Source organism: Chryseobacterium koreense CCUG 49689 (genome assembly GCF_001045435.1).
In the GTDB taxonomy this organism is placed as follows: Bacteria; Bacteroidota; Bacteroidia; order Flavobacteriales; family Weeksellaceae; genus Kaistella; species Kaistella koreensis.
In genome coordinates, this window is sequence record NZ_LFNG01000005.1 from 57672 (window position 1) to 115342 (window position 57671).

48 protein-coding genes (2 of these 48 cut by a window edge) are annotated in these 57671 nt (G+C 40.2%); 21 read left to right on the forward strand and 27 right to left on the reverse strand.

The window, feature by feature from the left end; all coding sequences use genetic code 11:
- Positions 1-212 carry the 3' portion of a DUF4242 domain-containing protein gene (locus ACM44_RS04460; RefSeq protein WP_048498861.1) on the forward strand. 61 nt of this gene lie to the left of the window's left edge, so only the last 212 of its 273 coding nucleotides appear in the window; its start codon lies off the left edge, out of view; its stop codon occupies positions 210-212.
- A gap of 335 nt (positions 213-547) precedes the next feature.
- Here ACM44_RS04460 and ACM44_RS04465 read toward each other — a convergent pair whose 3' ends face one another.
- The 11 genes from ACM44_RS04465 to ACM44_RS04515 all read right to left on the reverse strand — a co-directional run bounded on the left by ACM44_RS04465 (position 548) and on the right by ACM44_RS04515 (position 9535).
- Positions 548-1456 (reverse strand): TIGR01777 family oxidoreductase, encoded by a 909-nt coding sequence (locus tag ACM44_RS04465; RefSeq protein WP_048498862.1) that lies wholly within the window; start codon positions 1454-1456, stop codon positions 548-550.
- Positions 1453-2757 carry a cryptochrome/photolyase family protein gene (locus tag ACM44_RS04470; protein WP_048498863.1) on the reverse strand — a complete coding sequence of 435 codons (1305 nt, stop codon included), beginning with the start codon at positions 2755-2757 and terminating at the stop codon, positions 1453-1455. The genes ACM44_RS04465 and ACM44_RS04470 overlap by 4 nt, the downstream gene beginning before the upstream one ends.
- Entirely contained in the window at positions 2747-3307 is a 561-nt protein-coding gene (locus ACM44_RS04475; RefSeq protein ID WP_048498864.1) for a lipocalin family protein, read from the reverse strand. Before ACM44_RS04475 ends, ACM44_RS04470 begins: the two co-directional genes overlap by 11 nt.
- On the reverse strand, positions 3285-3992 hold the full coding sequence (locus tag ACM44_RS04480) for a lycopene cyclase domain-containing protein (protein ID WP_048498865.1): 708 nt from the start codon (positions 3990-3992) through the stop codon (positions 3285-3287). Before ACM44_RS04480 ends, ACM44_RS04475 begins: the two co-directional genes overlap by 23 nt.
- Positions 3989-4447 (reverse strand): sterol desaturase family protein, encoded by a 459-nt coding sequence (locus ACM44_RS04485; protein ID WP_048498866.1) that lies wholly within the window; start codon positions 4445-4447, stop codon positions 3989-3991. The genes ACM44_RS04480 and ACM44_RS04485 overlap by 4 nt, the downstream gene beginning before the upstream one ends.
- A gap of 3 nt (positions 4448-4450) precedes the next feature.
- Positions 4451-4915 (reverse strand): SRPBCC family protein, encoded by a 465-nt coding sequence (locus ACM44_RS04490; RefSeq protein WP_048498867.1) that lies wholly within the window; start codon positions 4913-4915, stop codon positions 4451-4453.
- Between the two features lie 3 nt (positions 4916-4918).
- Positions 4919-5374 carry a hypothetical protein gene (locus ACM44_RS04495; protein ID WP_152669298.1) on the reverse strand — a complete coding sequence of 152 codons (456 nt, stop codon included), beginning with the start codon at positions 5372-5374 and terminating at the stop codon, positions 4919-4921.
- On the reverse strand, positions 5374-6210 hold the full coding sequence (locus tag ACM44_RS04500; RefSeq protein WP_048498868.1) for a phytoene/squalene synthase family protein: 837 nt from the start codon (positions 6208-6210) through the stop codon (positions 5374-5376). Before ACM44_RS04500 ends, ACM44_RS04495 begins: the two co-directional genes overlap by 1 nt.
- Before the next feature lie 110 nt (positions 6211-6320).
- The gene (locus ACM44_RS04505) at positions 6321-7274 is read right to left on the reverse strand and encodes a fasciclin domain-containing protein (protein WP_048498869.1); all 954 of its coding nucleotides are present in this window, start codon (positions 7272-7274) and stop codon (positions 6321-6323) included.
- A gap of 138 nt (positions 7275-7412) precedes the next feature.
- Positions 7413-8882 carry a phytoene desaturase family protein gene (locus tag ACM44_RS04510; RefSeq protein WP_048498870.1) on the reverse strand — a complete coding sequence of 490 codons (1470 nt, stop codon included), beginning with the start codon at positions 8880-8882 and terminating at the stop codon, positions 7413-7415.
- Entirely contained in the window at positions 8879-9535 is a 657-nt protein-coding gene (locus ACM44_RS04515; protein WP_048498871.1) for a MarR family winged helix-turn-helix transcriptional regulator, read from the reverse strand. Before ACM44_RS04515 ends, ACM44_RS04510 begins: the two co-directional genes overlap by 4 nt.
- Positions 9536-9645: 110 nt before the next feature.
- On the opposite strand from ACM44_RS04515, the gene ACM44_RS04520 reads away from it, so the two are divergent.
- Both ACM44_RS04520 and ACM44_RS04525 read left to right on the forward strand, forming a co-directional pair.
- The gene (locus ACM44_RS04520; protein ID WP_048498872.1) at positions 9646-12072 is read left to right on the forward strand and encodes a TonB-dependent receptor; all 2427 of its coding nucleotides are present in this window, start codon (positions 9646-9648) and stop codon (positions 12070-12072) included.
- A gap of 341 nt (positions 12073-12413) precedes the next feature.
- Positions 12414-14867 (forward strand): TonB-dependent receptor, encoded by a 2454-nt coding sequence (locus ACM44_RS04525; protein ID WP_083993646.1) that lies wholly within the window; start codon positions 12414-12416, stop codon positions 14865-14867.
- A 64-nt stretch (positions 14868-14931) separates the two neighbouring features.
- Here the strand turns inward: ACM44_RS04525 and ACM44_RS04530 are convergent, their stop codons facing one another.
- Complete coding sequence (locus tag ACM44_RS04530; RefSeq protein ID WP_048498873.1) at positions 14932-16101, reverse strand: sensor histidine kinase; 1170 nt, start codon at positions 16099-16101, stop codon at positions 14932-14934.
- Positions 16102-16104: 3 nt separating this feature from the next.
- Positions 16105-17475: a D-alanyl-D-alanine carboxypeptidase/D-alanyl-D-alanine endopeptidase gene (dacB, locus tag ACM44_RS04535; protein WP_048498874.1), complete on the reverse strand. Its 1371-nt coding sequence runs from the start codon at positions 17473-17475 to the stop codon at positions 16105-16107.
- A gap of 195 nt (positions 17476-17670) precedes the next feature.
- On the opposite strand from dacB, the gene ACM44_RS04540 reads away from it, so the two are divergent.
- The 3 genes from ACM44_RS04540 to nhaA all read left to right on the forward strand — a co-directional run bounded on the left by ACM44_RS04540 (position 17671) and on the right by nhaA (position 21874).
- Positions 17671-18099, forward strand: a complete 429-nt coding sequence (locus ACM44_RS04540) for a hypothetical protein (RefSeq protein WP_048498875.1) — start codon at positions 17671-17673, stop codon at positions 18097-18099.
- A gap of 279 nt (positions 18100-18378) precedes the next feature.
- Entirely contained in the window at positions 18379-20583 is a 2205-nt protein-coding gene (locus ACM44_RS04545; protein ID WP_048498876.1) for a RelA/SpoT family protein, read from the forward strand.
- Positions 20584-20704: 121 nt separating this feature from the next.
- Positions 20705-21874 carry a Na+/H+ antiporter NhaA gene (gene nhaA / locus ACM44_RS04550; RefSeq protein ID WP_048498877.1) on the forward strand — a complete coding sequence of 390 codons (1170 nt, stop codon included), beginning with the start codon at positions 20705-20707 and terminating at the stop codon, positions 21872-21874.
- Between the two features lie 39 nt (positions 21875-21913).
- Here the strand turns inward: nhaA and ACM44_RS04555 are convergent, their stop codons facing one another.
- Positions 21914-22900: a YihY/virulence factor BrkB family protein gene (locus ACM44_RS04555; protein WP_048498878.1), complete on the reverse strand. Its 987-nt coding sequence runs from the start codon at positions 22898-22900 to the stop codon at positions 21914-21916.
- A gap of 30 nt (positions 22901-22930) precedes the next feature.
- Between ACM44_RS04555 and rlmH the strand changes: the two genes are divergently transcribed.
- The 3 genes from rlmH (at position 22931) to ACM44_RS04570 (ending at position 24695) form a co-directional block, all read left to right on the forward strand.
- Positions 22931-23404 (forward strand): 23S rRNA (pseudouridine(1915)-N(3))-methyltransferase RlmH, encoded by a 474-nt coding sequence (gene rlmH, locus ACM44_RS04560; RefSeq protein WP_048498879.1) that lies wholly within the window; start codon positions 22931-22933, stop codon positions 23402-23404.
- Positions 23405-23548: 144 nt separating this feature from the next.
- The gene (locus tag ACM44_RS04565) at positions 23549-24325 is read left to right on the forward strand and encodes a HipA family kinase (RefSeq protein ID WP_048498880.1); all 777 of its coding nucleotides are present in this window, start codon (positions 23549-23551) and stop codon (positions 24323-24325) included.
- The gene (locus tag ACM44_RS04570; RefSeq protein WP_048498881.1) at positions 24312-24695 is read left to right on the forward strand and encodes a DUF3037 domain-containing protein; all 384 of its coding nucleotides are present in this window, start codon (positions 24312-24314) and stop codon (positions 24693-24695) included. Before ACM44_RS04565 ends, ACM44_RS04570 begins: the two co-directional genes overlap by 14 nt.
- Before the next feature lie 59 nt (positions 24696-24754).
- Here ACM44_RS04570 and ACM44_RS04575 read toward each other — a convergent pair whose 3' ends face one another.
- The gene (locus ACM44_RS04575; RefSeq protein WP_048498882.1) at positions 24755-27097 is read right to left on the reverse strand and encodes an ATP-dependent helicase; all 2343 of its coding nucleotides are present in this window, start codon (positions 27095-27097) and stop codon (positions 24755-24757) included.
- Positions 27098-27373: 276 nt separating this feature from the next.
- On the opposite strand from ACM44_RS04575, the gene secG reads away from it, so the two are divergent.
- Entirely contained in the window at positions 27374-27709 is a 336-nt protein-coding gene (gene secG, locus ACM44_RS04580) for a preprotein translocase subunit SecG (RefSeq protein ID WP_048498883.1), read from the forward strand.
- A gap of 342 nt (positions 27710-28051) precedes the next feature.
- Here secG and ACM44_RS04585 read toward each other — a convergent pair whose 3' ends face one another.
- The 4 genes from ACM44_RS04585 to ACM44_RS04600 all read right to left on the reverse strand — a co-directional run bounded on the left by ACM44_RS04585 (position 28052) and on the right by ACM44_RS04600 (position 31431).
- The gene (locus ACM44_RS04585; protein ID WP_048498884.1) at positions 28052-28732 is read right to left on the reverse strand and encodes a DedA family protein; all 681 of its coding nucleotides are present in this window, start codon (positions 28730-28732) and stop codon (positions 28052-28054) included.
- Positions 28733-28803: 71 nt separating this feature from the next.
- Positions 28804-29916 carry a peptide chain release factor 2 gene (prfB, locus tag ACM44_RS04590; protein ID WP_048498885.1) on the reverse strand — a complete coding sequence of 371 codons (1113 nt, stop codon included), beginning with the start codon at positions 29914-29916 and terminating at the stop codon, positions 28804-28806.
- 58 nt (positions 29917-29974) lie between these two features.
- On the reverse strand, positions 29975-30634 hold the full coding sequence (locus tag ACM44_RS04595) for a sterol desaturase family protein (protein ID WP_048498886.1): 660 nt from the start codon (positions 30632-30634) through the stop codon (positions 29975-29977).
- The gene (locus tag ACM44_RS04600) at positions 30631-31431 is read right to left on the reverse strand and encodes a 2-oxo acid dehydrogenase subunit E2 (RefSeq protein ID WP_083993647.1); all 801 of its coding nucleotides are present in this window, start codon (positions 31429-31431) and stop codon (positions 30631-30633) included. Before ACM44_RS04600 ends, ACM44_RS04595 begins: the two co-directional genes overlap by 4 nt.
- Positions 31432-31541: 110 nt before the next feature.
- Here ACM44_RS04600 and ACM44_RS04605 point away from each other — a divergent pair, with 110 nt between their 5' ends.
- From ACM44_RS04605 to ACM44_RS04615, 3 genes are all read left to right on the forward strand, one after another.
- Positions 31542-32147, forward strand: a complete 606-nt coding sequence (locus ACM44_RS04605; protein WP_048498888.1) for an LURP-one-related/scramblase family protein — start codon at positions 31542-31544, stop codon at positions 32145-32147.
- 79 nt (positions 32148-32226) lie between these two features.
- Positions 32227-33672 (forward strand): aminoacyl-histidine dipeptidase, encoded by a 1446-nt coding sequence (locus tag ACM44_RS04610; RefSeq protein WP_048498889.1) that lies wholly within the window; start codon positions 32227-32229, stop codon positions 33670-33672.
- A gap of 67 nt (positions 33673-33739) precedes the next feature.
- A complete protein-coding gene (locus ACM44_RS04615) occupies positions 33740-34276 on the forward strand; it encodes a DUF4256 domain-containing protein (protein WP_048498923.1) in 537 nt (178 codons plus the stop codon).
- Between the two features lie 149 nt (positions 34277-34425).
- Here the strand turns inward: ACM44_RS04615 and ACM44_RS04620 are convergent, their stop codons facing one another.
- Positions 34426-34761 carry a 2Fe-2S iron-sulfur cluster-binding family protein gene (locus tag ACM44_RS04620; protein WP_048498890.1) on the reverse strand — a complete coding sequence of 112 codons (336 nt, stop codon included), beginning with the start codon at positions 34759-34761 and terminating at the stop codon, positions 34426-34428.
- Between the two features lie 44 nt (positions 34762-34805).
- Positions 34806-35858 (reverse strand): NAD(P)/FAD-dependent oxidoreductase, encoded by a 1053-nt coding sequence (locus ACM44_RS04625; protein WP_048498891.1) that lies wholly within the window; start codon positions 35856-35858, stop codon positions 34806-34808.
- A 144-nt stretch (positions 35859-36002) separates the two neighbouring features.
- On the opposite strand from ACM44_RS04625, the gene ACM44_RS04630 reads away from it, so the two are divergent.
- Both ACM44_RS04630 and ACM44_RS04635 read left to right on the forward strand, forming a co-directional pair.
- On the forward strand, positions 36003-36767 hold the full coding sequence (locus ACM44_RS04630; RefSeq protein ID WP_048498892.1) for a DUF3108 domain-containing protein: 765 nt from the start codon (positions 36003-36005) through the stop codon (positions 36765-36767).
- Positions 36768-36874: 107 nt separating this feature from the next.
- Positions 36875-39292, forward strand: coding sequence for a DUF5916 domain-containing protein (locus ACM44_RS04635; protein ID WP_048498893.1), 2418 nt, complete (start codon positions 36875-36877; stop codon positions 39290-39292).
- A gap of 117 nt (positions 39293-39409) precedes the next feature.
- On the opposite strand, the gene pheS is transcribed toward ACM44_RS04635, so the two are convergent.
- The 3 genes from pheS to ACM44_RS04655 form a co-directional block, all read right to left on the reverse strand.
- Positions 39410-40420 carry a phenylalanine--tRNA ligase subunit alpha gene (gene pheS, locus ACM44_RS04640; RefSeq protein WP_048498894.1) on the reverse strand — a complete coding sequence of 337 codons (1011 nt, stop codon included), beginning with the start codon at positions 40418-40420 and terminating at the stop codon, positions 39410-39412.
- 606 nt (positions 40421-41026) lie between these two features.
- On the reverse strand, positions 41027-41596 hold the full coding sequence (rdgB, locus tag ACM44_RS04650) for an RdgB/HAM1 family non-canonical purine NTP pyrophosphatase (RefSeq protein WP_048498896.1): 570 nt from the start codon (positions 41594-41596) through the stop codon (positions 41027-41029).
- 26 nt (positions 41597-41622) lie between these two features.
- Positions 41623-42459, reverse strand: a complete 837-nt coding sequence (locus tag ACM44_RS04655; RefSeq protein WP_048498897.1) for a CPBP family intramembrane glutamic endopeptidase — start codon at positions 42457-42459, stop codon at positions 41623-41625.
- A gap of 139 nt (positions 42460-42598) precedes the next feature.
- Here ACM44_RS04655 and ACM44_RS04660 point away from each other — a divergent pair, with 139 nt between their 5' ends.
- Positions 42599-43423, forward strand: a complete 825-nt coding sequence (locus ACM44_RS04660) for a class I SAM-dependent methyltransferase (protein ID WP_206540185.1) — start codon at positions 42599-42601, stop codon at positions 43421-43423.
- A 63-nt stretch (positions 43424-43486) separates the two neighbouring features.
- On the forward strand, positions 43487-45085 hold the full coding sequence (locus ACM44_RS04665) for a peptide chain release factor 3 (RefSeq protein ID WP_048498899.1): 1599 nt from the start codon (positions 43487-43489) through the stop codon (positions 45083-45085).
- Positions 45086-45214: 129 nt separating this feature from the next.
- Here the strand turns inward: ACM44_RS04665 and ACM44_RS04670 are convergent, their stop codons facing one another.
- Positions 45215-46018: a T9SS type A sorting domain-containing protein gene (locus ACM44_RS04670; protein WP_048498900.1), complete on the reverse strand. Its 804-nt coding sequence runs from the start codon at positions 46016-46018 to the stop codon at positions 45215-45217.
- 236 nt (positions 46019-46254) lie between these two features.
- Here ACM44_RS04670 and ACM44_RS04675 point away from each other — a divergent pair, with 236 nt between their 5' ends.
- Together ACM44_RS04675 and ACM44_RS04680 are read left to right on the forward strand one after the other, a co-directional pair.
- Positions 46255-47238: a hypothetical protein gene (locus ACM44_RS04675; protein WP_048498901.1), complete on the forward strand. Its 984-nt coding sequence runs from the start codon at positions 46255-46257 to the stop codon at positions 47236-47238.
- A 140-nt stretch (positions 47239-47378) separates the two neighbouring features.
- Positions 47379-50612 (forward strand): hypothetical protein, encoded by a 3234-nt coding sequence (locus ACM44_RS04680; protein ID WP_241477137.1) that lies wholly within the window; start codon positions 47379-47381, stop codon positions 50610-50612.
- Between the two features lie 687 nt (positions 50613-51299).
- Here the strand turns inward: ACM44_RS04680 and ACM44_RS04685 are convergent.
- Both ACM44_RS04685 and ACM44_RS04690 read right to left on the reverse strand, forming a co-directional pair.
- On the reverse strand, positions 51300-54896 hold the full coding sequence (locus ACM44_RS04685) for a T9SS type A sorting domain-containing protein (RefSeq protein ID WP_048498902.1): 3597 nt from the start codon (positions 54894-54896) through the stop codon (positions 51300-51302).
- Between the two features lie 220 nt (positions 54897-55116).
- Positions 55117-56313 carry an exo-beta-N-acetylmuramidase NamZ family protein gene (locus ACM44_RS04690; protein WP_048498925.1) on the reverse strand — a complete coding sequence of 399 codons (1197 nt, stop codon included), beginning with the start codon at positions 56311-56313 and terminating at the stop codon, positions 55117-55119.
- A 4-nt stretch (positions 56314-56317) separates the two neighbouring features.
- On the opposite strand from ACM44_RS04690, the gene ACM44_RS04695 reads away from it, so the two are divergent.
- Positions 56318-57547, forward strand: coding sequence for an ABC transporter permease (locus ACM44_RS04695; RefSeq protein ID WP_048498903.1), 1230 nt, complete (start codon positions 56318-56320; stop codon positions 57545-57547).
- 59 nt (positions 57548-57606) lie between these two features.
- Positions 57607-57671: the 5' portion of a PLP-dependent cysteine synthase family protein gene (locus ACM44_RS04700; RefSeq protein ID WP_048498904.1), read on the forward strand. 916 nt of this gene lie beyond the right edge of the window; only the first 65 of its 981 coding nucleotides appear in the window; the start codon lies at positions 57607-57609; its stop codon lies off the right edge, out of view.

Here is a 57671-nt window from a genome sequence, read left to right on the forward strand (position 1 = left end):
TAAAAGGAATATCCCAAACTTCATGCGGAGTATTGCGCAAAATGGGCCCAGAAATCCAATGGTTACAAAGCTATGTGACCGGCGACAAAATCTTTTGCGTTTACATTGCACCAAACGAAGAAATGATCAGGGAGCATGCGAAGCAAGGTGGATTTCCGGCGAACTCGGTAAGAGAAGTTACCACGATGATTGACCCGACCACTGCAGAATAGCATTCCGAGTGGACCACTCAGAAAAAATCAGCAGAAATAAAGATTAAAAAACCTGCCTATTACAAAAAAATCAATAGGCAGGTTGTAACGATTTATTTTTTAATAAAAGTGCAAAATCCTGCTCCTGCTGTTTTTCCATTGAGTTCTTGCATTGAAATCCCGCCGTCTCTAAATTACTAACTTTCATAAACAAGCACACTCCGAAAGCATCCAAAAGACCAACTCTGAAATCAAACTGAATTTTGTTTTACTTTTTGTGGGCGCTTCGTGAGCTTATTTTTTTTCCAACGCACCGAAGATCTGCAGAAAACCTAAAGGCGTTCAATTTTCTCCTTCTAATATTTACTGAAAAGCGACTTTTCTAGGGTATTGAAGTCAAAAGAAAATCCGGTGTTTTTCAATTTTTCATTGCTCACTTTTGAACCTTCCAGCAGCATAACGGACATTTCGCCAAGAAACAAACGAATGATAAAAGCAGGCAAATTGGGTAGAAAACTTTTCTTTCCATAAGATTTCAACAAGGTTTTGGAAAAATAATTCATGGTGATCTTTTCCGTGGAAACGGCATTGTAAACTCCTTGGAAATCCGGATTAGAGAGGATAAATCCATACAGCCTGACCAAATCCCGTATATCCATCCACGGCAAAAACTGTTTACCCGAACCCAACGAAACATTTATTCCGATTTTGGCCAATGGCGTTAATTTTTGAAGCATTCCGCCATCTTTTCCCAATATCACTCCTTTGCGCAAAATTACAGTTCTGACACCTAAACTGCTAAACTTCGTTGCAGCAGCTTCCCACGATGTGCAGACCGAAGCTAAGAAATCAGTTCCAATCTCAGAAGTTTCCTGATAAATTTTGTCCGTAGTTATTGCACCATAAATTCCAACCCCAGATGATGAAATAAATTTATTGATATTGAATTTATTTTCTGACACACATTGATAAATCAATTCTATGGAATTGATCCGGCTGTCAATAATTTCCTTTTTTCGTTTTTCCGTCCATTTTTTTTCTCCAATATTTGCACCCGTTAGGTTAATAATGGTATCTACTCCTTCAAAAGCTTTTTTGTCAATGTACTGTTGCTCAATATTCCATTGAAAAAACTGAATGTTTCCCGACGGATGTTCATTTGATTTTCGGGTTAAGACGTTGATAAAGTATCCCTGTTCTGCCAGAAAGGAAATAAGATGTTTTCCTACAAAACCTGTTCCCCCCGCGATGAGTATTTTTTTCATGTTATTTCTTTTATTGATTCTCCATAAACTTTCAATGCCCGATCTCTTGCAAGACTGTGTTCAACGATAGGTTTTGGATAGTTGATAGTTCCAAATTCAGGCAACCAATTTTTGATATATTCCAAATTTTTGTCAAATTTTTCGGTTTGTGCAGTAGGGTTGAAAACCCTGAAATAAGGCGCTGCATCGCAACCGCAACCTGCCGCCCATTGCCAGTTTCCGTTATTGGCAGATAAATCGTAGTCATTGAGTTTTTGGGCGAAGTAAGCTTCTCCCCATCTCCAATCGATCAGCAAGTGTTTGCACAAAAAACTGGCAACAATCATCCGGACCCGATTGTGCATATAACCGGTTTCATTCAATTGTCGCATTCCTGCATCTACAATGGGGTAACCGGTTTTTCCCTCGCACCATAATTGGAATTCCCTTTCGTCATTTCGCCATGGGATCCCGTCATATTTTGCTTTAAAAGACTGGTTTACAACTTTTGGGAAATGATATAGAATCTGCATAAAAAACTCCCTCCAAATCAGTTCATTCAACCAGGTTTCATTGTGTTTTAATGCAAAATCCACACATTTGCGGACGCTTATAGTTCCAAACCTAAGCGCAATTCCCAAATGTGTAGTGCGCTGCAATGCGGGGAAATCCCTAAATTTATCGTAGTCATCAATAATGGAAGCGTCTAACTTTGGGATTTCAAAAACCATATCCGTCTTTACAAATCCCAACTCCTCCAACGAAATAATTTCGGAGAAATCCCTCTTTAAAAGTTTGGCGAAATCGGGATTGCTTTCCCTGTAACTTTCTTCGGTTAACAACTCTTTCCACTTTTTGGAATAAGGCGTGAAAACGGTATAAGGCGCTCCATCACTTTTCGCTACTTCCGACTGGTCAAATATCACCTGGTCTCTAAATGACTGAAAAGGAATGCGGAGGGTTTTGAAAAAGTTTAAAATTTCCGCATCTCTTTTTATGGCATAAGGCTCATAATCCCGATTGCAATAAACAGCCTGAATCGCATATATTTCGGATAATTTTTTGAAGACATCCAATGGTTTCCCATAGAACGTAGCCAATGCGGAACACCAGCTTTGTAATTCCAGGTTTATTTTCTCAAGCGCCTGATGAATATAGTCTAATCTTCGGTCGGATTTGTCTTCCAATTTTGCCAAAATATCTTCATCAAAGATAAAAATGGGCAACACAGGATATTTTGAAGAAAGTGCCCGAAACAGTCCCACATTATCTTCCAAACGCAGATCACGCCTGAACCAAAATATGGAAATTTTAGTTTTCATTCAAATACGGATTGTCATTTCTATCGTGTTTTACCCAAATTAATTTAGACGTATCGTACCCGATTTCTTTGGCAATTTTCAAGTAGTTTGCTTTCACTTCATCCGGAATGGATTTTTTGCGCGATAAAATCCACAGATAATCCAAATCATTTCCTGCGATCAAAGCATATTGATAATTTTCATCCAGCGCCACCACATTGTAGCCGCCATAAAAAGGTCCGAAGAAACTCACCTTCAAAGCCGCCACATTTTTTGCTCCTCTAAATTTGGCCAGTCCATTGGCTTTTGACCATTTCTTTTTAATGAAATTGTAGCCACTATTGAGCACCAGTACATTTCCGTTTTCATCCAGTTGATACTGGGCAGAAGTATTGTCTAAATTCCGTTCAAAACGGAAATCAAATCGGGCGATTTCATACCAGGTTCCCAAATACCGATTGACCTGAAAATGTTCCACAGGTTTTGCTTTTTCAGGCATGGAGGAGCAGGAATTGAAGAGCAAAACTGCGCAAGCCAAAACAGCTGTGCTAAAAATGATTTTTGTTTTCATTGTGCTGTTGCTTTTGAAATTGTTTAAAGAAAAAGAGCACCAAAAGAAATTGTGCATATCCGTAAACCGCATCTTCAACAGGTATGGTAAACATTCTGATTCCCAGAAATTCTTTTGGGTTGTAATTTACAATTGGATGCGCTATGAAGCTTCCGGTTAAAATGCCGTTTACGGGAAAAAAGCCCAACATCAAGAGTAAAAATACCGCAGATGCCTTCGTGATCCATTCTGCTCTTGCGATGAAATGAAGATAGATCAAAGTGGCGATGGTTACAATGGCGGTCACTAAAGTATAAATTTTGTCCACATTCACTAAAGCGACCACTGACAAAATAATTACACTTGCGAATACCAAAATATTATTGAAAGCAGCGAGGATCTCCATTGGGTAGTATTTGTCAATGGTAAAATAGGTGAAAATACAGGAAAATGGAATGAAGATGAAAAAGAGGATTTCTTCCAGAGGGAGCCCTGCAATTTTGATTCCTAAGGTGTAATCTGTATTGAACCACCAAACGCCGATCGAAGTAAAGTAAATGTCCCATGCAATAAATGGAACAGCAACCAGGATGGCTGCCTTAAAAAAAGCAGCAAAATGCCGATTAAAACTTATTCTTTTATCAAACGAGGCGATCAAACAAATGATCACCGTGAAAAACAATATCAAGGAATAAGTGAATCTCATTTTTGCTCTTTATTAAAATACATTTTAAAATATTTGTAGGGAACATATAAAAAACCGAAACATTCGCCATCTTCTTTCCCTAAATGCTTGTGATGCTGTTTGTGTGCTCTTCTTAACGCCAGAAAATAGGGATTATCGGTATGCTTAAAGACTTTCAGACGTTGATGTATAAAAATATCGTGAACAAAAAAATACGCCATTCCATAGAGCATAATTCCCAATCCTATAAAAAAAAGCGCATTATAATTTTGAAGTGAACCAAAATACATGAGTGCAATGGTGGGCAAAGCGAAGATCACAAAAAAATAATCATTCTTCTCCAAAACCCCTTCATTACTATGGTCGTGATGATCTTTGTGCAGCATCCACAAAAACCCATGCATGATGTATTTGTGGATAATCCAGGTAGCACCTTCCATGCCGATGAAAACCGCTATGGTTATTAAGAGATTCATTTTTTATTTCTTTTGATTAAATTTTCTTTCTAAAAACCGAAAACGGTAGTTAAAGATATTTTCCAGTTTCTTCCGAACAAAAATTTGGTGAGCGATTTTCCCTAATAATCCAAAAGGAAGTTCGTAATCCACAGTATCCTTCATCAATACGCCTTTTTCATTAGGTATAAATTCATGGAAATGATTCCAGTATTTGTAGGGACCTTTTTGCTGAAAATCGGTAAAACTTTTGCGATATTCCACCTGGGTAATTTTAGTCACCCATTTTAGAGGTATATTCAGCAATGGCGACAGTCTGTACTCAATGATCATTCCTTCATAAATGTTTTGATCCGAGTAATCACTCAACACCTGAAATCCCATATCTTTTGGCGTAATTTCAGAAAGATTCCCGGGTGAAGAAAAAAACTCCCACGCAGTTTCCAAATCACAATTCAATTGCTGTTCTCTATATAATTGAAACCTCATAAATTAATCTTTTAGCAGTGCATCTATATTTTTATTTACAATTTCGGAACTGATCGCATCCCTGTTTTTTCTGATAAACTCCTCATCTTCTTTTAAATGCGATCGGTAACCCAAAAACGAAGGCGCTTTTTTTTGAACAGAAAACCGTATAAATCGCAATTCTACGTTTTTAGGCTGTTGATTGATCGCCTGCTCTATATTTTTTTTGCCTTTTCTGAAGGTATTCAGTTTCTCTAGTGGATTAAAAACATGGTTGGCCCAAATGGTTTGATAAGCACCTAAGTAGCCCAGATAAATCGGTGAATTATTTTTTGCTTTTTCCAGATCTTTTAGCATTTTTTCGCAGAGCATTTTATCTGACACCACTTTACCATAATTATGGCGAAAAGTCTGCAAATCCGACATGCCAAAACTGGATAAAAATACCATTGCGTATCCTATAAGAACTAAAAATTTCATTACAAAAAGGCTGTTTTATACCGAACATAACTTTTGAACGCTAAAAAAGCTTTCTCAGGATTGGAAACTCTCACCCGCGCGTTTAAAATGTCATTAGACGATTTTGACCTTATTTTCTTGAACAAAGATAAATAATACTTGTATGCCAGATAAACACCAAACATAGAAGAAGCAGGCAATTTTCTGATGCCAATCAAAGCTTCTTTAAATTCTTGCTCAATCTCCTTTTCGATTTCACCTTTCACATCATTGTCAAAAGTCCGCAAATCAACATTTGGAAAATAGGTTCTGCCTAAAACCTGATAATCATCTTTTAAATCCCTCAGGAAGTTTATTTTTTGAAATGCCGAACCCAACTTCATGGCATAAGGTTTCAGTTCCTCATATTTTATTTTGTTGCCTTCCGCAAAAACCTGCAGACACATTAAGCCAACCACTTCTGCAGAACCAAAAATGTATTCGTTGTACAGCTCGGAATTGTAATCAATCTTCTGCAAATCCATCTCCATACTATGCAAAAACTTGTCAATCAAATCTTTATCGATGCTGTATTGATGAACCGTTTCCTGAAAAGACTGCAGAATCGGGTTCATAGAAATTCTTTCGGTGAGTGCAATCTCAGTTTCACTTTTCAATCTTTTCAATAGTTTCTCTTTGTCATAATCATGGAAACTGTCCACGATCTCATCTGCCAATCTCACATATCCGTAAATGGCATAAATGGCATTACGAATGGATGGCTTTAAGGCCAAAATACCCAGCGAAAAACTGGTGCTGTATTTTTGGGTGGTGATCTTACTTACGTTGTAAGAAAGCTCGTCAAATAAATGCTTCATGGCTTTTTTTGAATTAAGGATTCTTTGGAAGAAAAGGCCAAAGCATTTAGGAAATTATTTTATTTTCAGATGCTCTGACCTCTTCAAATTTAATTTTACATTGGTGATTTTTACGGGAGCAGCACCTTATCGATTACATGAACTACCCCGTTTTTCGCCATCACATTGAAAGCAGTAATATTTGCAGGACTTGCATTACCATTTCCTTTGACAGTGGCATTAGCGCCTAAACCTATTTTTATAGTCCCTCCATTTGCAGTATTCAAAAGTTGCCCATCAGACAAATCAGATGAAAATGCTCTGGCCGCCACTACATGGTAAGTCAGGATCGAAGCCAAAGTGTTTGGGTCAGCTGCCTGAATGGAAGCAATGGTAGCAAAACCTGCATCAATAAAAGCCTGATTGGTTGGCGCAAACACTGTAAAAGGTCCTGCGGAAGCTAAAATTTGCGCCACGTTGGTACCGCCTTCACTTGCCCTTATTACTGCCGCCACTAAATACGTCAGGTTACTGTTTCCCTGAGCTACTTCAACCAAGTTTCCACTCGGTGGCATCAATACACGTTCGATAGAATGGATCACTCCATTACTTGCTGCAATGTCCGCTTGATTCACTTTCCAACCGTTTACAAAAACACCCTTGCTGTTTTTCGTAATGTAGATATTGTCTCCACCGGCGGTTGCTACAGCAGCGTTGGGACCGGCAGGAACATCAGCCGCCATCACTTTTGAACCTAAAGTGTGATACAGCAAGATATTCTTCAGTTGGTCAGCAGACAAATTCTGAATCACACTACTTGTGACACCCGATGCCAAAAACGCTTCGTCTTTGGGAGCAAAAACCGTGAAAGGGCCGGAACCACTTAATGTGGTTGCCAGATTAGCTTTCACTACAGCAGATTTCAGCAAAGAGAAATTGTTATTGGAGGAAACAATATCAGTGATTGTATTCGGCTGCATTGGGGTTTCATCAGTATTGTCTCTACATGAAGTGAACCCCAAAAACAATCCCAGTAACAGCAGTATCAATTTACTTGATATTTCAGAAGACTTAATATTTTTCATGATAGCAAAATTTTATATATTAGAATTTATGTTTTTAGATGAGTAGTTTTTGCTCAAATTATGGATCTCTGCACTTTGATCTGTCAAAAACCACAATAGGTTTATGAAAAGATTGAAAGTATTCACTTGTCTTTTTCATCATTTTAAATTTTTAACGAGTTCATTTGCCACAATTTTTCCTGAGATGATCGAAGGTGGAACTCCCGGACCAGGAACGGTTAATTGACCTGTGTACCATAAATTTTTCACCTTTTGGTTTCTTACTTTTGGTTTTAAAACCGCCGTTTGACTTAGGGTGTTTGCCAAACCGTAAGCATTTCCGCCATAAGCATTGTAATCTGAAACGAAATCACTCACGCAGTAGCTCCTTTTGTAGGTTATTTTAGAAGCCAGGTTTTCTGCACCAGTAAGTTTCTCAAGGCGCTGAAGCATTTCCACAAAATACTGTTCGCGGACAGATTCATCATCATTTATTCCAATGGCGAGCGGCATCAACAGAAAAAGATTTTCTTTTCCTTCCGGTGCAACCTGGCCATCAGTTTTGGAAGGACAGCAACAGTAGAAAAGTGGTTTTTCCGGCCATTTCTTCTCCCCATAAATGCAATCAATATGTTCATCCAAATCGTTTTCGAAAAACAGTGTGTGGTGTTTGAGGTTGGGAATTTTTTCATTTATCCCTAAATAATAGATAAGACTGGATGGTGCAAATGTTCTTTTTTCCCAGTAATCTTCCGTATAATTTCTATATTCTTTCTCCAACAAAGTCTCCGTGTGATGATAATCTGATGAGGCAATGACCGCATCAAACTCCAATTTTTTCCCGTTTACAGTGATGGACTGCGCATTCCCGTCCTGAATATTGATTTTCTCCACATCACTGTTAAAATGAAAATAAACGCCCTGTTTATCGGCAACTTTTTTCATGGCCAAAACCAATTGATAAAAACCGCCCATTGGATAATGAGTGCCCAAAGCATAACCTCCATAATTCATCAAACTGTACAAGGCGGGAATGTTTTTGGGCGAAGCACCAAGAAATATCACCGGAAACTCCATGAGTGTTCTCAACTTTTCATTTTTAAAATAGCTGGAAACATAACTCCGGAAATTGGTCAGCAAATCTAATTTCAAAGCACTTTTAGCAATTTTTGGTGCAATAAACTCGAACCAGCTATGCGAAGGTTTGGTAACGAAATCCTTCATACCAACTTCATATTTGAATTGGGCCGCCTTCATGAATCGATCTAATTTTTCGCCAGCACCGCGCTCCATTTTTTCAAAAAGGGCTTTTAATTCTCCATAATTTTGGGGAACGGCGACTTTTTCATCAGAGAAAATCATTTCAAACTGAGGGTTCAAGGCCACCAACTTAAAAAAATCGGAAGTTTTGCAATTAAAATCACCAAAGAAATCGTCCATCACATCCGGCATCCAATACCAACTTGGACCCATGTCAAAAACAAAACCTTCCGCCGTGCAGAACTGCCTTGCTCTACCTCCCGGTTGGTCATGCTTTTCAAAAACATGCACCTCAAACCCATTTCTGGCGGCATAAGCCGAAGCAGAAAGACCAGAAAATCCGGAACCAATGACCGCTACTTTTTTCATTGCATAATCGTGTTTAAAGCTTCATCGAGCAGCTGCTCTGTTTTTTTATTCTTTTCATAAATCTGCTGATGAAAATCATCGAGTTTATGGAGCAACCGTATCAATTCCATTTTTTCATTTTCAGATAAATTTCCGGTAACCACGGTGGTTGCAGTTCTGATTTTATTCATTTGATTTTCTAAAGCAGTCAAACCTTTTTGTGTAATAGAGATCACCTTACTTCTTTTGTCGGTGGTGGATTCCCTCTGCTCAATCCAGCCCAAATGGATCAGCCGGTTGATGATCTGCATTCCGACAGGTTTTTCGTGGACATTTTTTTTGATTAAATCCATCTTTAACATTTCGCCAAATGCCTTTAAATTAATAAGATAGATGAAATCATCCTGCGTGGAAAAATCCGATCCTAAGATTGCCGATTTGGAATAGCTTTTCGCATATCTGTTGAGATGCACAAGCAAGGTACTGATGACACTTTCAGCACTTCTTCCGTTTTCTTTTCCTTCCCAATCCGGTTCATGAGAAACAGTGCCGCTATTTCTCAAAATCCAATTTTTAAACCCCTCAATAGAGACTTCGTAATTATTGGTATCCTTGTTTTCAATCTCAAACTGTCGAACCAATTCAATTACATCTTCAATCAAACGATAATTCATACGAATCAATTTTAGTGTACAAATATACTACTTTTTTTTAATTAGGTATAAAAGTACACTAATATTTTAAAAAATTAGTTTACTTTTGTACCAGTTAATTAGTTTATGGGATGAGAAATATTCTTTTGGGATTAGTTTTCCTTTTGCTTGGACAAAGCGTTTTTGCACAAATATTTGGCACTGTCAACGGTGTGGTAAAAGATAAAGACACCCAAGAAATATTAGTTGGCGCAGCAATGACATTTACCGGGACAGACACCATCAACACGGTTTCCGATGAAAATGGTAATTTTTCGGTTCAGCTTCCGGTCGGCAAATACAATTTGGAAACTTCTTATATTGGTTACAACCCTTTTGTGCTTTACAACATTAATTTAAGTTCGGGGAACGCTCAGATTTTACAAATAGAACTGGATCCGAAAAGCCAGGAATTACAGGAATTGGTCATCAATGCCGGCAAATCGGTGCGGGCAACCGATATGGTAACTCCTTTGGCTACGCAGAAATTAACCGCAGAAGAAATCAAAGTAAATCCCGGTGGAAATTTTGACGTTTCCAAAGTAATTCAGGTTTTGCCGGGAGTAGCGGGAGGAACTACACCCAACAGAAATGACATCATTGTGCGTGGTGGCGGTCCCAGCGAAAATGTGTATTATTTGGATGGCATAGAAATTCCCGTTTTAAACCATTTTCAAACCCAGGGAGCAAGTGGCGGAGCAACAGGAATTTTGAACGTTTCATTTATTCAGGATGTGCAACTCACTTCATCTGCATTTAATGCAAGATACGACAATGCTTTGGCTTCCACCATTGTCATCAAACAAAGAAATGGAAATCCCGATAAGTTGAGCGGAAACCTGCGTTTGTCGGGAACTGAATTTGCAGCGATGCTAGAAGGTCCGCTGGGAAAGAAAACCACATTCATGGCTTCTGCAAGACGGTCGTATTTGCAGTTTCTTTTTAAATTACTGGATCTCCCAATCAGACCCGATTATTACGATTTTCAGTACAAAGTCAACCACAAAATCAACAACAAAACAGAACTGACTTTCATCGGAATTGGCGCCATTGACAATTTTAAATTGGCGGTACCTAAAAAGAGTGATGCGAATACGGAATACATTAACCGGGCAAATCCACTGATAAACCAATGGAACTACACCGTTGGAGCTACCTTGAAACGCTTGGTAAATGACGGATATTATAACATTGCATTAAGCAGAAATATGTTTTTTAACGGTGCGGACCGGTATGAAAACAATGCCTCGAAAACCGGTTCTCCATTATACGCTTTAGGAAGTCACGAAACGGAAAACAAACTCCGCTTTGACATGAATAAATTCAAAAATGGCTGGAAATACAGCTATGGTATAGACGCTCAATATGCAAAATATGATGCCAATATTTTCAATACCATTAAAGAAGAAGTGAAAGATAATGACGGAAACATCATCAGTCCCGCCATCACTTTTTCAAGCGATACTGCAATTGATTTTTTCAAATTCGGTGCGTTTGGCCAGATTGCCAAATACTTTTTCGATCAAAAATTCTTGGTATCGGGAGGTTTTCGGGCAGACCTCAACACTTATACAAAAGACGGACTAAATCCACTGAGAACGCTTTCTCCAAGAGCGTCATTCTCCTATATCATCAACAACCAGTGGAATATTTCGGCATCGGTTGGAAGTTATTACAAATTACCGGTTTACACGATGCTCGGATACAAAGACAGCAGCGGAACACTTGCCAATAAAGACCTGAAATATACCAATTCCATTCACTACACCATCGGAACGGAATTTGTTCCCCGAAATGATTTGCGGTTTACTTTGGAAGCATTTTACAAAGATTACAGGAACTACCCGATCTCATTAACCAGTGGAATCTCTTATGCAAATATCGGTACGGATTACTCGGCGGTCGGTAGCGATGCGTTTTCTTCCGTTGGGAAAGGCAAAGTTTATGGTATCGAAGCCTACGTGCAGCAAAAACTTGTCGAAAAACTGTTCTATATCGCGAGTGCCACGCTTTACAAATCAGAATTTTCGGGCATTGACAATCAGTTTAGACCCTCGACTTGGGATTACGGATTTATCGCCTCGGCCACTTTTGGCTACAAATTCAAAAAGAACTGGGACATCAGCTTGAAATACCGAATTGCAGGCGGACAACCTTACACCCCTTTTGATTTAGCCGCTTCAACCGCAAATTATTTGACCACCGGAACTGGCACTTATGATTATTCGCAACTCAACAATAAAAGATTGCCGATTTTCAACCAGTTGGATTTGAGGGTGGATAAGAAATTCAATTTCAAGAAAGTAAGCTTGGATGTATTTGCCGATTTTCAGAATATTCTGCTTTACAAAACACCTTACTTGCCGAAATTCACTTTTGAAAGAACTGATGACAATTCCGGTTTCAAAACCACAGACGGACAACCCATTAAAGCAGATGGAAGCAACGGTATTCCATTAATCCTAGATCAAAAGTCTGCTACTGTGGTTCCATCCATTGGATTTATTTTTGAGTTTTAATGTATCAAAGAAAAACAAGGCAATTCCCATAAGCAAATCTTGATAAAGAGTTGGTCTTAAAAGAAAAAGAGTTGGCATTTTCAACAATGACCAACTCTTTTTCTTTCAGTTTTTTTAAGCATATTGCTAGTTCAAGCTCTATTAAAATCTAACATTTCTAGTTTTTCACGTACGGCTGATTCACTTTCCCCTTGTATTTCATATGTTAAATGAAGCAATGCCTTATAGTAATTCTTCCACGTTTGAAATCATTTTTTAAGTAAGAAAAGATTTGTCTAATAACATTTGTTAGACTAATCTAACTTTATTAGTTTTGCAAGTGAAAATCAGGCTTCAAACTTATGACCAGACTAATAACTTCATTATTTTTAATGACAACGGTACTGTTTACTTCAGGACAATTGCGCATTATGCAAGGTTCTGCAAAGGAAGAGGAATCAAGAACAGGATTAGCATTTCACATTTTCCCGCAAGAAAGTACAAAAAACGCAACCATTACATACAAAGAAAACTCCCAGATCATCCATGCTGAAAACAGTGACGACATTAACCTCATCTCAAAAAGTATCGATTATGAGAAAGATACTTTCAGAATGCGACCAACTAAAGATCAATCCATTTCCATTAAACAATCTGATTCTTTGAATCTGGAAGAAATCGTCATTACAGGAACAACCAGGGCAACTTTAATCCGAGAAAATCCTGTTGCGATCACTGCGGTCTCTTCGAAACAAATAGAAAGCACAACAGAAAGCAACATTATCGATGTACTGGTGAAAAATGTCCCGGGTTTGAAAGCCGTTCAAACAGGTCCGAATATTTCAAAACCCTTCATCCACGGTTTGGGCTATAATCGAGTACTGACATTGTATGACGGCATTCGTCAAGAAGGGCAACAATACGGAGATGAGCACGGCCTTGAAATAGATGGCTACCACATCGATCGGGCCGAAGTCATCAAAGGTCCTGCAAGTCTTTTGTACGGTTCAGATGCTATTGCCGGTGTAATCAGCCTATTTCCTTATATCCCTAAAAAACATGACAAAAAACTACACGGGAAATATGTGAATGAATATCAAACCAATAACAATTTGATCGGTAACGGTTTACGGTTGAATTATTCCGACGGGCATTTTCTTTTTGCCCTAAATGGTTCCTACCGATTGGCAAAAAACTACCGCAATCCTGTTGACGGAAGGGTTTACTTGACCAATTTCAATGAAAAAAATCTTGCTGCACTGGCAATTTTAAAATCACCGAAGGGATTTACCCGCTTCAGTCTCACTTGGCATGACAATCACCAAGGCATTCCTGATGGAAGCAGAGACTCGCTTTCCCGAAAATTCACCAAACAGATTTTTGAACAGGATCATGATGACATTTTTAGCAGACCGATTGTTTCGGATAAAGAACTGAATTCTTACCAAATCCCCAATCTATCTCAGCACATTCAACATTACAGAATTTACCTCCACAGTTTTTACGAACTGGGAAGTGGCGATATTGATGTTTTACTTGCAGGACAACAAAATATCCGGCGCGAATTTACACACCCCACCGACCCAAATCAGGCAGGGATGTTTATGCGGCTAAATACACTGAATTATGGAATCAGATACAGTGCCCCGATTTTTGCTAATGTGGAAACCTCCATTGGCATCAACGGAATGCTGCAAAACAATAAAAATAAAGATGCAACCGATTTTCCCATCCCAGACTACAATTTAATCGATGGTGGAATATATCTGTATGGCAAATGGAAAAAAGAAAAATGGAGCATAAGCGGAGGAGCCCGCTATGATTCAAGGCACGTACAGTGGGATGATTTTTATGTAGCTGAAGATGCTTCCACCGGGTTCGAAAAACAAACCGATGCACAAGATCCTAATGCCAATTTGCAATTTGAAGCATTCCAAAAAACATTTCACGGCATCAGCGGAAGCATTGGCGCAACCTTTCAGGCAAATAAAAATATCAGTTTAAAAGCCAATATGGGACGGGCTTATCGCGCACCCAACATCACTGAAATCGGAAGCAACGGATTAGATCCCGGCGCACATATTATTTATTTGGGAAACAGGACTTTCAGACCGGAGTTTTCCCTGCAAGAAGATTTTGGGATTAATTTGAAATTCCAGGACCTATCGGGAGAAATAACCTTTTTCAACAATACCATTCAAAACTTTATTTTCATGTCAAGTTTAGCAGATTCCCATGGAAATCCGGTGCTGGATGCACAAGGCAACAGAACTTACCAATATGAACAATCCAAAGCACATCTGTATGGCGGAGAATTTTGGCTGGTAATGCACCCGAGAAATTGGAAAGGTTTTCGGTGGGATAATAACATAAGCGCGGTATATGGCTTTAACCGCAAAACGGAGCTAAAAGGAAAAGGAACCTCCGGAGAATATTTACCGCTGATCCCGCCAATGATGATCAACAGTAGCCTTTCCCAAAAAATAGTTTCGAAATCAAAATGGTTAAACTCAATCACGCCGAAATTTGAAGCAGAACATTCTGCTCCCCAAAACCACTATTTTGGGTTAAACGGAACAGAAACAGCAACACCTTCTTACACGCTTTTCAATCTCGGTTTTACCGCTGAAATCAATTCTGCTGAAGACAAGAACATTCTCTTTGTCTTTCAAGTAAATAATCTGTTCGACAAAGCCTATCAATCACATCTTAATCGCCTGAAATACTTTGAATATTACGAAGAATCACCCAACGGAAAATACGGAATTTATAATATGGGAAGGAATTTTGCACTGAAAATAATCCTATCATTTTAACGCAAAAAAGGAAAAAACTCCGGCAACAATCAGTTCGGCAAAAAACTGGCAAGACCGAAAAACCCTATCCATTCCGCATCATGATTCTAAAGGTACTTCCCTCTCCCACCGCGGTGTGAGCGATTCTGATATCACCTCTGTGGTATTCTTTGATGACTCTTTTCGCAAGTGACAAACCTAATCCCCATCCACGCTTTTTGGTGGAATAACCTGCTTTAAAGGCGTTTCTCGCTTGTGCGCTCGTCATTCCGGAACCAGAATCTTTGAAGTCGATCAGCACATTTTTGTTCTTTTCATAAAGTTCAATTTCAAGCCTGCCTTCACCTTTCATCGCATCCACGGCGTTTTTCACGATGTTTTCAATAACCCAGCTCAAAAGGATTCGGTTGTGCGGAATCAGGATTTCCCGATTGGGAAGAACCAGCATGAATTTTACTTTTTTCGAGATTCTGGATTTCAGGTAATCGTAGTTTTGCTGCAAAGTCTCATTCACATTCAGATCATTCAACTCGGGAACCGAGCCGATTTTAGAGAACCTTTCCGAAATGGTTTTCAACCGGTTGATATCCTTTTCAATCTCTTTCACGCCCTCGCTATTCCCTTTCTCAATCCTTAAAATCTCTATCCAGCCGATCATTGACGAGAGCGGAGTCCCAATTTGGTGCGCGGTTTCCTTTGCCAAACCTGCCCAAACATAACCTTCGTCGGTCTTCTTGATGGTGCGCAAAAACCACAGCGAGAAGAAAATATAGCCCAAAATGAAAACCCCCAACAAATACGGAAAATACCTTAAATTATTCAAGAGCCGAGAGTTATCATAATAAACATATTGCCTCTGATTTTCAGAAATCTTTAACTCAAAAGGTTTATACCTGCTTCCCATATCGGCAATCAACCGCGAAAGTTTTTTCTGGTCGTTTACAATTTCTTCGGGAATATTTCTGTAAAAACCTTCATCAATAATGGCTTTGCGGTTTTGATCCACCACCAGGATTGGCAACTTGTCATTCTCCTTAAAAATGGTGAACAGCAGATTCTGGGTATCAGAATCCAAAGTCTTATTCGCCTGCTGAATTTTCATGGCCTCGGCAAAAACGCTGATTCTGTTGGCTTCCCGCTGTCTCAACTCATTGATCAGCGCAACAGAATAAATCGCAACCCCGAAGACAATCGCCGAAAACAGTCCGTAAACGACCCAAATATTAATTTTCGAAAAAAAATGTTGTTTTCTCATCCTTTATTTAAGCACGTTCAGCACTTTGTATAGTGCATCACTTAGGTTTGAACTTTGATAATTATTAATGATGATCGCAAAAACGTACTTTTTCCCGTCTTTGGCTTGGTGGTATCCGGCGAAGGATTTGGTGTCCTTCATGGTTCCGCTTTTCATTTTCATGCCGTTTCCCTGAACCGGAAAACCGTCAAAAAACGCATTGAACCAAGGCTGCTTTTTGCTCCACAGCAGCGACTGCACTTCTGCCCGTGCAGAAACATAATTCTGTGGAGACAACCCGCTCCCATCAGCAAAATTAATCATCGCGGGATGAATTCCTTTGCTCTTCCAAAATTCTTTCAAATAGGCAATTCCGGCTTCGAAACTGCCTTCGTTTTTCTTTTCTTTACCAACAGTTTTGATGAAGGTTTCCCCATAGAAATTCACACTTTTCCTTAAAAACCAAAAGACAATTTTATCTAAAGTAGGTGATTTGTATTCGAGCAGCGTATTATTTTTCGGAGCATATTGAATGGTTTCACCGTTGATCTTCTGCATCGAGGTGGAGGTGATTTTTCCATTAAACTCAATTCCGGATTCTTTCAGCCAATTCTTGATTTCATTTCCTAACGTAAGTGGCGGATTGGGCATAGAACCGGAAACGGTGACCGATTTTGCGGGAAGAGTTCCACTGATCATTGCCACTTCAGAAAAAGGCGCAGTAAAAACCAGACTTTGATCAGAACTTCCGCCGGTTTTCACTTGATTGATCCACTTCACATTGGGCAAATCCACGTTCACGCCTTTCATTTCCTTTCCATTCATCAAGATATCGAACTGGTTTTCGCGCCAGTTCAGGCCCCAAACTCCTGCTCCGTAATAATTCCCCATATCGTTCCACGGCCATCCTCCTGGAATGGGTTGAAAATCGAAGTAAAAATCATCCAATACCAAATCTCCAGAAATTTTTGAGATTCCTTTTTGTTTTATGGCATCCAATAATTTTTGTTTGAAAATTTCGGGTTTATGATTTTCAAAACGCCAACTTCCCAAAGTGGGATCACCATTGGAGGCAATGAAAATGTTTCCGGACAAGTTTCCATTTGAGATATTTCCGGAAAAGCTAGCCGTGGTGGTGTATTGATAATTTGGACCCAAAGTTTCCAAAACCGCTGCAGCGGTGAAAATCTTCTGGGTGGATGCACTTGAAAGTCCCTGATTTCCATTGTATTCATAGATCAATTTTCCATCTTCGTCTGCCACATAAAAAGAAAGGTTCGCAGCATACGCCGGTGCGGAATTGAGCAAATCTTTTGTGGCTGCATCTAATTTCTGGACGATATTTTGGGCAAAAAAAACTTGAAAACTCAGGATCAGAAGTGGAATCAGCTTCATGTGGATTTTTATTTTCAAATATAGCGATTTTATCTTTTCTGGAACCCGGTAAATGACCATGCATTACTCATTCGATTTCTATAGATTTCAACGATAACTAAACCTAAAAATCATATAGAAAGTTTTGATTGAAAAAGCTTGGATTATCCATTATATTTTTATAAAATTTGTATTGGTTAATTAAAACGTGAAATTATGACTTCTATCATCACTGGCTTATTTGAAAGCCAAAGTCAATCGCGGAAAATTTCCGAAGATTTAGAGCATGCAGGATTCAAGGATTCAAACTACATCATGTATCTTCACGATCATAAAGTACCGAAAGAAGTGAAAACATCAATTTGGAATTATTTTTTTGGAGACCATGCCGAAGTGGAAGAAGAACACCTTGTGATAAGTGTAAGGGTAAAAACTCCCGAACAAATAGAGAGCGTAAATAAAATCTGGTCAGAAAATGGAGTTATCCAACAAAATTATTACGAAAATGTGAAATTCGGGGCAGCGAAGTCCCTAGATTGTCTAAAGAGATTAGTGGCCTTGAGAGCAAAAGCACAAATCTATCAAGCACCGGAAATCAAAATCCACGAAAACCCAGAAGGAATCAATTCTGAAGTGGTGTTTTAATTAAATTGGAGAACCCCTAAAAAAAGTAAAAAACAATCTTGAGGAGAGGATTTATTGAATCCTCTCTTTTTTTAAAAAATCCGTCTGATTAACTTTTTCAATTCAAGTTTAAAAGCGATTGAAATTCAGCCATTTGGAAAACCAAATACATCATTCCCACATTCCGATTTTCAATTAAAATATTTGTGCTTTCATGCCATAGAATTTCTGAACTTTTCGTCATTATCCTTCTGAAAACCGCATTTTTTTCTTAATTTCGTGTATTAATTGGATTCTTAGATGGTTTATGACATAGAGCAGGAAAACAAGGAAATTCTAGCAAGATACAAAGATTTGATTTCCAACACGTATCGAACTTTGGATGAGGAGCAGAACAAACTCATCCGAAAAGCGTTTGATATTGCGTTGGACGCACACAAAGATCAGCGCAGGAAATCCGGCGAACCTTATATTTACCACCCGATCGAAGTCGCCAAAATCGTTGCCAACGAAATCGGTTTGGGTGCAACTTCGATTGCATGTGCACTTTTGCATGATGTGGTGGAAGATTCCGATTACACCTACGAAGACATATACAAGATTTTTGGAAAAAAGATTGCCGATATTGTGAACGGACTGACCAAGATTTCGGTGATGAACCACCAAAACATCTCGGTGCAATCTGAAAATTACCGCAAACTTTTGCTCACGCTTTCCGAGGATTTCCGGGTGATTTTAATTAAAATTGCGGACCGGCTCCACAATATGCGCACGCTGGAAAATATGCGGCCGGACAAGCAAAAGAAAATCGCATCCGAAACCGTCTATATCTACGCGCCACTCGCCCACAGATTGGGACTTTATAACATCAAATCTGAATTGGAGGACCTTTCCCTGAAATTCAACAATCCCGATGTGTACTTCGATATTGCGGAAAAATTGGAACTTGCCAAAGAAAGCCGTGAAAAATACATAGAGGAATTCAAAAAAGAAGTTTCTGAACAGCTGCTGGAAGAAGGACTGAATTTCACCATCAAAGGGCGCGCAAAAGCCATTTCCTCAATTTACCGGAAAATGCTGAAACAGGGCGTGACTTTCGACGAGGTTTTTGACAATTACGCCATCCGGATCATCTACAAATCAGATGCTAAAAATGAAAAATTCCTGGCCTGGAAAATCTATTCCATCGTCACAGACCTTTACCACAGCAATCCGCAACGAATGCGCGACTGGATTTCCCAGCCCAGATCTACCGGTTATGAAAGTCTCCATTTAACGATTTTGGGTCCAGATAAAAAATGGATCGAAGTGCAAATACGTTCCGAAAGAATGGACGACATTGCAGAAAAAGGCGTGGCAGCGCATTACAAATACAAAGAAGGATTCCGCAACAGTCCCGACGAGAAGAATTTTGAAAGATGGGTGACCGAAATCCGTGAAGCCCTGGAAAGTCAGCAATCACTTTCCACGACAGATTTTCTTGACAACATTAAGCTCAACCTCTATTCCAAAGAAGTTTTCGTCTTTACGCCGAAAGGCGAAATAAAAATACTTCCTGTAGGTTCCACCGCACTGGATTTTGCTTTTTCTGTGCACTCCGATCTGGGCACCAAATGTTTGGGTGCAAAAGTAAACGGGAAGTTGGTGCCGATTTCCTATGTGCTCCAAAATGGCGATCAGGTAGATATCCTCTCTTCCCAAAACCAAAAACCGAAAGCTGACTGGCTGGAATTCGTGGTCACTTCCAAAGCAAAAACCAAGATTAAAGCCATCCTGAATTCTGAAAAAAACCAGTTGGTAGAGGAAGGGAAAGAAATTCTGCAGAGAAAAATGCGCCACGCAAAACTGAACTATGTGGATGAGGAAATCAACAAAATGCAGAAATTTTTCGGGTTGAAAACTTCCCAGGAAATGTTCCTGAAATTCCAAAACGGGACCCTGGACACGAGCGACATTAAGAAATATACCGAAGGAAAAGGGATTTTCAGCAATATTCTTCAGCGTTTCCGAAAATCACCAACGAAGAGTGAATTTCTTGCCGATTCACCTGACACCAATCTGGACCTGATTGTTTTCGGTAAAGACGAGCAGAAAATGAACTACAGCTTCGCAAAATGCTGCACTGTAATTCCGGGTGACAAAATTTTTGGATTCATCACGATTTCCGAAGGAATCAAAGTTCACAATGACAATTGCCCGAATGCGATCAATCTTCGTGCCCAATATGATTACCGCGTTTTGCCTGCGAAATGGGTGAATGAGGAAAGTTTCAAAAACAGGATACAGATCGAGATTGAAGGTTTGGACCGAATGGGAATGATCAACGACATCACCGCCGTGATCAGCAACAACATGAGTATGGATATGAAAAGCATGTCGATTGAATCCAACAATGGAATATTCCTGGGAACCATAACTCTGGAGGTGAAAAACAAAAGCCAATTGGAGGAAACTTTTAAGCAGCTCAAGAACATTAACGGCGTTTCCCGCGTGAAAAGACTTTAGATCCTGTTTTTCCTTTTAAAATCAGGATTTTTAATCATCATCTTCAGAAGGAAAATTCACCACGTAGAACATCCAAAACCTCATCCATCCAATTCAATTAATTCACTATAAAATAAAAACATTGAACATCAGCAGCTATTTCAAAAAATTTCTACACAGTTCGCAGTCCTCTGGGATTATCCTCATTCTTTGCGTCGCTATTTCTTTACTGATTGCCAATTCTTCGCTCGGCGAATCCTATCAAAATTTACTCGACAAAAAGATCGGCACCGATTTGTTTCATTTGAAATATCCTTTGTCCATTTGGATCAATGACGGTTTGATGGCGATTTTCTTTTTGCTTGTCGGTTTAGAAATCAAGCGGGAAATGGTGGAAGGTGAGCTTTCTAATTTCAAAAGTGCGTCACTTCCCATAGTTGCCGCTCTGGGTGGTATGGTAGTTCCTGCTTTGATCTATTTCCTTTTCAATCATGGGACAGATGATGCGAAAGGTTGGGCAATTCCCATGGCGACGGATATTGCGTTTTCTTTGGCCATTATTTCAATGTTGGGAAAAAGGGTTCCGCTTTCTGTGAAAATATTTTTGGCGGCACTTGCAATCGTGGACGATTTGGGGGCGATTTTGGTGATCGCGCTTTTCTATACCGATCAGATTCACTGGGATTATCTGGGATTATCGGCGTTAATGGTTGCCATTTTAATCGGCTTTAATTTCTTTAAATTCAAAAAACATATTTTCTATATCATTCCGGGGCTTTTCCTGTGGTATTTCATGCATCATTCCGGGATTCACGCTACAATTGCGGGAGTTTTACTGGCTTTCACCATCCCTACGAATATTTCCACTACCGAAATTTCGCCACTTGAAAAACTGGAACAGCAACTGCATCTTCCGGTGAATTTTTTGATCATGCCGATTTTTGCCTTAGCCAATACCAATATCACCTTTAAGGATGGAATGGTGGACGGACTTTTCACCAATTTGGGCTTCGGAATTATTCTGGGGTTGTTTTTAGGAAAAGTGATAGGAATCAATTTGTTTTCCTGGATATTTATTAAATTAAAAATCAGTTCATTACCAGATAACAGTTCTTGGAATCAAATGATCGGAGCCGGACTTCTGGCGGGAATTGGATTTACGATGTCCATATTCATCGCATTGCTTTCCTTCCGAGGTCAGCAGGAAATTCAGGATGCGGCAAAATTTGCAATCCTGGTCGCATCTGTAATTTCGGGATTTGCGGGATATTCGCTTTTGAGATATGTATCGAAAAAGCAGAAGCAAAAATGAACTCGGCTTACATATTTTAGGCGGATTATTCTTGCATTTTTATGGAGTGTGATTGTGCGGTTCTTCTAAATCCGTTAAAAATTCAGCATTAAACTGATCTACACCCGCCCCAATTTCCTCCGCCATCATTTTTTCTACCCGGACTTTTTTGATGGCAATATTTAATTCATTCCCTAAAAGAATCAGGATAATATTGATATTCACCCAAACCATTACCAGAATAATGGAGCCAATCGATCCGTAAAGCACATTGTATTTGGCAAAATCCTGCACATAGATCGCGAAGAAATAAGTGACCAGCATAAACAGAACCGTAGTTAAAATCGCTCCAGGAAGCGCCTGTTTGAACGTGGTGATTTTCAGGCAGCCCACCCAATAAAACAAGGCCAACAGAATCAGATAAAAAATTGGAAATGAGATAAACCCGATGATCCTCGACATATTTTTGACCAACCAGGAAATGTTGATTTCAGGGGTGAACAGTTTTAAGACCACCTCGCTGTAATAAACCCCCAAAAGTGAGGCGATGATCAAAACCACAAAAGCAATGGTAATGCCGAAAGCCACAAGATATTCTTTCACCACTCCCCTTTGCAGATTGGTATTGAGGTTGAATCCATTGATCAGCGAATGGGTCCCGTTAATTGCGAAAACCATCGCAAAAACAATGGTGAGATTGCTGATGTTTTTCATATTCGGGATGATGAAATTGTTGATGTAGCCGGAAACGTCTTTCTGGATATGCGCCGGGAAAATATTAGGCATCAAAATCTCGAAAATATAAAACTGAAGTTTGTCGTAATGGGGCAAAAGAGGCAAAAGCGAGAGCAGGAACAGGATAAAGGGAAATAAGCTCAGAAAGAAACTCCATGAAATACTCGCGGCCATTCTTCCAATCTGCATTTTGAAAACTCCTTTTCCATAAACCTCAAACATTTTCCATAATGAAATCCCCAAAAAAGGGATATGGATTTGATCAAGGAAATTGCGAAACTTAATCAGGAATTGTGGAGTTTTTATGCCCATTCATCTATATTTGCAAAACAAAGATAAGAAATGAGAATCAATTTGATCTGCATCGGAAAGACGGATGACAAGGAAATTTCGGGCCTAATTAAATATTACCAAAACCGTCTCCCCAAACATTGGAACTTCGAAATCACCGAAATTCCCGATGTGAAGAATGCGAAAAATCTCTCCGCCGAACTCCTGAAAAAAGAAGAGGGAAAACTTTTTCTCAATCATACAGAAAACTCAGATTACATCATCCTTCTCGACGAAAAGGGAAAACAGTTTAGCAGCAGAGAATTTGCGGCAAAAATTGACGGCTGGATGAATTCTTCTTTCAAAAAAATCTCTTTCTTCATCGGTGGTGCCTACGGATTTTCCGACGAAATCTATCAAAGAGCAAATGAGAAAATGTCTTTGTCTAAAATGACTTTCACCCACCAAATGATCCGCTTATTCTTTGTGGAACAAATTTATCGTGCAGATCAGATCCTTCAGGGAAAACCTTATCATAATGACTAAAAGCGCCAAGTAAATAGGTTCTGGAGCCATGGAGAATGGGATCTTATTTGAAATTCTTCGATTTCCGTGGAAAGTTGGATTGAATTTTCAAAATTTATAGGATCTTCCATCATCAGTCTCCACGCTTTTCCTTATTTTTGAATAATGGATTTATCTTTACGAACGGTCACGGTGATGCGATACATCCTGCCTTTGCGAGAAGGCGGAAGTTTGCCGGCTTTGGCAGAAGCGGATGACGACTTTAAATATGTGCTGAAATTCCGTGGCGGCGGACATGGCGTGAAAATGCTGATTTCCGAATTATTGGGCGGGAAAATTGCCCAGGCTTTAGGCTTACAAATTCCCGAACTGGTTTTCGCCAATCTGGATGTGGATTTTGGCAGAACTGAAGCCGACGAAGAAATCCAGGATTTGCTGAAATTTTCGGAAGGACTGAATTTGGGACTTCATTTCCTTTCAGGAGCCATTGCCTATGATCCATCGGTAAAAACCGATCCGCTTCTGGCTTCCAAAATTGTGTGGCTTGATGCTTTCATCACCAATATCGACCGGACTTTCAAGAATACAAATCTGTTGATGTGGCACAAAGAATTGTGGGTGATCGACAACGGCGCTTCCTTTTATTTCCACCATTCCTGGGAAAATTTTGAGAAACATGCTTTAAGCCCATTTGCCTACATCAAAGAACACGTGCTTTTGAAGCAAGCCACCATGCTTGATGAAGCGGATATTTTTGCGAAAACGCTTCTGAATGAACAAATTTTCAGGGAAATTGTGGAACTTATTCCTTTGGAATGGCTCGACTGGAAAGACACCGAAATGACTCCCGAAGAAATCAAAGAAGTTTATTTCAACTTCATGAAGACGCGACTGGAAAATTCGATAAACTTTGTAAACGAAGCAAAACATGCAAGAGGTTAAAATCTACGAATACGCAGTAATACGGCTCGTTCCGAAAGTTGAAAGGGAAGAATTTTTCAACATCGGGCTCGTTATGTTTTCCAAGAAGGCGAAATATATTAGGGCTGAATTTCACCTTTGTCCGGACAAATTTGCCTTAATGCATTCCAAGCTCGATTACGAAGATGTGCAGCATAATCTGGATAATTTCAAAGCGGTTGCCAACGGTGAAAAATCCGGCGGAGAAATCGCCCTTCTCGATATTCCGGAAAGGTTCCGATGGCTGACTGCAGTGCGGAGTTCCGTGGTTCAAACTTCGAGACCGCATCCCGGAAAAACGGTTGATCTGGATGCGACTTTTGAAAGGTTGTTTGAGGAGCTGGTGAGATAAATGCTCTTTTATCTACTTAAAACCCAAGCAAATCCTGGAAATCACGAGCAAACCATTCCCTAGATTTTCGTCAGTTTCGCAAACTTCAAAATCAGATTCTTTTCGCCTTCATGCTGGAAAACCACTTTTGCCTTAATGTTTTTCGGGTCGGTTCCATCCAAAAAGGTTACTTCACCGATTCCGAAACGGTCATGCCGAACTTTGTCGCCCACTTCGATGTCTTCAGAACTTTGCCCGCTCGGATTGATGATTTTCGCGGTGGAAATAGGTTTTAGGTTTTTCGGCAGCGATTGAGGTTCCGGATTTTCGGCTCTGCTCAACTTTTTCTTCGGATCCTGTTTTTTGAAGAATCTCGGTTCACTTGGAGCATCGTCGAAAATATTGGATTTCAAACCGGAATGGTTCACAAATCGGCTCTCGATCGCAGGATTGATGAATTCGATAAATTGGGTATCCACCTCACTTAAAAATCTTGAAGGTTCTGCATCCGTAATTTTTCCCCACTGAAATCGGGAAACTGCGTAAGTGAAATACACCTGCTTTTCAGCTCTGGTTAAGGCAACATAGAATAACCTTCTTTCCTCTTCCAATTCTTCACGGGTGGAAGAACTCATAAAACTCGGGAACAGATTCTCCTCCAATCCCACCAAATGCACGATCGGAAACTCCAATCCTTTTGAAAGGTGAATCGTCATCAGCGAAACTTTGTCCGTTCCGTCGTCTTCCTTGTCTTTTTGAGTATCTGCCGAAAGTGCGATGTTTTCTAAGAAATTTGACAAACTTGGATTTCCGTCTTCCAACTGTTGTTGCTCCTCGATGAAACCCTGCATGGAGTTCAGCAATTCCTGCACATTTTCCACACGGGAAATTCCTTCTGGAGTTTGGTCGTCTTTCAAAAACTTGATTAAGCCGCTTCTTTTGGCCACTTCCATCGCAATATTGTACACATTTTCAGTTTTCAATAAAACCTGAAATGCCTTAATCATTGACCAAAAATCCGAGAGCTTAGTTAAAACTCCATTATTCAATCCTAATTGTGGTGCATAAAACCCAAGATTATCTAAAACTTGCGATACGGAAATATTCTGTGAATCAGCAAAAACAATCAGTTTATTCTGGGTGGTTTCGCCAATTCCGCGTGCGGGATAATTGATGACTCTGAACAAAGCCTCGCTGTCATTTTCATTGACCAAAAGCCGAAGATAACCAATTAAATCTTTCACCTCTTTCCTTTGGTAGAAAGACAATCCGCCGTAAACCCGGTAGGGAATATTCTTTTTCCGAAGTGCATCTTCAAAGGCGCGGGTTTGCGAATTGGTTCGGTACAAAATCGAAAAATCGCTGAATTTTCTTTGTTGGGAATGATGGAGTTCCCAAATATTTCCAGCTACAAAATTCGCCTCATCCGCATCGGAAAGTGCGCGGTAAACTTTGATTTTTTCGCCTTCCTCATTATCTGAAAAAACATTCTTCTTGAATTGCTGCACGTTTTTGGAGATCACCACATTCGCCGCATTCACGATGTTTTGGGTGGAGCGGTAATTCTGTTCCAGGGACACCGTTTTTGCGTCGGGATAATCTTTTTTAAAGTTCAGGATATTATAAATATTCGCACCTCGGAACGAGTAAATCGACTGTGCATCATCTCCCACCACACAGATATTTTCGAATTTGGAAGCCAAAGCTTTCACAATCAGGTATTGCGAATGATTGGTATCTTGGTACTCATCCACCAGAATATACCGGAAACGGTCCTGATATTTCGCCAAAACTTCTGGGAAGCGAGTTAGTAATTCATTGGTTTTCAACAACAAATCATCGAAATCCATTGCACCATTCTTGTAACATGCCTCCACATATTTCTGGTAGATCAAACCGATGTGTTTCATGTTCGTTCTTTCATCTGCCTCGATCAATTCAGGATTGTTGAAATAGGCCTTTACGGTGATCAGATTATTTTTGTAGGAAGAAATCCTTGCCTGCACTTTTTTCGGTTTGTATAAATCCGAATCGATATTGAGTTCTTTGATGACTTTCTTAATGACATTCAAAGAATCTTGGGAATCATAAATCGTAAAATTAGACGGGAATCCCAAATAATGCGCCTCGCTTCTCAGAATCCTTGCAAAAACCGAGTGGAATGTCCCCATCCAGAGTGACCTGGCTTCGCTCTCTCCCACTACTTTCGCGATACGCTCCTTCATTTCCTTCGCTGCTTTGTTGGTAAAAGTCAAAGCCAAAATATGGAAAGGATCCACGAGATTCGTAATCAAATGGGCGATCCGCATCGTGAGGACACGGGTTTTTCCCGAACCTGCACCGGCGAGAACCATCAGTGGTCCCTGCAGCGTAGTCACAGCTTCATATTGTGCTTCATTTAATCCTTTCAAATAATCTGTCATCGCAAAAATTTAACCCACAAATTTACGGAATTTTTGAGGATTCTAAATCCTGTTTTCAGTTCCGGGAAATCCGCAAAATACCAACATATTTAATCCTACCGGTAAATAAAATGATTCCCAAAATTGATTCAATAGAAAAAAATAATCAATTTGAAAAGTAGGAATCTTTAAGAATAATATTAGAAATACACGCTATTTTCCCTCTATTTTTATTGCTCACCAACATGTTTTTCAAAAAAATAACTTATATTTGCAAACTAAATTTTAGAACGAAAAATGAGCACAATATTTACGTTATTCATGGTTTTGATCATGATTTTGAGCATCCTTCTAGTCATTGTGATTATGGCGCAAAACCCAAAAGGAGGCGGACTTTCCGGAACTTTTGGCGGCGCTTCTCCGGCGCAATTCGGGGTACAGCGAACCAATGACTTCATGGAGAGAGCTACCTGGACTTTGGGAATCTCAATCGTTGTACTGATCTTTTTAAGTGTGGTTTTAACGGCTAAACCAAGCCAAATCATTCAACAAGCTCCGGCGAAAAAGGAAGCTCCAGCTCCGCAAACCGCTCCGGCTACAAATAATCCGGCTCCAGCTCCAGCGGGAAATTAGTCAGAATAACTTAACAACATATAAGAAGCGGTCGGGAATTTCCCAGGCCGTTTTTTTATGCAATTATTTTTGGATCATATTCCTCGATTGACGCTTTAATCATAAACCAATTGTGGTTCAACTTCAATTTCACCACGTACAAAATCAGCACTTTTTCCAGATACCGGCGATTCCTATTTATCCCAGCAATCACCGACAGAAACTCAGTCCTATCAAGTGAATTCTATTTTTTAACCATTCAGCGTAAACATGAAATTCCACCAGAATTTTTCTATCCGCCATGCTTTTAAGACAAAAAAAACAGCCCTGAAAAAGGCTGCATTAAATATATAATTTTCCTGATTATTCTGAATCCTTCTCTTCCTTTTTACCTCCAAAGAAAAACTTGATGATGATTGGAGCCGTAGTAATGACCACGATGACCAAAATAATCATTTCTAAATGTGATTTCAAATCAATACCAAACTGGTCGATGAAGAGTTTGTCCAAATAATGCCCCGCAAAAACCAGGATAAACGACCACAAAACCGCACCAACCACATTATCTACAAAAAATTCCTTTTTGTCCATTTTCACGATTCCTGCCACGATGGGCGTAAAAGTTCTCACAATTGGCAAGAACCTGGCCATGATTACCGCTAACCGACCGTGTTGCTCAAAGAAGTCATGCGCCTGGAAAAGGTATTTCTTTTTGAACAAAAAAGTATCTTCCTTTTTGTAAAGGGCAGGTCCAGCTTTGTAACCAAACCAATAGCCAACTTCATTTCCAATGATTGCAGCAATCGAAATCGCCGTGGCTAAGATGGTGGTATCCAGCAAATCGCTTCCGGTACCTCCGAAAGTTTCCTTCATTATTTCTACCGCATAAATCCCCGATACAAAAAGCAGACTGTCACCGGGAAGAAAAAATCCCACAAACAGCCCGGTTTCCGCGAAGATAATAAATAAGATGAGCCAAAAACCGCCCATCTTAATGTAAAATTCAGGATTTAGCAAATCCTTCCAACTTTCAAAATGATCCATATTTGCAAAGATAATGAAACGCCGTTTTCACGGAGAATAAGATTTTGTTAAAGTTTCGTAAAGTTTTCGGTTCACAGGTCGAAATCATCATCTGAAACAGCGGTTCCGTCCGCCATTAAGAATGCTTTCAGAAATGGAGTCAAATTACCGTTCATTACACCCTCCACATCTGAAGTCTCATAACCGGATCGGACATCTTTCACCAGTTTGTATGGATGCATCACATAATTCCTTATTTGGCTTCCCCATTCAATTTTCATTTTACCCGCTTCAATTTCATTTCTCGCCTTCATGCGCTCTTCCAATTCCATTTCGTAAAGACGGGAACGCAGTAGCTGCATCGCCTTTTCCTTGTTTTGAAGCTGCGAACGGCTTTCTGAGTTTTCGATGATGATTCCTGTGGGTGCGTGTCGAAGTCTTACCGCGGTTTCCACTTTGTTCACATTTTGTCCACCTGCACCGGAACTTCTCATGGTTTCAAAGGAAATATCCGCCGGATTAATATTGATCTCAATGGTATCGTCAACCAAAGGATACACATAAACCGATACAAAACTGGTATGGCGTTTCGCGTTGGAATCAAATGGGGAAATCCGCACCAATCGATGAACGCCGTTTTCGCCACGAAGATAGCCAAATGCGAACTCACCGTCGATTTCCAGAGTTACCGTTTTTACTCCGGCAACATCGCCTTCCTGAAAATTAAGTTCCCGGATTTTGTAGCCCTGATTTTCAGCCCACATCGTGTACATCCTCATCAACATCGATGCCCAGTCGCAGCTTTCGGTTCCTCCCGCTCCTGCCGTGATTTGCAGCACTGCAGATAGTTCATCTCCTTCATTGGAAAGCATATTCTTGAACTCCAGGTTTTCAATTTTTTCGATGAGCACCGGAAATGCTTCCTCCAATTCCCTCTCTGAATCAGCATCTTCTTTCGCAAAATCAATCAAAACCTGAATATCCTCAAATCTGGAAAAAATCTCCTCATAATCATCAACCCATTTTTTCTTGGAACGAAGCTGCTTCATGAAAACTTCAGCCTCCTTTGGATGATCCCAAAAATCGGGAGCAACAGTCTTTTCTTCATCGTTAATGATTTCGAGTTTCTTTTTCTCGATCTGCAAATATTTATAAAGTTCCCCGATTCGGGATTGCGCATCTTTAAGCTGGTCGCTGTTTATCATGTTGCAAAAATACTGATTTCTTGATTGTTTTAAATAAACATATTTTTGAACTTTTCATTTATTTCTTTGAAATCAAATGTGAATTTTCAATGGTTCCCAACGAAAATTCTTTGTAACGCACATCATAAGTCCCAAAAACCCGATCCCAAAAACTGGTGGTATTCCCGAAATTGCTTTTCCAGTTTTTGTAATGATGATACAGGTGATATTTTTGAATAAAGTGGAAATATCCACTTTTGAACGTTTTGTAATGTAAAAAATAGTGTACGTTTTCATAAAAGAAATAGTAGAAAATCAAGCCAAGGCAAAATGAAGAAGTCTGTGGAAGATCTTTAGTCAGCACGAAAACAATTCCAAAAAACACCAAAAACAAAGGATAGATGAGGAAAAAACCCGCGTTCAGAACATGGTGGTCGTCCATTTTCTGATGATGATAAATATGGAATGATTCCAAAAACCACCGCAAATTTTCATTGTTGAATTTCACATGGTAAACCCAGCGATGAAACACATATTCAAACAAAGACCAAGTGAAAAGTCCTAGCAGAAAACAGACGAAGTGCGCGGTACCCCACCCGAAATTTCTCAAGATAAAATAAACTAAAATCCCCACTATTGGCAATATTTTAAAAAATACTGACAAAGGGTTTTCACTTGCGAACCAACTCAATAATTTCGGATTCGTGGTCGCCATATTGTGCATCTTTTTTGTTTTCATAGCAGTGAATTTGGATTTTGAATCAAGTTTTTGAAGGTGGCAAGAAATGCTGAAAAATGTCTGCCATCCATAATTCTGTGGTCGAAAGTAAAGCCGAACTTAATCACTTTTCGGATTCTGATTTCGCCGTTTTCCACCCATGGAATCTCGCAGATTCTGCCGATTGAAATGACCATAGGAACTTTGGTGTATGGCGCGATCGGACAAAGTGCTTCCTGGATACCAAGACTTCCTACAGAAGTGAGCATCACGCTTCCAAAGGAGTTTTTCGGCATTTTGAAAATCGGTAAATTGATGTTGAGTCGGTATGCAAAAAACGAAAAAAGGCTCAAAACCATTTTAGTGAAAAACGATGGCAGAAATCCAATGATTTTTTTGGATTCCGAAAACTGATTTTTGCCCAGTTTGGCTAAGTTCAGTTTTTGCAGATATTCGTCGTTCAGTTTTCTAATGGACATATTTTGAGATTCCTCAAACAGAATTCCACTGAGATCATCCCGTCTCACATCCGATGAAACATGGAAAAAGACAGCAATATCATCTCGCCGGTAAATGTTGTGAAATCTTACCGTGGAATTGATTTCCGGATGAAGGTTTATGGACTTAGAACAGGCCTTAATTACAAATGTGTTTAAATTGATATTGAATTTCTGCGCAGCATAAAGCAGTTGATCTACCTCGATTTCCTCGAAACAATAACAGGAAGAATCACCGGTCGGTTTCCATGAAGCCAGAGAGATTTTTCGCCAGGGTGAAAGCTGGATCCGCCCACGATAATGAATATTTTGAAACATCATTGCTTAATTTTTCTGCAAAACTATTAGGACCGTTCACCATTAAAAATGATTGAAATCAAGATTATAAAAAAATGAACGCCCTTAATCATTATCTTTGGAAAAAGTAAAGTATGAACTTAAAAAACCTCAATTATCCATTAGATTTTAAATTCAAAATCACCACGCTTGCAAGCGATTTCAATATTACCGACCGGCACGGAAATGATGTCGGATATGTGCGGCAAAAAATGTTCAAACTGAAAGAGGACGTGATTGTTTTCAGCGATGAAAGCAAATCCCAGGAACTTTACAGAATCAGGGCGGATCGCTGGCTGGATTTTAATGCGAGTTATTCCATGACGGATATTTCCACTCAAAAATCCTTCGGAAGACTTGCCAGAAAAGGGATGCGCTCGATTTGGAAGTCGCGCTACAACATCATCGATGAGCACGAAACTCCGAGATTTCAGATCAATGAAGATAATGCCTGGATAAAAATCTGGGACAATCTTATCGGCGAAATCCCCATCATCGGGATGTTCACCGGATATTTCCTAAATCCGTCTTATACGGTGAAAGATTCGGCAGGAAAGGAATATTTTAGGCTTAAAAAAATGCCTTCGCTTATTGGAAGAAGATTCCAACTCGACCGCTTGATCGACATTGATGATGAAGACGAAGCGCTCGTCATTTTATCTTTCCTGATGATGGTTCTTTTGGAAAGAGCAAGAGGTTAGAAAACCATTTTAGCAAAAATCGGTGCTTCCATTTTTTGGAGGCACTTTTTATTCGTAAATTTGAGCTAAATAAAATTTTATGGACCTCACACAATTAGAACCCCAACTGATCTGGAAAAATTTTGCCGCACTGAATTCGGTTCCGAGACCCTCCAAAAAAGAAGGGAAAGTTATTGAATTCATTAAGAATTTCGGTGAAAATCTCGGCCTTGAAACCAGAGTTGACGAAGTTGGAAACGTGATCATCAAAAAACCTGCAACACCCGGAATGGAAAACAGAAAATCCATCGTGCTGCAGTCTCACCTCGATATGGTTTGTCAAAAAAACAGCGATGTGAATTTTGACTTTGAAACCCAGGGAATCCAAATGGAAGTGGACGGCGATTGGGTAAAGGCGAAAGGAACCACTTTGGGAGCGGACAATGGAATTGGTGTTGCCTCCATCATGTCGGTTTTGGAAAGTCATGACATTCCACATCCGGCTCTGGAAGCACTTTTCACCATTGATGAAGAAACCGGAATGACCGGCGCGATGGGACTAAAACCTGGCGAACTTCATGGCGAAATCCTATTAAACCTCGATACAGAAGAAGACGACGAAATCGATATCGGTTGTGCAGGAGGAATTGACGTGACTGCGACCCAAAAATATCCATTGGAAGATGTGAAAGGAATGACCGTGAAAATCGAAATCAAAGGTTTGCAGGGAGGACATTCCGGAATGGACATCCACAAAGGTTTCGGAAATGCGAATGTGATTTTGGGGAGACTGCTTTTCACCGGGGTTTACAACCAAAATATGCAACTGATTTCCATCGACGGAGGCGGATTACGAAATGCTATTCCAAGGGAAGCCAACGCAGTGTTGTCCGTAAGAAATTCGGTAGAATTCATCGAGAATGCCAGCAATTTGAAAGCGTCTATTTTGGAAGAATTTGCAACTATTGAAAAAGATTTGCAAATCCATATCGAAACCTTTTCCACGGATGAAAAAGCGATTTCGGAGGAAGATTCGAAAAACATTATTTTGGCTTTAAAATCTGCGCACAACGGAGTTTACAGAATGTCGCCCGATGTAGCCGATTTGGTGGAAACCTCCAATAACGTTGCGAGAGTTGAATTGCAACAAGGCGAACTGAAGATCATGAATCTTTCCCGTTCATCCGTAGAATCCACCAAATTTGCGGTTGCTGAGCAATTGAAATCAGTTTTCGAACTGGCCGGAATGAAAGTTGAATTCAGCGGTTCCTATCCCGGCTGGAAACCGAGACCGGGTTCGGAAATTGTGCAGTTGATGGAAAAGATTTATGAAAAAGATTTCGGCTCAAAACCTCATGTAGTCGCTTGTCATGCAGGATTGGAATGTGGAATTATCGGAGCGAATTATCCGGAAATGGAAATGGTGAGTTTCGGACCTACCATTCGTGGTGCACATTCACCGGACGAGAAAGCAAGCATTCCGTCTGTTCAGAAGTTTTGGGCATTCTTGAAGGAGATCCTTTCAGAGATTCCAGTGAAAAATTAATAATGAAGAATTAATAATGAAAATGAGCGGCTTTATTTCGCTCATTTTTATTTATAAAATTGAAGCAATGGATACACAAGATTTACTTTCAATTTTAAGGATGCGTTTCGAGAAGCATAAAACCCGCCATCCAAACCTAAACTGGGAAGAAGTTTTGAAAAAACTCGAAGCCAGTCCCGACAAATTATCTTCCCTGCAAAAAATGGAGGAAACCGGCGGCGAACCGGATGTGGTGGATTTCGACAAAAAAACGGGTGAATACATTTTCTTTGATTGTTCGCCAGAAAGCCCGAAAGAAAGACGAAGTTGGTGCTACGACAAAGAAGCACTGGACAAAAGAAAGGAAAACAAACCGAAAGACAACGTGATGGATGTTGCAAAATCGATAGGAATTGAAATTTTGAGCGAAGCCGATTACCGGTTCCTCCAAACTTTAGGCGAGTTTGACCAAAAGACTTCGAGTTGGCTGCAAACTCCGGAAAACATCAGGAAACTGGGGGGCGCAATTTTTGGAGATTTCCGCTATGGGACGGTTTTCATCTATCACAACGGCGCTGATTCTTATTATGCAGCAAGAGGTTTTCGGGGGAAGTTGAGGATTTAATCTTGTTTGAGATTTGAAATCTTAAAAGGAGGTGCATTCCCCTTCTTAGAAAATTCAGCCTTCCTTCACTCCCATAAATTCGCAGCGAACCATCCCGATTCGGAAACGCCGAGAGCGATTGTTTCTTTTGACTTATACTTGTTTCTTACTTAAGGATACGGGGCAATCTCCACCTCCAAACCGTCAATTTCAGGAGTGATGGCGATTTGGCAACCTAAGCGGGAATTGTCCTGGACGTGGAATGCCTCGCTCAGCATCGCGTCTTCTTCTGCGCCCATTTCGGTGAGTTTTTCGTCGCCCGTTTTGATGTAAACCTGACAAGATGCACACATCGCCATTCCGCCACAAACGCCTATGGTTCCTTCTTCCGCCAATTCATAGGAACGGATGACTTCCATTAAATTCATGGACATGTCGGTGGGTGCCACAACTTGGTGGGTTTCACCATTTCGGTCGGTTATTTTCAGGGTGATATCTAAAGACATAATTTCTTTTTGCAATCGGCAATCGGCGAAAAGCCAATCGCCACTTAATCGATTTTCATTACCACAGCTTTTTCGGCTTCTTTTCTGCTTCCGTCGAAACCGTCAACTCCGCTCACGGTGGTGTATTTCAGGACGTATTTTTTTCCGGGGTTCAGCATGTTGTACACACTTTGACACATCAAAGTTGCCTCATGGAAACCGCACAAAATCAGCTTCAATTTTCCTGGATAGGTATTCACGTCGCCAATCGCGTAAACTCCAGGAATATTCGTCTGATAATCCAAAGCGTTATTTACTACGATCGCATTTTTTTCAATTTCCAGTCCCCAGTTTGCGATGTCGCCTAACTTTGGAGTCAGTCCGAAAAGTGGAATAAAATAGTCCGTTTCCAAATCGAAAACTTCACCTTCTTTGTCAACGGTGATTGCGGAAAGTCTTTCCTCCCCTTTCAAACCTGTCACTTCTGCCGGTGTGATCAAATTGATTTTTCCCTGGTGTTTCAGTTCTTTCACTTTCTCCACAGAATCCAGTGCGCCTCGGAATTCGTTTCTTCGGTGGATCAAAGTCACTTCATCGGCTATATTCGCCAAGAAAATACTCCAATCCAGTGCGGAATCTCCTCCACCTGCGATTACCACTTTCTTTCCACGGAAATGTTCCGGCTCTTTAATGAAATATTCCACACCATTTTCTTCAAAATCTGCCAAATTTTCCAGTGCGGGTTTTCTCGGTTCAAAAGTCCCCAAACCGCCTGCAATTGCGACCGCTTTCGCGTGGTGAACGGTTCCTTTATTGGTAATGACTTCAAAAGTTCCGTCTTCCAATTTGGTCAAAGTCTGCGCGGTTTCTCCCAAGGTAAATCCCGGTTGAAACTGCTTGATCTGCTCCATTAAATTATCTACCAATTCTCCTGCATTGATCGATGGGTATCCCGGAATATCGAAAATTGGTTTTTTGGGGTAAAGTTCCGTCAGTTGTCCTCCAGGTTGCGGAAGCGCGTCGATCAGGTGGCATTTCATTTTGAGCAAACCTGCCTCAAAAACTGCGAAAAGTCCGGTTGGTCCTGCTCCAATGATCAATATATCAGTGGTTATCATTTATAGATCTTTTGAAAAATTTAGAATTGCAAATTTAAGAAAAATAAAGGAACAGCGGCGTGCATAGCATAAAGAATTCCGATACGTGTGATCTATCAAACCGATGTTTTATATTTGTGGCAAATTTTTTGCAAAACATGAACCATGAAAAAAATTTTTAGTTTATTGACGGTGCTTTTGTTTGCATTGGGATTCTCCCAGAAACTCAGCAATATCCAGTCCGGTGAAGAATTGAATTACCGGATTCATTACGGAATCCTGAATGCGGGAACCGCATCTTTGACCGCTTTGCAGACCACTTACAAAGGACAGCCTCACTTTTATGTAAAAGGTTATGGGAGGAGCACCGGTGCAGTTCGGGCTTTTTTTAAGGTTGATGATATTTATGAAAGTTTCATCAACATCAACACGGGATTGCCCAGTTTTTATGTGAGAAATGTACGTGAAGGCGGTTATACCCAACATCTGGAAACGGTTTTTAACCATAATAATCAAACGTTGATTTTAACAGACAAAGAGACGAACAGCATCAGAAATCTCAATTCTGTGAAAGGTGTTCAGGATATGCTTTCTGCGTTTTATTACCTAAGAAGTTTAGACAGCCTGGATTTGAAGGTAGGAAGTGTAAGAAAACTCAATGTTTGGATTGATGACGAGATGTTCCCTTTCCAATTAAGAGTGGCGGGAGTAGAAAATGTGAAAACCAAATTCGGCCATATCAATTGTCTGAAAATTGTTCCGCAAGTTATCAGCGGGCGGGTTTTCAAAGACAAGGAAGGCGTGACTTTATGGGTGACGAACGATAGAAATTACGTTCCGGTGCTGGTTCAGGCGCAATTGGCAGTTGGTTCATTAAAGGCAAGCATCGATTCCTACAAAAACGTGAAATATCCGCTTAATTTTTTCTGATATTCCTTTAGTTAATGCTATACCAAATCGGCTTCGGTCGATTTTTTTTATGGCCGGATGTAACAAATATTACCCATCGATTGTCTTATTCCAAAGTTAAAAACTGAATGAAGACATTACTTTCCGCCATTATCCTGCTATTTTCGACCCAGCAATTTTTCGCTCAAAAAACTGAAAATGAAATCATTAGCAGAAAAAATCTCACCATCATTAGAACGAATTCCGTCCCTAAAATCGATGGAATTTTGGATGATGAAGCGTGGCAAAACGCCCCGATCGCACAAGATTTTATAGAAAGAAATCCAAATAATGGAATTCCGGAACCCGCCGATTTTAAAACAATTGTGAAAGTTTTATACGATGACACCGGAATCTATTTCGCTGCAAAGATGTTTGATCCAAATCCCGAAAATATCAAAAAACAACTTTCTGAGCGTGATTTCACAGCCAATGCCGATATTTTTGGAATCACCATTAATGGTTACAATGACCATCAGCAGTCGGTTTTATTCATGATCCAGGCGTCCGGAGTTCAAGCTGATGCGAAAATCATGACCAATGCCAATGATGATTTCACCTGGAACGCGGTTTGGAATTCGGCGGTGAAAATAAACGAGGACGGATGGACTGTGGAAGCGAAAATTCCTTTTTCCGAACTGAGGTTTCCGAAAAAAGACGTGCAGCAATGGGGAGTCAATTTCACCCGGATCATCGCGAAAACCAACCAGAATCTCACCTGGAATCATGTGGACAATAAAAAAGCGACTTACCTGATGTATGATGGAGTTTTGGATGGAATTGAACACATCAAACCGCCGGTTCGCCTTTCATTTACTCCATACGTTTCGAGCTACCTGAATCATTTCGATGGGAAAAATACCTCGAGCTTTAATGGCGGAATGGATTTAAAATATGGAATTAATGATGCTTTTACCCTCGATATGACTTTGATTCCAGATTTCGGACAAACCAGTTTTGACCCTGCAGTTTTGAACCTGACTCCATTCGAACAACAATATTCTGAGCAACGCTCATTCTTTATGGAAGGAACCGAGCTTTTTAACAAGGGAGGCTTATTCTACTCCCGAAGAATCGGTGGATTCCCCTCAAAATATCCCGAAACGGAAGACGACGAAAAAGTAACCGAATATCCCGCAAAAGTCAAATTATTCAATGCCTTTAAAATTTCCGGAAGAACCAACAAAGGGTTGGGAATTGGTTTTTTCAACGGAATCACCGAAAAAATGGAGGCCAAAATCCTGAATGAAGCCACCGGAGAAACCCGAAACGAAGTGGTGGAACCCTGGTCGAATTATAATGTCTTGGTCTTGGATCAGAGATTTAATGGAAATTCCTCCGTCACACTGGTGAATACCAATGCAATGCGAGAAGGAAACTTCAGAGATGCCAACGCGACGGGTTTACTTTGGGACCTCAACAATAAGAAAAATACCTACAACTATTTCGGGAGTTTGAAAGGAAGTTGGGTGATGGACAATGGCACCAAATTCGGTTCCAGAGGACAGGCTGGATTTGCCAAAACCTCGGGAAAAAACCGCTTTAATCTGAATGGTGTTTATGCCACAAAAAATTGGGACATCAACGATTTAGGATTTTCCACGACCACCAACTTTGCGAATTACAACGGATGGTACGGTTACCGGATATTGCAACCGACTGAAAAATTCAACAATATTTACCTGAATTTCAACCTCAATTATTTTCACCGTCTGGAACCGTTTTTATATACCAATTTCGTTTTCAACCAAAACACCCAGTTCACCGATAAGAATTACCGAAGTTTCGGTGGAGGAATTGAGACCACTCCATTTGGCGAAAATGACATCTATGAACCCAGAGTCAACGGAAGATTTCTAAAAGTTCCCGCCTACTTCGATTCCTGGATCTGGGTGGAAAGTGACAGCCGAAAAAAGTTGCAGTTCAATGTGAGTTTAGATTACTATGCTTATGACGAAAAAGGCCGAAATAAGGTCATGCCGCAACTTTATTTAAGATATCGGTTTTCGGATAGACTCAACGCAATTTGGAGATTCAACACTACTTTAAGCAATAATGAAATTGGTTTTGCAGGAAAAGACGATGAGAACATCTACATGGGAAAAAGGCAGCGAAACACCTATGAAAACAGCCTGACTTCACAATATACTTTCAATGATAAAATGTCACTTTCACTGGCTTTCAGACATTATTTTTCCGATGTGACCTATGATGGATTTTCCACCTTGAATCAAGACGGAACTTTATCAGACACGACGCTTTTCAACAAAAATCTGAACGGGACCTACAATTCCTGGAATTTGGATTTGCGTTATTCATGGTGGTTTGCTCCCGGAAGTCAGCTGACATTAATGTATCAAAATGCAGTGATGAACTATTTGGAAGTCTCCAGAATGAGGTTCAATGACAATTTCAGCACGCTTTTCAACGAACCTATGGCAAATAATTTTTCGTTGAAGTTGACGTATTATATCGATTACAACCAGGCGAAAAAGTGGGTAAAGTAATTTTCTCGGGTGGATTCAATGCGCTTTGAAAACGAAATTATCACGAAATCAAACCTTGGCAGTTGACTTTTCTTAAAAGAAAAATTTGAAATTGCCTCGATGAAAATTCCCTGAAAATTACAAACCGCTAAACTGCTCGAGCATCCTCTTATCGTTCTCGAAAAACATGCGGATATCGCTCATTTGGTAAAGCAGCATCACGATTCTTTCGATTCCCATTCCGAACGCGTACCCGGAATATTTGTCGGCATCAATGTTCACATTTTTCAAAACCGCGGAATCCACCATTCCACAACCCATGATTTCCAGCCAGCCGGTTCCTTTGGTGATTCGGTAGTCGGTTTCAGAATTGAGTCCCCAATACACATCCACTTCCGCACTAGGTTCGGTGAAAGGGAAATAAGACGGTCTCATCCTGATTTTAGATTTCCCGAAAAGTTCGGTGGTGAAGAACTGGATCGTCTGCTTCAAATCTGCAAAACTGACATTTTCATCGATGTAGAGTCCCTCGATTTGGTGGAAAATACAGTGTGAACGCGAGGAAATCGCCTCGTTTCGGAAAACCCTTCCCGGAGAAAGAATTCTGATTGGAGGTTGATTTTCCTCCATATATCGGATTTGAACGGACGAGGTGTGCGTTCTCAACAAGATATCCGGATTGGTTTCAATGAAGAAAGTGTCCTGCATATCTCTCGCCGGATGATATTCCGGTAGGTTTAGTGCAGTGAAATTATGCCAGTCGTCCTCAATTTCAGGTCCGTCTGCAACGGCAAAACCAATGGATTTAAAGATTTCGATGATTCGGTTTTTAACCAGATTGATGGGATGTCTTGTTCCCAATTCCGAAGGAAAGCCAGGTCTGGTCAAATCTTCTTTTTCAAGGATAATGTTAGAAGAAGTTGCGTTTTTCAGCTCGTCGAGTTTTGATTCCACGGCTTGTTTCAGGGTGTTGATCTTTTGCCCGAATTCTTTTTTCTGTTCGTTTGGAACCTCTTTGAATTTCGCGAAAATATCATTCAAAATCCCTTTCTTTCCGTTGAACTTAATCCGGAACTGCTCAATTTCATCTTTGTTTACGGAACTAAAATTGGACACCTCCACCAATAATTCATCAATCTTTTCTAACATTGTCTTTTATAATTGAGTGGCAAAAATACGATTTTTCAGTGGAAAACTTTAGGGAAAATTTTGCCACGAATTCACGAATGATTTATCGTGAAATAAAAACTTAAAATATCTAATTTGCTCGGATAAAGCGAAAATTTTGTATCAATATCAAAGCAGCATATAAATAATACACTTATATCAAGTAAATGACATGAAGAAGGTAATGTAAACTGAAACTTTTCGCACCATACGGAGCGAAAGCCCTTAAACTCACAATTCCTTTCTACAAACTTTCGACTTCTACGAAGTCGGTCAACTTATCCATTATCTCTAAAACCCCGAACAATCGTTTTATGATGACCTTTTTCGAAATCGCTCCGGAGGAGCGAAAAGTTTGTAGGAAAGTTAAACGCAATTTGAAAATCACTCCGGAGGAGTGAAAAGTCATCCATGGCGTTTGGTCAAAATTTCCAAAAAAACACCACTTCCCGAACTGTACGAAAACAGGAGGCGAAACTTACCCAACCAAAAATGCCTAAAGACTTCCGGCTTTTTAGAACGCAAAATTGCCAAAAACAATCAGTTCAGCCCTGAAATCGAATCTTGGATTTCATGAATAATCACCATTCAACCCAGAAAATCCAGAAATTTTTCAATCGCTTTTTTTCGGTGGCTGATCTTGTTTTTTTCCTCCGCACTCATTTCTGCAAAAGTAATTTCGTGATCCTTCGAAATGAAAATCGGATCATAACCGAAACCTTTTTCTCCTCTCACATTCTCCGTCAGATCACCGTAAACCCTTCCTTCAAAATAATGTGGGCCAGTTTCATCCACAAGACACATCACCGTGACAAAATACGCGTTCCTATTTTCCACACCTTTCATTTCCTCCAGAACTTTGGCGATATTCTTCCCGAAATCGTGATTTCCGGCGTATCGTGCAGAAAATATTCCGGGCCTTCCGTCAAGTGCTTCTACTACTAATCCCGAATCATCTCCGAGCGAAGGCTTTCCGGTTTTCTGGAAACAAAATTCTGCTTTGATCAATGCATTTTCGTGAAAAGTTGCACCATCTTCAACAATTTCATCAAATAATCCGTAATCGGTGAGTGAGGTGACTTTGAATGCGTCTCCTAAAATCTGTTGGATTTCTTCTTTTTTGTGTTGGTTGTGGGTTGCGACTAGGATTTCTTTCATAAGTAATAAGTAATGAGCAGTAGATATTATGGATTTTTCGAATACTGGATCCGATATTTCTTCATAAACAAAAAGTAAAATGCTGAAAACAAGACGATTCCAATTCCTAAAACCACATATTCCGAAACTTGAAGTGATTCCGAGAAACTTTCTGTATTTCCATAAAAAATCAAAAGTGCGGAACAAAGATTATTAAAAGCGTGCAGCAAAATGGGCATGAGCAAAGACTTTGTCTTATAATAAACCAATCCTAAAACGCAGCCCAGGAAAACCGCACCCACAAATTGCCAAGGATTTGCGTGAACCAAACCGAAAATGATGGAGGAAAGAAGAATCGCTTTTAGCGGTGAAACTCCCCTATTGATCAATCCTCCCTGAATAATCCCACGGAAAACGATTTCCTCAAAAAGGGGTGCCATTATGACGGCAAGTAATATTAAAGTCGGACGGTCATTGGTCATCTGACTCATCAAGTCGGAAAAAAACTTGTAATACTTGCCAAAAAACGGTCCGGTTACCGGAATCTGGGCGGTGACAAATTCCGCGATAAACATCATTCCCAGCATCATCGGAAAAATCAGAAGATAGGTGGAAAAGTTCATCGTCGAAAGATTGAAATTCAGCTTCCTTCCGGTTTGCGGTCGGTAAATCAAATAATCAAAAGCGAAAATTGCTCCCAGAAATCCCGCGGCATTAGTCGCAATCATGTAAAAATCCCCGTATTGCAGATTATCTTTCAGAACAAACATGGAAAAAATATTCGCAACGGCCATGATGGAAGTTCCGGCAATCATTCCGGCAACCAGCGCTAATGCGCCTTTCCAGCCAAATGTGAATTTTTTGCGGACAGGGGTTTCGTACATTGAATTTTTCGTTTCGACAAATATAATCTAAATTACCTATAAATTATAAATCGGTAAAATTGCCGCAAAAGGGATGTTTGCGATAAGCTTTCAAATCTCGCAAAAAATAACGATTTTCGCAGGAAGAAGAATAATCTTTATGGAGATCACAGGAGAACGGCACGTTTTGACCCAGGATTTTAGTAATCTTGCCGAATATTACAACCATTTGATGCATCTCGCCACGTATCATTATGCCGAAAAATTCATTGGAGGCAAAAAAGTACTCGATTTCGGATGCGGTTCCGGATATGGTTCATCGCTGCTGTCAAAAACTGCGGAATCTGTTATTGGCGCAGATATCAGCAGAGAAGCTGTTGATTTTGCTAATGAAAAATATGCTGCGAAAAATCTCAGTTTCAAAACCATAGATGAAATTGGCGATGAAAAATTTGATGTAATTACTTCCTTCCAGGTGATAGAGCATGTTTCCAATGACCAGGAATATTTGAATACTTTAAAAAAATTATTAAAGCCGGACGGAATTCTTCTGATTTCCACACCCGATCGCGAAAACCGCCTCTATCCTTTTCAGCAACCCTGGAATGTTTTCCACTTAAAGGAATATTCAGGTAAAAGTCTTAAAAATGCGCTCGCCAAAGATTTCAAACAGGTGAAAATCCTAAAAATGACGGCCGAAAAAGAATTGGTGATGAGTGAGATTTCCAGGACTTTAAAACAAAAAAAGATTACCCTACCTTCCACTTTGCCCTTTTATCCGCATTTTTTAAGGGTCTTTCTGTTAAAACTTCAGTCCAATATTTTTGAAAAGTTAAAAAAGACCATTTCAAAATCTCCAAAACCCGCCGAAATTTCGAAAAATTCCACTCCGGATTTTATACAAAAATATTCGGTGAACCATATCAAATTTGAAGAAAACCCCGAACTTTCGACAGACTTATTGGCAATTTGTTCCCACAATTAATTCCAGCATTATTTTCAAATAACGTTAAAAATCACGACTTTTGCACCCTGAAATTATTAAGAAATGTCATTAACACAGGAAATCGCAAAACGTAAAACCTTCGGAATTATCGCTCACCCGGATGCAGGGAAAACTACCTTAACTGAAAAACTGCTTCTTTTTGGAGGTGCAATTCAGGAAGCGGGCGCGGTGAAATCCAACAAAATCAAAAAAGGGGCAACTTCCGACTTCATGGAAATAGAGCGACAGAGAGGGATTTCTGTGGCGACTTCCGTTTTGGCATTTGAATACAAAGGAAGAAAAATCAATATTTTGGATACTCCCGGTCACAAGGATTTTGCCGAAGACACTTACCGTACTTTAACCGCGGTGGATTCTGTAATCGTGGTGGTAGATGTGGCAAAAGGAGTGGAGGAACAAACCGAAAAACTTGTTCAGGTTTGCAGAATGAGGAATATTCCGATGATTGTATTCATCAACAAACTTGACCGCGAAGGAAAAGATGCTTTCGATCTGTTGGACGAGGTAGAACAGAAGTTGGGATTAACCGTAGTTCCTCTTTCGTTGCCAATCGGTATGGGAAGCGATTTCCAGGGAATTTACAATATCTGGGAGGACAACATCCAACTCTTTTTGGAAGAGAAAAAGCAGAAGGTTGGAGAATCAGTAAAGTTTGACGATATTAACGATCCAAAAATTGACGAGGCGATTGGGAAAAAGGCCGCGGAAACTTTGAGGGAAGAATTGGAACTCATTCAATCGGTTTATCCGCAATTCAATCGCGAAGATTACATGAACGGCGATCAGCAACCGGTTTTCTTTGGTTCTGCCTTAAACAATTTCGGCGTTCGGGAATTGCTCGATGCTTTTATTGAAATTGCGCCGATGCCGCAACCGAAAGAAACCGAGGAACGTATCGTGAAACCGGAAGAGAAAGACTTCACCGGATTCATTTTTAAAATCCATGCGAATATGGATCCGAAACACCGTGACAGATTGGCTTTCGTGAAAATAGTTTCCGGGACTTTCAAGAAAAATGAAAATTATCTTTTGGTGAGAGAAGGGAAAAAAATGAAATTTTCTTCACCGAATGCTTTTTTCGCAGACAAGAAAGAAATTGTGGACGAAAGTTTCCCGGGAGACATCGTGGGACTGCATGATACCGGAAATTTCAGGATTGGTGATACTCTGACGGCAGGTGAAAAAATTCAGTTCAAAGGAATTCCGAGTTTTTCACCGGAACATTTCAGATATATCAATAATGAAGATCCACTGAAGGCAAAACAGCTCGCGAAGGGAATCGACCAGCTGATGGATGAAGGTGTGGCGCAACTTTTCACGCTGGATATGAACGGAAGAAAAATCATCGGAACGGTGGGTGCGCTTCAGTTTGAGGTGATCCAGTACCGACTGGAACATGAATATGGCGCAAAATGTACTTACGAACCGCTCTCCATCCACAAAGCATGCTGGATTGAGGCTGATGAAAAATCTGATGAATTCAAAGAATTCGCCCGTTTAAAGCAAAGATTCATGGCAAAGGATAAATACGGGCAATCGGTCTTTCTCGCAGATTCCGCATTCACCATCCATATGACGCAGGAAAAATTCCCGAATGTGAAGCTGCATTTCATCAGCGAATTTAAGCACTTGAAAGAATAAATACTTTGTGACTCCCGATCACGATCGGGATGGTTAACTTTGGACTTCAAAAAATAGTAATAGTAATCTTCTACAATAAAAAAGCCGCTTCTTTCGAGCGGCTTTTGCATTTGTTTAAGAAACTAACAATTAGTTCTTAATTACTTTTCTGCTTACAGTTGCGGATCCATCACTTACGGTAACGATATAGTTTCCTTTCGCCATATTCGCAGTGTTGATAGATTCTCCGTCATTTACTCTGTTTGAGCTGATCAATCTTCCGTCAACCGAATAGATGTTTACCGTAGCTCTTGCAGGAAGCGTCAATCTCAATTCATTTCCTACCACAGTGTTCATTTTTACAGCTTTGTCGAAAGTGTTTACATCAGTAACAGCCAGAGTTCCTTGAACCAATTGCACGTCATCAAAATAAATGGAACCACCACCACCTGAAACTCCATAAGTTCTAAAGTCGAATCTTAAGAAAACCGTACCTGCAGGAGTTGTAGAAGTAGCTGTCACGAAAACCCATTGAGGATTATCTGTTGAATAAGTACTTGGTTGGAAAGTAGTACCTGTCCATGTAATGTTACCTGTTCCACTTGTATCTAATCTTGCCTGAACCCAATGCCTTGCTCTCGCCAATGGATCATTGTCTAAAATCCAAAAACCAAGTGAATACTGAGTGTTCGCTGCAGCCGGAATATCAATATAAGTTGAAATATTTCCAGTTGCTGTTGGTGCAACATGCTTTAAAGACTTTGCTCCACTATGCACAATTGCCGTTTCTGGAACAGCACCTGTAGCTGAAATAAAAGACCAACCTGTCGGTTTTTCAGGCACCCCTCCTGCAGCCGGATCCCAGCTTTCAAAGCCAGGATTTGTAACAAGATTTGTTTGTGCAGAAACCATTGCAACTGCAGCAATACTTAAAATTGTAAAGATTTTTTTCATTTGAATATTATTTAAAGTTTAATAATTTATAAGTGCAAAATTACAAAAAAATACTTCCTAAAACGGAAGTATTCAAAATTTAACAATTTATTAAAAAATCATTGTTTGTAGAAAGCCTTCTGATCAATATTTTTCTAATGAAAACTTAAAATAACCTTTAAAATGGAATCATTAAGAACAATTAACCTTGTCTCTCTAATAAAATCCTTATTTTTGCAATATTAAAATTTATAAAAATGACAAAAACACTACAAATTTTTAGCAAAATGATGTTGCCATGTGCCATCGCAGCATCTGCACTCTACAGTGCACAAACTACATTCTCGCAAGATTTCTCATCTTCTACCACAGTGTCTGATTATGTAACTACTCCTGCAGCAGGAACAAGTGATAAGTTTGACGGAATTTCCACAAGTGGATCAGGGGTCAGCTGGAGCGCTGCAGGGAACAACCTGAAAGTAACCAGAGGAACGGCAAATGCAGGATCTCTTACGAGGATGAAAGTTTTGGGAACAACACCTACTGCCATGTCAATCGTTTTTGATCTATCTGTTTCTGCGACCCTCGCACAAACCACTGCTGCTACTTTTTATGTCGGTGACGGGTTAACTACCGCAAATACAGGACCGGCAAATGCCAATTCAAACTCAAGATTAGGAGTAAGCCTTACCACGACGGACGGTAACTTTACACTTAGAAATATAGTTGGAAGTGCAAACAGCGCAGTGCTATCTGGTGTCCAGAAAATATCCTGGATGATCAATAGCGGCACTACTGATATGTCCTATACCGCTCCGGACGGAACCACCAAAACCCTTGTTGCAGGTAAATCCGATGTTTGGGCAGGAAACACAATTGTTTTTGACGGAATGGCAGCAACTACATCCACTGTTCCTTTAAACGACTTTAAATATGTATTCTCAGCAGGAACTGGTAGCATGACAATGGACAATTTTGTAATCAAGCCTCTTGTAGATCCTACATTGGCAACCAGCACCATTGCTAAAGACAATACCATTATTGCTACAAACAATGGTTCCATCGTAGTATCATCAGATGAGAAAATCTCTTCCGTGAAAGTTTACGACTTTGCTGGAAGAAATTTGGCAAATACCGACGTGAACGCCAAATCTGCAAACATTAATGTTTCTGCAAAAATGGCAATCGTGGAAGTCACTTTGGCTAGTGGAAAAAAATTGGTGAAAAAAGTAAGACTCTAAGAGATTACTTTCGCTAAAACATTGAGCTGCTTCTAATTAAATTTAGGAGCAGTTTTTTATTCCAAATAAATGGAAAGTAAATTCTAAGTCATAATTAAAATCTTTAAATTTCGTTACTTTTACAATCAGTTTTCGCAGGTTTGTATAAAAAAATAGCTTTCCTTTATTTCCTTTTTTTGGCTTTAAATCTTTTTAATGGCCAAATTTTCACTTGGAAAAATCCAAACATTCCTGAAGATTCCATAAAAAGAGACTCCATTCTCGCGGCTAAAATTGACAGGGACGTGTTTTCCAGAGACACGCTGGATTTCATCAAACTGCAAAATAAGATCATTGTGGATGAAGGCGTTTTGGTGAGGAATACCCGCTCCCAAATCCTGGGAGACCTGCAATCGAAAGGATCAATAATCCGCGGGATCACTTTCGGGAACAATCAGGGACAAAGCGTGCAAAGTTCGATGGACCTGCAGATTTCCGGAAAACTCTCCAAGGACGTTTCCATTTTGGCGAGTATTTCGGACCACAACCTGCCGATGCAAGCCGATGGCTACACGCAGACCCTGGAGGAATTCGACAAGATCTACATCCAGCTCAACATTAAGGAAAAATCAATCCTTCGAGCCGGACATCTGGATTTGCTGAACGACCAAACCTATTTCGGAAAATACCAGAGGCGAAGCATGGGTTTGGAATTTGAAACGAAATTCGGCAACCAGAACAAAACTTTTGTGGATGTTTCCGCAGGAGTGGCAAGAAGCGAATTCCACCGCATCCGCTTTCAAGGAGTTGAAGGAAATCAGGGACCTTATCGGCTGAATGGGAAAAACGGCGAGCAATTCATCACCATTATTTCCGGGTCTGAACAGGTCTTCATCGACGGGATTCTGATGAAACGCGGCGAAAACCAAGATTACGTCATCAACTACAATACCGGCGAAGTGACTTTTACCAGCTTCCGCCCTATTTTCAGGCAGAATTTAATCACGATCTCCTACAACTATACCAACCGAAACTACAACCGCTTCCTGATCACGGGTGGAATCCGGCATGAAAGGGAAAAGGCGAAATATGGCTTCAACTGGTTTATGGAAAACGACAACAAAAACGCCCCACTTTCTTTAAACTTATCCAAAGAAGACGAGCTGATTCTTGCCAATGCGGGAAACAATCCGGATTTGATGTACGCTCCTTCCGGAACGGTTTCGGAGTATGATGTGAACAAAATCCTCTATGAGCTGATCCAAAATCCTAACGGGAATTACTACCAAAACTCCACTGACCAGACACAGACTTTGTACCAGGTTTCATTCACCTATTTCGGGCAAAATTCGGGGGATTACCGTTTAAAGCAGACTACCAATAACGGAAGGGTTTTCGAATATGTGGGCGCCAATTTGGGTGATTACAGGGCGGTGAGAAAATTACCGGCACCTCAACAAACGCAGGTTTTTTCAGCAAACACTGAAATCCAACTGAATGAAGGCAAAATCGGCGCGGATGTGTCCTTGAGCAATTTTGACCCGAACCTTTTTTCATCCAGAGATTCTTACCAAAACACCGGTTATGCCGCAAGAATTTTTGGGAATAAAACCTATACCAAAAACAATTGGAAAGGAACGCCGAGTATTGAGTTCCAGCACATCAACAAGCAGTTCCATATCCTGGACCGGATCAATGATGTGGAGTTTTCAAGAGATTTCAACCTGACTTCGGAATTTAGCCAAATTACGCAAAACCGGTTGACCTTCAGTTTTTTGAACCAATGGAAAAACCGCTCACTCCTCAATTACCGAATCAATTACCTGGATGAAAAAGATGCTTATAAAGGAATTAAAAACGATTTGGATTTTGGCTGGATCAAAGGTAAGTTCAGTACGAAAGGAAACCTCTCCTACCTCGACACGAAGGCGACCTTAATGAACACCAAATTCGTTCGTGGCGGAATCAGTGCTGAATTTACGGGCCAAAAAGGAAGTTGGGGAATCGGCGGAAGCATGGAGCATAATCTGAAAAACTTCAACCAAACCAATCAGCTCGATGTCACCAGTTTTAGTTGGAAAGAAATTTTTGTGCAAAAAAAAATAGGCGATTCGGCGCGAACAAAATTGATGACCAAAATTTATTTCCGCGACAATGATTCGGTGCGGAACAACTCTTTGGAAAACATGAACCATATCTTAGGTTTGCTGGCGGAAAGCCAAATCATCAAAACCGAAAAAACCACTTTGAACGCTTTGGTTCATTACCGGAAATTCTATTACCAGCAGCAGGATTTCGCCAATAAATTCAACCAGGACTTTGTGGTGGGAAACATTTTGTATAACCAGCTGCTTTTCGAAAAAGGGATGCGTTTGCAGGCATTTTATGAACTTGGAAACGGCCAGGAAGCGCAGCGGGAATTTCAGTATGTGAAAGTAGCGGATGGAACTGGAATCTACAAATGGACCGATTACAACGGTGACGGAATCCAACAGCTGGACGAATTTGAAATCGCGGAATATGCCGATTTGGCGCAATACATAAGGGTTTACACCAATACCGTGAATTATATTCCTTCCAATAAAAACAAACTGCAATTGGCTTTGTTTGTAAATCCTGCCGTGGTTTTCAAATCTGAAAACAAGTTTTTGAAACGCTGGAATTTCAATATTTCACTGAATTCCCAAAATTCATTTTATAAGAAGGAGAAGGTTTTCGTGCTGAATCCATTCGAAAAAAATGATGACCAGATCCTGAAAAACCAAAACATTTTGGCTTCCGCAAACTTCAACCCGACCGATAAATCTGGATGGAACGGAAGCTACAGATTCATTAGCAACAATAATTTGATCAATGCCAACTTCAGTAATGAAGAAAGAAAACAGACTTCTAATTTTTTGAATATCGGTTACTGGTTCAGCAAAGATTTCAGGGTGGATTGGGAAAATGCGCTGCACCAGATTGCTAATTCGTCGCAGCTTTTCAAGACACGCGATTATCAACTAAATAATTTCGAGACCAAGCCGAAAGCCACCTATAAGTTGACAGAAACCCTGCAAGCCGAATTATCTTCCGCCTTAAAACAAAAGAAAAGAACGGAGGGCGAAGAATCGCTGAACACTTTCGATCTGACCGGAAGTTTGCAGTGGGAACGAAAGAAAACCTCGATTAGAGGAAACTTTTCCTTTATCAACAATCATTTTACCGGCAACAGTTTTTCAATCGTGGGAAATCAAATGCTGGACGGACTGAAACCCGGAAAAAATCAGGTTTGGTCTGTTTTTCTTCAACAAAGCATCAATTCCTTCATCCAACTGAATGTGAATTATGAGGGCAGAAATTCTGGGGAAAGAACGATCCATATTGGTTCGATGCAGGTGAAGGCGAGTTTTTAAGAACACGAAATGAGCAGGACCAAGCAGGAATAGAAAATGCACTGCCGAACAGCAATTGCATGGTTTTGACCCCAATTATGCATTAGAAAAAATCAGTATCGAGGACTGCAATTTAAGTTGTCCTTCTCCAATAAGAAGACACTCCCCACACTAAGAAACATTTGCGACGGGACTTGTTTCGAAAAATCCAACGAACGATAAAACTAAAAATGGGGCTCACCAAAAAACGCTGAAAATGCTTCGCCAGACTTTAGGTCGCCCAATTGACTTGGCCCGGAAAATCTCTATCGCTTAATCCGGGTTAAAAACTTCCTGCTTCCTGTTTCTCGCCGATGAGGCAAGATATGCTGTTTTGGGTAGTTTCCTTTTAATCAGGCATCGATTTTTTCGGTTTGTTATCCGGTTCAGAAGGTCTTTGCCCTTTTTCGCTAATCTTCACCGGTTATGCAGTTCATCCGGTTTTAGTCTTAAGAAAACTGCTCGATTCAGACCATTTCGCATACTATATCCATACTATATCCATACTATATCCATGCTATATCCTACAGTGGACTATCCTTATTTAATGCTTTATATCAAAATTGCTCTTGCGTGATTTGGGTTTAAAAATAGCCGCAATTTCTGTATATATGAAGAGCAAAAAAAAAGTCCGGCAAAAGCCGGACTTCAATTGTTAAAGATGATCTGTTATTTCTTGATCACTTTTACCTGGTGCACATTTTCTCCTGCTTTCACAGAGATAATGTACATTCCTGTAGGCATCTTGCTCATATCAATTTGACCCGAGTTCGCATTTACCGTTTTAGCTACCATTTTCTGGCCTGAAACGCTGTAAACTTCCACAGAATCAATTCTAGATGAATTGTTGATGTTCACGAAATCAACTACTGGATTTGGATAAACATTGATAGCAACTTTGGCGTTATCACTAACTGCGAGAGTTGAGGTAAATTCATCAGCACCCATATCTGGAGTGGTAGCGTTTCTAACATCTCCGTCAATATCGATGGTCACTTCAGCAAGCGGAGTTCCTTTGTTGTCTAAAGCTTCGTTCCCCGTTGTTGTCAGGTGCAAATCTGTGGGCGAAACAAATACCGGCAATATATTTAATGAATTAGCATCCTTACCAGTTGCTGTTTGCCACGCTGCCAAAGTAGCTCTTGCGGAACCTAAGTAGCCAAGATTGGCACCGGTTGAGTAGTAATCATTGTAATCAATATTGCTAAAAACCGTAGCAGGAGCCGAAGAGTAAATTGCATATCTGTTTGCTGTCGTTGTTTGCGAATTTACAAAGATATTATTTCTAAGGTCTATCGCGCCCGCAGCAGTAATGGAGCTTGTTACATTTATCGCCGCCGTCATACCTGTTGCAACAGTCTGGTTGGTGTTCATGTTGATAGAGTTGTTATAAATTTTATAACCTGTACTGGCTCCATTAAATGTAATCCCTACCCCGTTATCCAAATATGAAGTACCATTAAAACCATAGTTTGCTACATCTGCAATCATATTATTAATAATATTTACCCCTCCGTTGGCAGCAGTAGAATATCCGTTAAGATAAATTCCTATCGCAGCATAACCGCCTGAGTTTGTATTCTTAATGTTGGTTATTTTATTTCTGGTAAGAGATATACCGCTTGTAGGTGTTGCTACCGCTCCAAATATTTGGATACCTGCCGTTACAGTAGTTCCAGCACATGAAATATTAGAAATGGAATTATTATCAATTATATTATTGGTATTGAGTACAACACCGTTATTAGTACTGGATATAAATATTCCTACCGCAGCAGAACCAGCACTAGATCCGGACGTAATGTTAGAGATTGTATTTCCACTAACAGTACTGTTCACAGTGCCTGTTGCCAACCATATACCTCTTCTGGCATACGCACCAGTTGAAGTAATATTACTAATAGTATTGTTTTGTATCACTGCACCATCAGTACCTTGTACATAAATTCCTGCAAGAGTTACAGCATCTGCACCAGAAGCAGTCATATTATTTTCTTTTATGGTAATTCCTCCGTTTCCTGCACCTACAGCTGACGCTGTGTAGATACCCATGTAAGCTTTCTTAATTTCATTGTTCTGAATAGTAATGTTATTAAAGTATCCAGCTGTAGTAGCAAGAGCATCATCGTGAATCACAACTGCAGTTGAAGTATTCAGACCATTGGTAATGATTGTGTTCTTAAGCGTATTGTTGGTCATTGGTGTTGTACCCACGCTACCGAATCTTACCACCTGTGGTCCCGTTGTACTTAAGTTGGTAATAGACAAACTTCTGTCTGTACCTCCTGAAAGCGAGCCGTCAATCGTTATATTACTTGCACCAACTGTTCTGATTAATGCATTAGAAGCCATAGTTCCAGAAATAGCGCGAGCTGCTCCGCTTGGCTTGATGGTTAGCGAATATCCGCCTGTAATTGCATTGATCGGATTTATACCGGTTTCACCAGTCAGGTCTTCAATGATGTTAAAGGTTACATTTCCTAATGCACCAGTGGTATTCAAATATTCAAATGCACCCCCTGAATTGGTCAGTGAAGCAAAATCCCCTGTTGAACCCACGGTGTATGTTCCATTCAAAGAAGCCTTAAATTCATGTGCACCCATATCTGGTTTTGTGGTGCTTCTCATAGTTCCATCGATATCCTTAGTCACTTCTACAAGAACAGTTCCTTTGTTGTCTAGAGATGCATTTGCAGAAGTCATGTGCAAGTCGGTAGTTGAAACAAAAACCGGAGCAATATTTAATGAATTAGCATCTTTACCAGTAGCAGCCTGCCAAGCGGCCAGGTCTGTGCGGGCAGAACCCAGAAACCCTAAGCTGGTACCTGTGGTGAAATAATCATTATAGTTAATGTTTGAAAAAACGGCATTTGTCGCTCCACAATAAATGGCGTATCGCGCACCAGTTTGTGTTTGGTTGTTGACCAGGATGTTATTTCTAATGTCTAAAGTGCCTGCCGTTACTGAAGAAAGGATATTCAAAGCAGAGGGCCTTCCTCCAACGTTTTGGTTGGCAGTCAGTGCAACCGAATTATGATATATTTTCACTCCTGTAGCTACCCCGCCAATAACGATACCATTTCCATTATCAGTTTCTGTACCTCCTGAAGCGTATCCATAACTGTGAACATTGGTCACAAAGTTGTTAGCCAACAAAATATCGGCCGATCCTGTTCCTGCATTGAGCCAAATCCCGTTTGAACCCCAACCAACGGTGCTCGTATTACTCACTTCATTGATCTTATTCGCAGTTACCGTAATGTTGTTCACTGCTGCACCTATCAGCATACCACTGGATGTTCCAGAAGAGCTAATGGTGACCCCATCAATTTTATTTCCGGTGATCAGCACATTTTTCGCATTCTGAACAGCAAGTCCTCTGAACGCGAATCCTTCAGCAAGCGTGGTAGAACCAATAGTATTATTCTTAATCACCGCACCATCATCCTGGTTTGTTGCAAACCCAACCGCAAAAATTGCGTTTTGACCACGGTTGAAAATATTGTTTTCAATAGTGAGGAAGTTATTGGGAATTGTTCCTGGCGAACCTAAAGTTGGTCCTGAAACCAAAATATGCCCCACCGTTGTGGAAGGAGTATTTCCTAAAAATTTAAGGTTTTTGAAAGTAACATAATCTGCACCTGCGCTTGAGGTACTGGAAACCCACACAATCGAAGTAGTTCCTGTTGCGGCTGTGCTGTTTAGTGTAAGGTTCTGTGAAGTGGAACCATTGTTACTTCCATCAAAAGTCACATAATCTGCGGCATTGATTTGGAACAAAATAGCAGCATTTCCGGAAATCATGGCATCCACTCCTGCTGCAGGTTTGATCGTTAAAGTATTGGTCGCACTTGATCCAGCATTTTCCTCAATCTTGATGGGGAATGTTTCTGAAGGGTATGTGGCATCTGTAAGGTTAAATGTCACCGGACCTGTAATCGCCGCAGAGTTGAAATCGGCTACTGCTGCAGATAGTGTGGCATAATCTCCCCCGATTCCAACAGTATAGGTTCCACTCAAAGCAACCGCTTTCTTGGAAATGGCTGCCGGAAACGTGCTTCCGTAAATTTTTGATGCCGCAGCATTGATCTGCACATCATAGCTGATCTTCGCCGGAGCGTTTGGATCAGTATTTCCTCTCACGTTTTGGGCATAGGAAAAGCTCATTGCCGCACCAAGTAGTAAAAGAGAAACCCCTTTCGTTACCTGTCTTCTGAAATTTGATTTTTTCATCACTCTTTCAGGATCACTGTAAAATTGATTCATAAGTTTAACTGTTTTTATGATATTTTGGAACAAACATAATATTTTGTTATCAAGTACGCAAGAAAAATTTTTAGCTGTGACGAAAAATCAATAAAAAACAAAAAATCATTGATGAACACACAATCCGTCACCTAAAAATTATTGCTATACCATAAGAACATGATAGTTAAAGTCCAGAAATCACTAAAATAAAACAGTCAAAATTTACTTTTATCAAGGTTCAGTTTTCATAAATCAAATATTTTTTTCGAATTTTTTGGAACTTCTCTAAGTCGTCCTTCCAGGATTCCTTAATTTCTTCCGACGTTTTTCCGGAAGCAATCTGCCTCCTTAATTCATCGGTTCCGGCCAGTTTATCAAAAAAGAGATTTTTCAGAAAAAAATCCTGTTGAGGATTCTTGTAGTTTTTATAGGCATTTAAAAGCCATTCTAAATTGAGTTCGCGCAAATCATGGGTATCTTTTGAAAGGTTTTCGCCAAAACATAGTTTTCCGTTCAAGAATGGATCTTTTGCTCCCGGAGTTGGCTTTGGCGTAAAGTGATACGGAAGTCCTCTGGTCCATGGGGATCCGTAAATCTGGAAAGGCAAATCCGTTCCCCGACCCACAGAAACCTGGGTTCCCTCGAAAAAGCACAAACTTGGATACAGGTTAATCGCATTGTCATTCGGCAGGTTTGGCGACGGCTTTTCTGAAATTTCGTAGCGCTGCTTTTTATGATAGCCAAGCATTGGAATCAGGGTGTATCTTGCCTGGATTCCGTTTTTCAACCATTTTTCGCCATTCACCATTTTCCCGTATTCGCCAATGGTTAACCCATAAACCACCGGAACATTGTGCATTCCCACAAAACTTTTCCACGGATCTTTTAAAACGGGTCCGTCCAAATAGCCGTCATGCGGATTGGGCCGATCCAGCACAATAATTTCCACATTATTTTCTGCACCTGCTTCCATCACATAAGTCAAAGTAGAAATATAGGTATAGAACCGAACTCCAACATCCTGAATATCAAATAGAACCAGATCGATTCCCTTCAATTGTTCCGGAGTGGGCTTTTTGTTGCTTCCATATAGCGAAACAATCGGAATTCCGGTTTTGGAATCCACCCCGTTTTTAACATGCTCACCGGCATCGGCATCTCCACGGAAACCATGTTCAGGTGCGAAAATGGTCTTGATCTTAACTTTATTTTTAACCAAGAAATCCACCAAAAAGGTCTTATCCTTCAGTAATCCCGTTTGATTGGTCACCACGGCAATGGTCTTGTTTTGAATGAGCGGCAGATACAATTCCGGCCGGTCCGCACCTGTTTTAAAGCAGTTTTCCTGATTTTTCTGCGCAAAGTGCAGCTGGCAAAAACCAAAATAAATGAGTGCAATCAGAAATAAATTTTTAATTTTGAGGCTTAAATTCATCCGCTTGAAGTTTCCGTTATATTTTTCCAAAAAAATTGCTTTTTCCAAAGATAACAAAAATAATCTCTCACGGATTATTGTCTTTATCGGTCGGCTTTCGGTAGCTTTGGGAGTGATTGTTTCGCTGATCACGGTTTCCACGGGGCTCGGATCCAAAACCGCAATTAAGGAGAGGATGGCGGATTTCTCCGGCCACCTTTCCATAAAGTCAAAACAGTCCAATAATTCCTACAACTCTTCGCCACTGAGCAAAGAGGGATTTCAACTTCAAAAAATCAAGGAATTACCGGATGTAGCAAGTACCCAGCAATATGTTACGGCAAGCGGAATCCTCAGAAATGAGCATAATTTTGCCGGAATTATCTTTAAAGGAATCGGTCCCGATTTTGACCACGAGCGTTTTAAAAAATTCCTCATCGCAGGCAATACCCCGCACGTAAAGGAAGGTTTCTTCAACAATGGCATCACGATTTCCCAAAAATTGGCCTCTGATCTTCATCTCAAAATCAAAGACAGCATCGTGGCCATTTTTTCTAAGCAAGACGATAAGCCGCTTTACCGCAAATTTGAAGTGGTGGGAATTTACAAGACCGACATCAAAATGATCGACGAACTCTACGTCATTGGCGGAATCAACCATGCACGGAAAATTCAGGGATTGAAAAACGATGAAATCGGAGGCGTCGATGTTTTCTTGAAAAACATCAACGACATCGATGAAGATGCCCCGAAAATAGACCAATTGGTGGGGTACAAAAATTACACGGTGAAGGCTACCGACCAATATCCGCAAATCATGGACTTTATTGCGATTTTTGACACCAATATCGCATTGATCATCATCATCATGCTTGTGGTAGTGATTATCAATATTGTGATGGTTTTGCTGATTTTGATCATTGAAAGGACCAACTCCATCGGAATGTTGAAAACCCTCGGCGCAAGCAATGGGCAAATCCGCGCGATTTTCATCAATTATACTTTGCTGATCATGATTCCGGGACTGGTTTTCGGGAATTTGATCGGGTATAGTTTCCTGCTGCTTCAAAAATATTTCGGAATCATTAAGCTCAATCCCGAAAACTATTACGTGGAAGTTGTACCGGTTGATTTAAATCCTATCTACATTATGGCGATTTCCTTAGGAATATTGCTGGTTTCAGCTGTTGCACTCATCCTTCCGAGTTATTTGATCAGCAAAATTTCGCCGGTGAAAGCCATAAAATACAATTAAACTTAAAAAACTACCTTTGCAAGCCTGAAATAAGTAAAATAATTTCAGAAAAACTTTATATGAAATACGCAGAAAACATATTAGAAACCATTGGAAATACGCCACTTGTGAAACTGAACAAAGT

Excerpts from the sequence above, each read along its gene's own strand:
- ACM44_RS04465 (WP_048498862.1), bottom strand. The coding sequence starts at position 1,456 with ATGAAAAAAATACTCATCGCGGGGGGAACAGGTTTTGTAGGAAAACAT.
- ACM44_RS04470 (WP_048498863.1), bottom strand. The coding sequence starts at position 2,757 with ATGAAAACTAAAATTTCCATATTTTGGTTCAGGCGTGATCTGCGTTTG.
- ACM44_RS04475 (WP_048498864.1), bottom strand. The coding sequence starts at position 3,307 with ATGAAAACAAAAATCATTTTTAGCACAGCTGTTTTGGCTTGCGCAGTT.
- ACM44_RS04480 (WP_048498865.1), bottom strand. The coding sequence starts at position 3,992 with ATGAGATTCACTTATTCCTTGATATTGTTTTTCACGGTGATCATTTGT.
- ACM44_RS04485 (WP_048498866.1), bottom strand. The coding sequence starts at position 4,447 with ATGAATCTCTTAATAACCATAGCGGTTTTCATCGGCATGGAAGGTGCT.
- ACM44_RS04490 (WP_048498867.1), bottom strand. The coding sequence starts at position 4,915 with ATGAGGTTTCAATTATATAGAGAACAGCAATTGAATTGTGATTTGGAA.
- ACM44_RS04495 (WP_152669298.1), bottom strand. The coding sequence starts at position 5,374 with ATGAAATTTTTAGTTCTTATAGGATACGCAATGGTATTTTTATCCAGT.
- ACM44_RS04500 (WP_048498868.1), bottom strand. The coding sequence starts at position 6,210 with ATGAAGCATTTATTTGACGAGCTTTCTTACAACGTAAGTAAGATCACC.
- ACM44_RS04505 (WP_048498869.1), bottom strand. The coding sequence starts at position 7,274 with ATGAAAAATATTAAGTCTTCTGAAATATCAAGTAAATTGATACTGCTG.
- ACM44_RS04510 (WP_048498870.1), bottom strand. The coding sequence starts at position 8,882 with ATGAAAAAAGTAGCGGTCATTGGTTCCGGATTTTCTGGTCTTTCTGCT.
- ACM44_RS04515 (WP_048498871.1), bottom strand. The coding sequence starts at position 9,535 with ATGAATTATCGTTTGATTGAAGATGTAATTGAATTGGTTCGACAGTTT.
- ACM44_RS04520 (WP_048498872.1), top strand. The coding sequence starts at position 9,646 with ATGAGAAATATTCTTTTGGGATTAGTTTTCCTTTTGCTTGGACAAAGC.
- ACM44_RS04525 (WP_083993646.1), top strand. The coding sequence starts at position 12,414 with ATGACCAGACTAATAACTTCATTATTTTTAATGACAACGGTACTGTTT.
- ACM44_RS04530 (WP_048498873.1), bottom strand. The coding sequence starts at position 16,101 with ATGAGAAAACAACATTTTTTTTCGAAAATTAATATTTGGGTCGTTTAC.
- dacB (WP_048498874.1), bottom strand. The coding sequence starts at position 17,475 with ATGAAGCTGATTCCACTTCTGATCCTGAGTTTTCAAGTTTTTTTTGCC.
- ACM44_RS04540 (WP_048498875.1), top strand. The coding sequence starts at position 17,671 with ATGACTTCTATCATCACTGGCTTATTTGAAAGCCAAAGTCAATCGCGG.
- ACM44_RS04545 (WP_048498876.1), top strand. The coding sequence starts at position 18,379 with ATGGTTTATGACATAGAGCAGGAAAACAAGGAAATTCTAGCAAGATAC.
- ACM44_RS04555 (WP_048498878.1), bottom strand. The coding sequence starts at position 22,900 with ATGGGCATAAAAACTCCACAATTCCTGATTAAGTTTCGCAATTTCCTT.
- rlmH (WP_048498879.1), top strand. The coding sequence starts at position 22,931 with ATGAGAATCAATTTGATCTGCATCGGAAAGACGGATGACAAGGAAATT.
- ACM44_RS04565 (WP_048498880.1), top strand. The coding sequence starts at position 23,549 with ATGGATTTATCTTTACGAACGGTCACGGTGATGCGATACATCCTGCCT.
- ACM44_RS04570 (WP_048498881.1), top strand. The coding sequence starts at position 24,312 with ATGCAAGAGGTTAAAATCTACGAATACGCAGTAATACGGCTCGTTCCG.
- ACM44_RS04575 (WP_048498882.1), bottom strand. The coding sequence starts at position 27,097 with ATGACAGATTATTTGAAAGGATTAAATGAAGCACAATATGAAGCTGTG.
- secG (WP_048498883.1), top strand. The coding sequence starts at position 27,374 with ATGAGCACAATATTTACGTTATTCATGGTTTTGATCATGATTTTGAGC.
- ACM44_RS04585 (WP_048498884.1), bottom strand. The coding sequence starts at position 28,732 with ATGGATCATTTTGAAAGTTGGAAGGATTTGCTAAATCCTGAATTTTAC.
- prfB (WP_048498885.1), bottom strand. The coding sequence starts at position 29,916 with ATGATAAACAGCGACCAGCTTAAAGATGCGCAATCCCGAATCGGGGAA.
- ACM44_RS04595 (WP_048498886.1), bottom strand. The coding sequence starts at position 30,634 with ATGAAAACAAAAAAGATGCACAATATGGCGACCACGAATCCGAAATTA.
- ACM44_RS04600 (WP_083993647.1), bottom strand. The coding sequence starts at position 31,431 with ATGATGTTTCAAAATATTCATTATCGTGGGCGGATCCAGCTTTCACCC.
- ACM44_RS04605 (WP_048498888.1), top strand. The coding sequence starts at position 31,542 with ATGAACTTAAAAAACCTCAATTATCCATTAGATTTTAAATTCAAAATC.
- ACM44_RS04610 (WP_048498889.1), top strand. The coding sequence starts at position 32,227 with ATGGACCTCACACAATTAGAACCCCAACTGATCTGGAAAAATTTTGCC.
- ACM44_RS04615 (WP_048498923.1), top strand. The coding sequence starts at position 33,740 with ATGGATACACAAGATTTACTTTCAATTTTAAGGATGCGTTTCGAGAAG.
- ACM44_RS04620 (WP_048498890.1), bottom strand. The coding sequence starts at position 34,761 with ATGTCTTTAGATATCACCCTGAAAATAACCGACCGAAATGGTGAAACC.
- ACM44_RS04625 (WP_048498891.1), bottom strand. The coding sequence starts at position 35,858 with ATGATAACCACTGATATATTGATCATTGGAGCAGGACCAACCGGACTT.
- ACM44_RS04630 (WP_048498892.1), top strand. The coding sequence starts at position 36,003 with ATGAAAAAAATTTTTAGTTTATTGACGGTGCTTTTGTTTGCATTGGGA.
- ACM44_RS04635 (WP_048498893.1), top strand. The coding sequence starts at position 36,875 with ATGAAGACATTACTTTCCGCCATTATCCTGCTATTTTCGACCCAGCAA.
- pheS (WP_048498894.1), bottom strand. The coding sequence starts at position 40,420 with ATGTTAGAAAAGATTGATGAATTATTGGTGGAGGTGTCCAATTTTAGT.
- rdgB (WP_048498896.1), bottom strand. The coding sequence starts at position 41,596 with ATGAAAGAAATCCTAGTCGCAACCCACAACCAACACAAAAAAGAAGAA.
- ACM44_RS04655 (WP_048498897.1), bottom strand. The coding sequence starts at position 42,459 with ATGTACGAAACCCCTGTCCGCAAAAAATTCACATTTGGCTGGAAAGGC.
- ACM44_RS04660 (WP_206540185.1), top strand. The coding sequence starts at position 42,599 with ATGGAGATCACAGGAGAACGGCACGTTTTGACCCAGGATTTTAGTAAT.
- ACM44_RS04665 (WP_048498899.1), top strand. The coding sequence starts at position 43,487 with ATGTCATTAACACAGGAAATCGCAAAACGTAAAACCTTCGGAATTATC.
- ACM44_RS04670 (WP_048498900.1), bottom strand. The coding sequence starts at position 46,018 with ATGAAAAAAATCTTTACAATTTTAAGTATTGCTGCAGTTGCAATGGTT.
- ACM44_RS04675 (WP_048498901.1), top strand. The coding sequence starts at position 46,255 with ATGACAAAAACACTACAAATTTTTAGCAAAATGATGTTGCCATGTGCC.
- ACM44_RS04685 (WP_048498902.1), bottom strand. The coding sequence starts at position 54,896 with ATGAATCAATTTTACAGTGATCCTGAAAGAGTGATGAAAAAATCAAAT.
- ACM44_RS04690 (WP_048498925.1), bottom strand. The coding sequence starts at position 56,313 with ATGAATTTAAGCCTCAAAATTAAAAATTTATTTCTGATTGCACTCATT.